Raw genomic sequence first — 57,671 nt, forward strand, 5'->3', positions numbered from 1 at the left:
CTTTACGATAGGATATTCGTAAAACCTTTGGTTTGGTTCTCGGAGATCAACAAGAACGATTTTATCGATAAAATTTATACCGCAATTGCTAAAGCTACCGACTTCCTCAATAGCCTGCTTAGTAGAACACAGCAAGGTCGCCTCAGATGGTATGTAATGGTATTAACGGCTGGTGTTGTAATAATTTTAACATTTATGCTTAACCTATGATACTTCTCTACCTGATTATTATACTTATGGCAGGTGGTGTACTTGCCTGGTTACTTGGAAAACGAAGCGCAATATCATCTCGGATCATTTCTCTTGTCGCCGTATCAATTGATCTAATATTAATTAGCATTGCTATACTCCAAAATGGAATTCATGATGATAAAAAATGGATATTCGAGTACAGCGTAAGTTGGATTCCAAAACTAGGAATTAGCCTACACCTAGCCATGGATGGGTTAAGTTTATTGATGTTGTTTCTTACATTTTTCCTTGGACTAATTGCAATACTAATATCATGGAAAGAGATTCAAAAGAGTGTAGGTTTTTTTCACTTCAACATCCTATGGATACTTTCAGGCATTATCGGGGTATTCCTCTCGATGGATCTATTTTTATTCTATTTTTTCTGGGAGGTGATGCTTATCCCAATGTACTTCCTAATAAGTATATGGGGTCACGAAAATCGAATTTACGCATCCTATAAATTTTTCATCTTCACACAAGCTAGCGGACTGCTTATGTTCCTTGCAATTCTTGGGCTATATCTAGCACATGGGAATGCAACAGGTTATTATACTTTCGATTACCAACAGCTACTCGGCACTACGTATAATCCTACCATCGAGATGTTGCTGATGTGTGGATTTCTAATAGCTTTTATCGTAAAACTTCCTGTTGTACCCTTTCACAACTGGTTGCCAGATGCTCACACCGAAGCACCAACCGCAGGTAGTTTAATCCTTGCCGGATTAATGCTGAAAACTGGGGCATACGGTCTGCTCCGATTTGTAGTACCTCTATTCCCTCATGCATCCCAAACCTTTGCCCCATTCGGGATGCTTCTTGGGGTAATTGGTATTCTTTATGGTGCAAAGCTTGCCTTTTCTCAAACTGATCTAAAACGATTGGTTGCATACACCAGCGTAAGCCACATGGGCTTTGTAATTCTTGGAGTTTATGCTTTTAATGAGTTAGCCTATCAAGGTGTTGTTATGCAGATGATTGCTCACGGGATAAGTACTGGTGCTCTCTTCGTTCTGGTTGGACAACTTTACGAACGTATCCATACACGAGATATCAGTAAAATGGGAGGCTTGTGGGAGCAAGTTCCAATAATGGGAACTATGGGTTTAGTTTTTGCAATGGCATCGCTAGGATTACCGGGGTTAGGCAATTTTATTGCCGAATTTTTGACACTTGTTGGAACATTCAAAGCAAATATTTTGATGGCTAGCCTTGCAAGCGTTGGCCTAATTGCCGCAACCATCTATTCCCTTAGAATTGTGCAGAAAGTTTTCTTAGGCAAAAAGGATAATGAATATAAGATGAAAGATTTATCTATTCGTGAAATAGTTGTAATGGCTTCACTTGTAGTGGCTATCGTCTTTATTGGTCTTTACCCTCAACCTGTTATTAATACTGCAAAACCTGCTTTAATGAAAACCCTAAATGCTAAGCATGAAAACTATCAATCTCAAAAAATCGATGATTCTGTAGTTCCCGATAACAGAACATGCTCACCCGATACAAGAAAATTGAATAAGTAAAAACAACGTTATATGACAGCACTAGATTTTATATGCCTTGCGCCATTTCTTTTACTAGCAAGCGCACCCATAATAATAATGCTCACAATTACCATCACCCGTAATATTAAGGTTGTCTATGGTTTTTCATTGTTGATGTTTTTACTTTCGTTCATATCGCTTTTTATCGTAGCCCCTTATACACCTCACGTTATCACACCACTATTTATTATCGATAGTTACAGCCTACTTTTTTTAGCAATCATAATATTTGCAGGATTTTTGATAACCATACTATCCTACATATACATCAGCCAGCAAGGGGATGATAAGGAGGAGTATTTTATTATCCTTTTTGTTGCAACACTTGGAGCATCAGTTTTGGTGGTAGCAAATCATTTTATTTCATTTTTCCTCGGGCTTGAAACTTTAAGTATCTCACTTTATATTCTTGTTGCGTACATTAAGACCCGTAGTTATTCAATTGAAGCTGGTGTGAAATTTTTGGTTATAGCATCTGTTGCCTCTGCTTTTCTTCTATTTGGTATGGGATTAATCTACACAGCAACAGGTTCAATGAATTTTAAAGCTGTGGCATCAGCATTAGGTTCTTTACATGCTCTTTCCCCAATTTTACTTACTGGTTTTGTAATGCTTCTTGTCGGCATTGGATTTAAACTTGCTCTTGTTCCCTTTCACATGTGGCTACCCGATGTTTATCAGGGGGCTCCCGCTCCTGTAACGGCACTGATTGCAACTATCTCAAAAGGAGCAGTACTAGCCATTGCCCTTAGGTTCTTTATGGATATTCAGGGATTCAATAATCAGGCTATTTTCATTTCATTATCAGCAATCGCCATTATATCAATGTTTACGGGAAATCTACTAGCCTTGAATCAGGGAAATCTTAAAAGGATGCTGGCCTATTCATCCATTGCCCATTTTGGCTACCTACTAATAACCCTTCTGGCTGGCAGTACTGAAGGTATTCATTCAGCAATCTTCTATATAGCCTCCTATACAATTACAACGCTTGGTGCATTTGGGATCATTTCACTCTTGTCCGTTTGTTCTGGTGATGCAGATAGCATTGATGATTACAAAGGGCTTTTTTACAAAAACCCATTTGTTGCAATAGTAATGGCATTGGCAATGCTTTCGCTTGCAGGAATACCGCTAACCGCAGGTTTTATTGCTAAATTCTATCTTGTGCTTGCGGGAGTTAAATCTGGGCTTTGGTTACTAGCATTCAGTTTGGTGATTAATAGTGTAATCAGCTTATACTACTACCTTAGAGTGGTTACCGTAATGTTCACAACCTCTGATCAGGTCAAACCTTCCACTATTCCACTAATGGGCAATCTGGTATTGATTGTTATTGTAATAGGTATTCTATTCCTCGGAATTCTCCCCGCTTGGGTGAGTGATATTATTGCAAATTTATCTTAATGTCCTCTTTTTACAGCCTAAATTTGGTATTAAAGCAATAACTATATTACTGATAATCTGAATTTAAGAAGATCTCCCTAACAATAAATTTGGATTAATAGTATTGGACACTATCCTGCTTTCCAACCCTGTTCAAGTAATTCTCTCAATCAAATAAACCATTTACATTTACTACTATCAAAGTATTATTCTATTTTTGCGATAACCCTAAACACTAGTCTCTATGAAAAAAATAATTATGGTATTAATTGTTCCCATTTTTCTGCTTTCATCATGTAGTAAGGAGAAGAAACAGTCAACAAACCCTTTCTTTAGTGAGTTTAAAACTCCTTTTAATGTTCCTCCATTTGACAAAATTGATACAAGTCATTACATCCCAGCCTTTGAACAAGGGATGATTGACCAACAAGCAGAAATTGATGCTATTATTAATAACTCAGACGCTCCAACTTTCGATAACACCATATTAACCTATGACAGATCTGGGGCACTACTAAGTAACGTTGGAAGGGTTTTTAGCACTGTTAATGGGGCAAATACGAACCCTGCCCTACAAGCCATAAACAGAAAAGTTGCATCTAAGACCACAAAACATCGCGATAATATCTCGTTGAATGAGAAACTCTTTCAAAGAATTAAGGCTGTTTATGAAAATAGAGAGAAAAGTAATCTTGATGCTGAACAAATAAGGGTTGTTGAAAAATATTACGAAGATTTTGTTCGCAATGGGGCAAATCTTAGCGAAACGGATAAAGCAAAACTTCGTGAAATCAATCAGAAACTATCAAAATACTCAATTAAGTTTACCGAAAATGTATTGGCCGAAACCAATACCAACTTTAAGTTAGTCATTGACAATAACGAAGATCTAGCAGGTTTACCTCAAGGCATTATTGATGCAGCCGCAGAGGACGCTAAGAATGATAGCTTGATTGGGAAATGGAAGTTCACGCTTCAAAAACCAAGCATGATTCCATTCCTTCAATATGCTAAAAATCGAAATCTACGTGAAAAACTGTATCGTGGTTATTTTATGCGTTGCAACAATAACGATAAATTTGATAACAAAGAAATACTTGTTAACATAGCTAACTTAAGAGTAGAACGAGCAAATTTGCTCGGGTATAAAACATATGCTGAATACTCTATAAGCAAAAACATGGCTCAAATCCCAGACAAGGTTTACGAATTTTTGAAAGGTATTTTCAATCCTGCTCAAGAGGTTGCCAAGAAGGATCTTGATGCAATGCAGAAAATTGTTGAAAAAGAAGGGGGTAAGTTTAAAATTGAACCTTGGGATTGGTGGTATTATGCCGAAAAACTTAAGAAAGAAAAGTTCAACCTTGATGAATCGGAACTTAAACCATATTTCGCTGCAGGAAATGTCCGTGATGGAATGTTTTATGTAGCCAATAAGCTTTATGGTTTAACATTCATCAAACAACTCAATGTCCCTGTTTATAATTCAGATGTTGAAACATATGAAGTTAAAGAAGCGGACGGTAGCTATGCGGGTATTCTTTATATTGATTTATATATACGTGCGGGCAAACGTCCTGGTGCATGGTGTGGCACAATAAGAGATCAAGTATATGAGAATGGAAAGAGAGTTCCTCCTATTGTTTCGATGGTTTGCAACTTTCCAAGACCAAATGGTGACTCGCCTGCATTACTAACTTGGGATGATGTAAATACATTATTCCATGAATTTGGACATGGTCTTCATAATTTCTGTGTTGATGGGAAATATGATCGAACAGCAGGAAGCCTCCCTCGTGATATGGTAGAACTACCTTCACAGTTTATGGAAAATTATGCAGCCCAACCAGAAATTATAAAATACTACGGGACACATTATAAAACTGGTAAAATTATCCCGGATGAACTTTTGGAGAAGTTAAAGAAAAGTATGGTTTTCAATCAAGGTTTTGAGACTGTTGAACTAGTTGCTGCTTCATTACTTGATCTAGATTGGCACAGTCTTACAGAGCCTAAAAACATAGATGCGCTTGCATTCGAAAAAGCATCAATGGATAATATCAAGTTGATGAAAGAAATCCTACCCAGATATCGCTCAACCTATTTTAGTCATATTATTGGTGGCTACTCTGCTGGTTATTACGTATATCTTTGGGCGGCAGTACTTGATTCAGATGCTTTTCAGGCATTTGTTGATTCAGGAGATATTTTCAACCAAGAGATTGCCGGTAAGTTTAGAAAATATGTACTTAAAGAGGGCGGTAAAGATGAAGGCATGATCCAATATAGAAAATTCAGAGGGCAAGATCCTTCTCTTGATCCCTTGCTTAAAAAAAGAGGCTTAAAATAGCATTAAGTCTATAAATCATTCGATTTACAAAAGGGTGTCTAAAAAAAGACACCCTTTTTTCGACAAATTCTTAAAAATAAAGCAATCGAATGAATAATATCTCGTAACTTTGAGAAAAATAATCTAATATTATGTACAAAGGAACAGTTAAATTCTTTAATGTTTCCAAAGGATTCGGATTTATTAAAGATGCAGAATCAGGCAAAGAGTATTTTGTTCATGCTTCTGGTTTGATTGACAAAGTCAAAGAAAATGATGAAGTAACATTTGAACTTCAAGAAGGTAAAAAAGGGTTGAATGCTATTAACGTAAAGCTAGCATAACCTGGAAGTTTATAAAAACATTAATAGTTTTAGCCTTACTTTTGCAGTAAGGCTTTTTTTATGCATTTATATTATCCCAAAACTTCCAGTGGTACATCAACAACCTTTTCTAAATCCTTTTTATAGAAAAAGGATCCTATAAAAAACATACAGGAAGACAATACAAGAAAAATTGGAAGAATTGATAATGCAGTACTAATATCCGTTCTATCCGAAATATAACCAATTAATATTGGACCAGCCGATGCTCCCAATAGATTTTGAAATATCACCGCAAAAGCATATGAAGTAGCTCTTAATCCTGGGTGAACTAAATCTTGAGTAACTGCGCTTGCAGCAGGGACAAACATTGCAATTGTTACCCCCGTTAATAGAAATGAAATGTACTGCAATATCCCATCAAAAACGACAAAACCAAAAAATGCAAAAAGCGCAGTTATTAATGCAGACAATGCAGGAAAAACCATTCTTGCATTAACTCTCTTTTTTCGCCACCTATCGGCAAGATATCCACCTAATGGTGCGCCTATAATAGAAAGAAGCATTGTAATCGATGCTTTTGTTCCCGCATTTTGAAGCGGAATATTTTCCAAACGACTAAAATAACTGGGCAACCATGATAACAAAGAGGTTGTAACAAAAATACTCCCTGTCATTCCTAAATAATTAAAAATAAGTGTTGGTTTACTAGCAAACTCTTTAACAATATCTGCAAAAGACATTTTATTTTGTTCCCCATTATCCTCGTTATTCTCAACTTTACCAATTGCGTCCTTGTTTAAAGAGTTTCCATTTTTAAGAAGAACAACAGTTTTATAATCCTTTATGAAGAAAAAAAGAATAGCTATAACAATTCCCGGTAAAGCTACAATCCCAAACGCACTCCTCCAGCCCCATTTTGCAGCAATTATGCCACCCAATGCCATACCAATAGCGCTTCCGAGAGTTATAGAACTATTCCAAATCCCCATCATGAACGAGCGTTTTTCTTTTGGATATAAAGCGGAAATCATCGCCGTACCGCCTGGTGCGTAACCTGCCTCCCCAATACCAATAAAGGTTCGAGTAATAAAGAGTTGTGGGAAGGTTTTTGTAAATGACGCTGCAAAGGTTGCAAGACTCCATACTGTCGCCATTGCACCAATTGTTCGTCGTCTGCTCCATCTATCAACTAAAATAGACGCAGGAATTGTAAGAATAACTATAGACCAATAAACTGAAGAAATTAATGCACCAAGCTGTGTATCAGTTAAATTCCAATCGGCTTTAAGAAATGGGAAAAGAGAAGTAATTATCATTCTATCAATATAATCAAACATATATAACAGAAACAAAAGAATAAATACATAGTTAGTATACCCTTTTGAAAAAAGATACCCATCTTGTTTCGCATTAATATTCATGATAATACCAATTAATTAAAAGCAATTCATTTTTAAACAATGTATTGATCAACCCAAGTAAGTTGTTCTTTCATTTAACATCACCTAAAATAGGTTATTCAATATCAATTCTAATAAAAAAATAGTAAATTTAGTCTATTCAAATAATATTATTCACATAAAACACCATCTTTATAGTATAAATCTTTAGTTCTGGTTGATTTCATTTCCGTTAAACTAAATCTCTTGGCAAGATAAAAAAATAAAATCCTAATGCTACCTTCCATCTGGATTTATTATAAAAAGGCCTCCATTAATACAAAAGTATATATTTAGTTAAGTTTTAGAAATCTAAAAATTTAACAAAATACGGTTATTTAGCATCCAATATGTATTTTTATTATTCATTTTCGTAAGTTTACAATATCAAATTTAAAACGTATGACTCCTTCCACACTCTTTAACGAGATTCAGACATATTGTAAGGCCAATGCTAATGAGGCTCTCGTAAAAAAATACTCCCGATATTTTAAAGAAGGTTACAATGCCTATGGATTATCTCAAGAACTTCTAACCAGTAAAATCTCTGATATTATTCAACAAGAAGGTATTGATTTCGATACAATTGAAGAAACCAGCTATCTTTTAGTTTCCTCAGGGATGTATGAAGAGATTAGTTTTTCTATTCTTCTCTTTAAGGAGTATAAAAAGCAACTTTCCATCGAAAAATTTGATGTGATCGAAAAATGGTTTGAAATTGGAATTAGCAATTGGGCGCATACCGATGCCATCTGTAGTGATTTAATCTCTGTTTTTCTAGAAAAAAAGATTATTACTTATGAGAGGATGGCAAACTGGAAAGCATCCCCAAATAAATTTCAACGTAGAGCTGTTCCAGTTGCATTAATAAAAATGTTGAAGTATACAAATGATTATCAACCCTTTTTCAATTTTATTGAGCCCCTAATGATGGATTCCGAACGAGAGGTTCATCAAGGATTAGGATGGTTTCTCCGAGAAGCTTGGAAAAAAAGCCCAGAACAAACTGAAATGTACATGATGCAATGGAAAGATACCGCTCCAAGGCTTATTTTCCAGTATGCCACAGAAAGAATGAAACCGGAACAAAAGCAACACTTCAAACGCTCTAGGGGAAATAGGTAACAAAATTATTTGACTCAAAAAATGAATGTCATTATTAGAGAGGCTAATTCAGATGATTTTGAATCCGTTTATTTACTTATTTGTGATCTTGAGGGTCAACAAATGGATAACGAGTCCTTCAAAACTATTTATTCAAAAAACATAAGCGACCCCAATATTTACTATTTAGTAGCCGATAAGGATAATTCTGTTGTTGGCTTTATTAGCCTTCATGTTCAGCATATTCTTCATCATTCGAAACCAACATGTGAACTGCAAGAATTAACCGTTAATCCCAATCTACGAGGTTCAGGTATTGGCGGTTTATTAATGAAAGAAGTCGAAATAATTGCCCGAAAATTGCACCTTGAAGAGATTGAGTTAACCACTAAAATTCATCGAGAACGAACTCAAGCATTTTATAGAAATTTGGGATATATACATACACATAATAAGTATGTAAAAAAACTTTCTTAATCAAATTAGGCACAATGGTTCATATTGTTTTTTGAACGTCGATCTATTGTGTCCGTTATGTTTCAATTCAAAGTTTATCTAACAAATATCTTTTCATTTTTCAATTTACATTTTTCGTTATTATTTCTTAATCCTATGCTTAATAGCATGATTATCTTATTTATTGCTCGAAATGGAGTTCGCTTTAACATCATTTTATAACTTTGCCATCCGAAAATCCTAAAAGAATAGTTATGGCAGAAAAAAATAAAGGTTCTAAACTTTTCTCTGAGTTCCCGCCAATTTCAACTGAGCAGTGGGAGTCAGTGATTCGTGAAGATCTAAAAGGCGCCGACTACGACAAGAAATTGGTTTGGAAAACCATGGAGGGCATTAATGCTAAACCCTACTATCGCGCCGAAGACCTTAAGAATATTGATACTACAAAAGTGCTACCAGGTGAATTCCCCTACATTCGTGGCAACAAAGAAAAGGGCAATAATTGGTTAGTTCGTCAGGATTTTGACGTTAACGGCGACAACCCCACTGAAACAAATCAAAAAGCACTTGATGTACTTACTAAAGGTGTCGATTCGATCGGTTTCAGACTTTGTAAAGGTTGCGAACCATGCTTTGATGGCGTTAGCAAAATTCTTAACGGAATCGACTTTCAGAAAACTGAAGTTAACCTAATTGGAGGTGGTTCTTCACGTAAAGCTATACCGTTCTTTATCCAAAAGATTAAAGAAACCAAGGCCGACGCTAAAAAAGTAAAAGCATCAATTGATTATAGCCCATTATCATCATTAACACTCAACGGAAAATTCTGCTGTGATGCAGAAACCTCCTTCAATAGAATGAAGGAAGTAGTTGAAAGTGTTCGTGAATTCCCCGAATTCAAAGTGATTGGCGTAAACGCTTATATTTTCCATAATAGCGGCTCAACTTTGATTCAGGAACTAGCATTCGCTCTTGCGATGGCTAACGATTATCTTGTAGCACTCACCGAGCGTGGAATTACAGTAGATGAGGCAGCAAATAGAATCAAGTTTAACTTTGCAGTAAGCGCCAACTATTTTATGGAAATTGCCAAATTCCGTGCAGCTCGTCTGTTATGGGCAAAAATAGTAGAGGCATACAACCCTAAATCTATTGAATCCGCTCAAATGAGCATTCATGCTGAAACAAGCACATGGAACAAAACCGTTTATGATGCTTACGTTAACATGCTTCGCACCACTACCGAAGGGATGTCTGCTGTAATTGCTGGTGTTGATTCATTGAATATTCTTCCCTTTGATACAACTTACCAGAACGCAACTGCTTTTTCAGAGCGTATTGCAAGAAACCAACAACTAGTTATTAAAGAAGAGTCTTACTTTGATAAAATCGCAGACCCAGGGGCAGGCAGCTATTATATCGAGAACTTAACCGACTCGATTGCACAAGAGGCTTGGAAACTTTTCCTTCAAGTTGAAGCAATGGGTGGCTATCAGGCAGCATTTACTGAAGATTTTATTCAAAATCAGATTAAAGAGGTTGCACACAAACGCGATATGAACATCACTTCCCGTCGTGATACGGTTCTTGGAACGAACCAATACCCTAACTTCACTGAGGTTGCAGACACCAAAGCCGTTAAAGAAAGTTCTGTAAAACGCACTGTTGCCAGCAAAACTGCTGAGATGATTGCTGAACCACTTGTTCCATATCGTGGTGCTCAAGCCATTGAGGAACTTCGTTATAAAACTGATGCCAGTGGTAAACGCCCAAAAGTATTTATGTTAACTCTAGGAGGATTGGCAATGCGTCGTGCTCGTGCACAATTCAGCAGCAACTTCTTTGCCGTTGCTGGATTCGAGGTGATAGATAATATTGGCTTTAAAACTGTTGATGAGGGTATTAAAGCTGCTATTGATGCAAAATCAGATGTTGTAGTTATTTGTAGCTCCGATGATGAGTATGTAACCTTTGCTCCTGAAGCATTTGAGAAACTTGGTAATAAAGTTATCTACGTTGTAGCTGGCGAGCCAGTTTGTAAACCAGAACTGGAAGCAAAAGGGATTAAGAACTTTATCAGCACAAAGTCTAACATTCTTGATACTCTGGTATATTATCAAAATCTACTTAAAATCTAAACGCTAAGTCGCAAAGCCGCAAAGATGAAAACTCAAGAAGAATATGAAAAAATTGGTAAACTTATTCTTGATTGCGCATTCGAGGTGCATAAAGAGTTAGGACCAGGCTTACTTGAGTCTGTATATGAGATTTGTTTACTTGAAGAATTAAGAAAAAAAGGATTAACCGTTAAAAATCAACTTAAACTCCCTGTTTACTATAAAGGAAAAGAATTAGACAAAGATTTTTATATAGATATTCTGGTGGAAGATTGCATTGTGATTGAACTTAAGTCTGTTGAAACTCTTTTGCCTGTACATGAAGTACAGTTGGTAACTTATATGAAATTGGCGAATATCAATCTAGGTTTTCTAATCAACTTTAATGTCTCTTTATTAAAATCAGGTATTAGAAGAAAAGTAAACAATTATTTCTTAGCGTCTTAGTGTCTTTGCGTTTAAATCATAAAAATATGAGAAAAGATTTTTCAAAAATAAATATCAAGGAAGCGAAAAGCAGTAATAAAAAACTCAGCACAGAGTCGAACTGGACAACACCTGAGTTGATAAACGTTAAGCCCGCATATTCTGCTGAAGACCTTGAGAACATGGAGCATCTGAACTATGCTGCAGGTATTCCTCCTTTTCTACGTGGCCCTTATAGTACCATGTTCGTAATGAAGCCTTGGACCGTTCGTCAGTATGCTGGGTTCTCCACAGCCGAAGAATCAAACGCATTCTATCGTCGTAACCTTGCTGCTGGGCAAAAAGGGCTTTCTGTAGCATTCGACCTCGCAACCCATCGTGGTTACGATTCAGACCACGAGCGTGTTGTGGGTGATGTTGGTAAGGCAGGTGTAGCAATCGATAGCGTTGAGGATATGAAAATCCTGTTTGCAGGAATTCCTCTCGATAAAATGTCGGTTTCAATGACCATGAATGGTGCCGTTCTTCCAATTCTAGCCTTCTATATCGTTGCTGCGCTTGAGCAGGGCGCAACAATGGAGCAATTAACTGGAACTATTCAAAACGATATCCTAAAAGAATTCATGGTGCGTAATACCTATATATATCCACCCGAATTCTCGATGAAAATTATCGCTGACATATTCCAATTCACAGCTAAGAATATGCCTAAGTTCAACAGCATATCCATTTCTGGCTACCACATACAAGAAGCTGGTGCTACTGCTGATATCGAATTAGCTTATACACTAGCAGACGGTCTAGAGTATTTAAGAACTGGCGTTAAATCAGGTCTTGATATCGATGCATTTGCTCCTAGGCTTTCATTTTTTTGGGGAGTTGGGATGAACCATTTTATGGAGATTGCCAAAATGCGTGCAGCTCGCCTGCTTTGGGCAAAAATGGTGAAAGGGTTTAACCCCAAGAATCCAAAATCGATGGCCCTCCGTACACACTGCCAAACATCAGGTTGGAGTTTAACAGAGCAAGATCCTTTCAATAACGTAGCACGTACCTGTATTGAGGCAATGGCTGCAGCACTAGGTCACACTCAAAGTTTGCACACCAATGCACTTGATGAAGCAATTGCATTACCAACCGATTTCTCAGCTCGTATCGCACGTAACACGCAAATTTACATTCAAGAGGAGACTAACGTTTGCCGTTCGGTTGACCCTTGGGCAGGTTCTTACTATATTGAGTATCTAACCCATGAGATTGCCCACAAAGCTTGGAAACTGATTGAAGAGGTAGAAGAACTCGGTGGAATGGCTAAAGCAATAGAGACAGGTATTCCAAAAATGCGTATTGAAGAGGCTTCCGCTCGTAAGCAAGCTAGGATCGACTCAAATAAGGATATCATCGTAGGATTAAATAGATTCCGTCTTGAAAAGGAAGATCCACTCGAAATTCTTGATGTTGATAATACAGCCGTTCGCCTCTCTCAGATTGAACGTTTGAAGAAAATTCGTGCCGAACGCAATGAGGCAGATGTCCAAGCCGCACTTGCTGCGATAACAAAAGCCGCTCAAACTGGCGAAGGGAACCTTTTAGCTCTTGCAGTTGATGCAGCAAAGAAACGTGCAACCCTTGGAGAAATATCCGATGCTTGCGAAAAGGTTGCAGGTCGTTATAAAGCAACAATTCGTTCCATTTCAGGAATATACTCATCAGAATCTATGGAAGACCAAACATTTAAAAATGCTCGTGCGCTTTGCGAAAAATTTGCGAAGTTAGAGGGTCGTCAGCCACGTATCATGATTGCCAAAATGGGTCAGGATGGGCACGACCGTGGTGCAAAGGTTGTAGCCACCGGCTATGCCGATATCGGCTTTGATGTTGATATGGGTCCACTATTCCAAACCCCTGCCGAGGCAGCAAAGCAAGCCGTTGAGAACGATGTTCATATTCTAGGTGTATCAAGCCTTGCAGCAGGTCATAAAACCCTTGTTCCACAGGTAATGGAGGAACTAAAAAAACTTGGTCGCGATGATATTATGGTTATCGTTGGTGGGGTTATCCCGGCACAGGATTACCAGTATTTATACGATCAGGGCGTTGTAGGTATCTTTGGACCTGGTACACCCGTATCCGATGCAGCAGGTAAGATTTTAGAAATTTTGCTTGATAGACATAATGATTAGATTTTCCCCTTTATATCCCTAACCTAGGGTGTAGAGTCCTGATATTTATCCTATTAACAAGGGTGTCCAAAATCAAGGACACCCTTATAATTTTTAATACAAATTACTTCTTATAAAACTGTTACATTATTCAAATGTTACTGGTATATAAATAGTCATTTCTAACTGTGCATTCCCAGTATTATCATTACCCCTACCATCAACCTTTACCCATAATTCGGGTGCTACAGTAGTTGTTGTAAAGTAAGTCCAACCCCAATATTGATCATATATATTACCATTAAAATATAAACTACTCACGGGGCTAATGGCCAAAACTCTTTGAGTGACAGGTATAATAAAATCGAATTCAGATTTTAAGCATGTATAGTTTGGAACAGGCTCATTAACTCTATAAACAATGTGCAGCATTACGCCAAATCCATCGTTTACGATTCTAATGTTGCTGGCCTCAACATAAAATTTAGTGTACCTACCTGGTCTGGAATATATATCCGCATCTCCTCCGCTAAACCAAGGTACTTGATTGATTTCAAGAAGCCCCATAATAGCACCGCTAGTTTTTAATTGTCCTTTCGGATCTGCGGGAGTAAACTTATAACTAGACGATTCAATTTTTTGTTGATTATTGCTAACCTGATCGTTGTTTTCTTGAATATCTTTTGAGCAACTACCTATCAATAAAAGTACTGACAGTAATGCCATTGCTTTAATAATAATTAATCGTTTCATAAGAATAAAATTTTTAATATAATGCCTACTCATAAGGTTTTTCGGCTTCGACCATAATAATATTATATAAGAAGTAATTTTTAATAAAGGTAAACAGCTTATTATTACATGTCAAGGAAAACACCTTTTTTATTATTAGTAAAAAATATTATCTGCGTATTTGTGGTAAAATCTCTGGTAAGATTGTGAAAATTTTGTTGAATCGGCATAATAATTATTTAGACCTTTTAGAACATAGAATGATTCAAAAACCCTCTTTAAACTAGTTGTTTAGAGAGGGTTTGTTGTTTTATGCAAATTATTTGTAGTAGTGCTTGGCCCAGAGTCCCTTTAGTAGAAATTAAATAACTTTAAGGTTTTATTAGTTTTACCTTTACGAGACAAGAATCAACCCTTTTCAGGAAATATGAGGATTAGAAAAACTATTATCGCATTTACAATACTACTCATAAGCAATCAACAGGGTATTTCACAAAATCTTCTTAGTAAAAAACAACTATACATCGAAGGTTTATACCATTATGGCTTTGTAGCTCCTCATCATGACTATATGGCCTATTTTATAAATGAACATGTACAAGGGTTTCAAATCAATCTGGGAATATCAACAATAGGGAATAAGTATTGGAATAAATACTACAACTACCCAAGGATAGGAATCGGATACTACCACTCGGGGCTTGGGAACAGATATATATATGGTCTTTTAAATGCAGGTTATTTATATGTTGATAGATCATTCTTCAATCTGAGTAACAGATTCAATCTTGGGAATAGAATATCGTTTGGGTTAGGTCATATCTCTAAGAGATTTGATTTGTATTCTAATAATTACAATACAGTAATAGGATCAAAATTAAACGTGTTTATCCAATACAACATAGAAGGGGCTGTGAAGATTACTCCTCTTGTCCAAATGAAAATGGGATTAAGCTTAATCCATTCCTCAAATGGTAGTATACATGAACCGAACATAGGGTTTAACGTGGTTACTTCGTCAATCGGGCTGCAATATTCTTTAACAAATCAGGTATACAACATTAAAAAGGAAAGCCCAATAAGTCTGGACTCTTCTAAAATTCAATTTATTGCCAGTGTTGCGTTCGGCTGGAAAAGTATTTCGCGATTTCATTCGTATGAATATCCTGTATATGCCATATCGTGCGAGTATTCAAAGAAAATTTCAAGCACTGGTTGGCTGGGTTTAGCAATTACAGGTTACCTCGATCGTTCTATAAAAAAAGAGTTTGAAATCCAATTAGTGCCTGATTCAACTTTTAAATCATCTGATTACTATAGCATTGCTCTTAACCCATCGTACGAAATGAAAATGGGTCGATTATCTTTCCTCTTTCAACCAGGAGTATATTTAAAGCATAGTGTGAAAGAGTATGGATTAATTACCAACCGAATAGGTTTACGATATAATTTTCGGAACAACATTGCGGTAGGCATTGCTATTAAAACTCATTGGCTAGCCAAGGCCGATATTGTTGAATGGAGTATTGGATATCGATGGAAGAAGTAATTTTGCAGTATGAAGAGAATCTCTTTATATAAATTGTTCCTTATTGTATGCACTTCGATTGTCTACTCATCGTGTAAGGATGGTTTATTTAACGCTGGAGATGTTGTAACAAGAGAGATACAACTTAGTAGCACAATCTCCTGTATAGAGGTGAATACGATGCTAGAGATTACTTTAGTTCAGGACACCATCAATAAAGCGTTGGTTACCTGTGGTGAGAATCTTCAATCCGATATTGATATTTTTGTAAAAGACAACATCCTATATCTGAACAACTCAATAAAATACAACTGGTCACGCAGCTATGAAAAGGTGAAATTAGAGCTTCATCTTATAAGTATACCTCGTCTAGATGTTAGGAAGCCATCATATATAACCTCAAGAGATACTATCAAAACACATGAATTTTTCCTAGTCGATTGGGGAAAATTTACAGAACTAGATGTAACCCTCGATGTTGATAATTGCGCAATAGATGTTTCTGTAGAAGGTTTTGGTCATTATACAGTTAAGGGTAAATCAACTACGGCAAATTTTCATTGTAAAGGCTCAGCATTTTTTTACGCAGAAAAACTTCAAGTGCAAAACTGTACAGTTCTTCAAAATAGTATTGGTGATACTTATGTTAATGTATTGAATAAACTTACAGTAACCATCCAAAACTCAGGAAAGGTTTACTACTATGGCAACCCATCTTCTATAATATTGAATAATAATTTCCCTAATGATAAACTAATTCATCTGCCAAATGATTAGTTTCTAAAGCAATAGAATCTATTCAAATTCAAAAAGGTTCTACTGAGAAGGGTTGAACACTTGTATTTTTCAAATGAAATTGTGAAATTAGCCAACAAATTGAAAATCTTAAAGCCTCTATGTTTTTAAGACTTTTTAAAGAAATATTAAACATTTTACTGCATCGTTTATTCAAAAAAAGGAGTCTTTAAATAAAAACAGATTATGGAAATACAAAAAACTTCTACAGCAGGACAAGTAATGGGTATCATCGGAATAGTGCTTGGTATTATTTCACTAATCGTAGCATTTATACCCTGCATTGGCGTAGTAGCATTTATACCAGCAACGCTTGCCCTTATATTTAGTATCATTTCTATTATTCAAGCCTCACAAGGTTATGGTTCAAAAGGACTTGGCATTGGTGCTCTAGTAATATCGGTGGTTGCAATTCTTGTTGCTGCTATTTGGTTAATAATTTTAAGTAATGGCGCAGCTATTATTACTGATAAGATCATTAATCACTCCGATAAAATTGAAAAATTTGGAAGAGATTTAGAAAAATCCGTTAACGAAGAAATTGAAAAAAATGTAGATATGAATTCCGTTTCGGATAGCCTTGAGAGGGCACTTAAAAACCTCGAAAGTGAAATGGATAAGGTAGAAGGAACAGTAAACGAAAAAACTATTCATGATGCAGCATCTGCGGCAGCCAAAGCAATAAAAAAGGCAACTGAAGGAATTAAAATAGAGACTGATTCTACTAAAACAAATAATTAATGTATAAACATAATGAAAGGTCAGAACAGATAATAATTTGTTCTGACCTTTCGTTTTTATTCTTTTTGGTTGTAGCTTTTTCTGTTTAAATAAGTATTATAAAGATATCGATTGACTGTAAGTACAATTCCTATATATTGATGAATAATAGATGCTATCATATAATAAATATCTGCTTTGTTAGTATTATACTAGGCATTCTATTCTACTCTCTTATATTTTGTGGCAATAATCATCCAATCCCTGCATTACTCACAAAATTGACAGGCATAATCCCACCAAGTAAGGGATTATCGGCAAGTTTTTCGGAACTTGTTAGGGGTAATTTCGAAAGGGCTTTAGTCCTTAATCCCTATAGTATAAGAATCTTTTCTTTTTTTATAATCCAACTATTTACAAGAGCATTTGTTTCACTTGCAGTTGCCGGTAATTGGATGAAAACATCCAGAATTATTTTAATCGATGCTTTTTACTCTACAACACTTTTTGTTTTCTGCTTTGCCCCACTTATATCTTACACATTAAGCCTATTCGCCAAGCTCCTTTAGAAGAGTATCGAAAGTAAATCCCTCTGTTGCCTTTATTCCACGAGGTGTATTATAAACCCGACTACATTCACTATAATAATCATGTTGGTAATGGAAAATGTAATCGCCATTCAAGGCTTCCTCCAAAAGTGTTTCTTTTTCTTTTAACGTTATAAGTGGTTCAACATCATAACTCATGATATATGGTAATGGCAAGTGGGCTCTAAATGGAAAAAGATCGGCAACAAATACAATTGTTTTCCCTTTATAAGTAATTACTGGTAAAATTTGACCATGTGTATGTCCATTAAATATCCGAAGATAAACATCAGGTATTAACTCACCCTCCTTCTCTATAAGATTAAGAGCCCCCAAATCCCTCATAGGCAAAAGATTTTCAGGGAGGTAAGAATCTACTTCACGTGAATTTGGGTTGATCGCATTCTCCCATTGAGCCCTAGATATATGATACTTAGCATTGGGAAATGTAAGAGCAAAAGAACCATCAGGGTTAAGTTTAACTCCACCGCCACAGTGATCGAAGTGGAGATGAGTTAGTATTACATCGGTTATGTTTTCTGGCTTATAGCCTCTATTAGCCAAACCTTCTATCAATCCTTCTCCACCAAACTTATAAACGTGGCCAAAAAACTTCTCACTTTGTTTATCACCAATACCATTATCAATTAGTACAACTCTATCACCACTATCAATTATCATTGAACGTACTGCAAGAGGGATTAAATTATTTTCATCAGCAGGATACACCTTATTCCATAAAACTTTTGGCACAACACCAAACATAGCCCCGCCATCAACTCTAAAGTTTACAATATTAAAAGAATGTATTTTCATAATAGTTTAAAAATTGAAGTACTTAAAATTGCCTAAAATTATTCTAAAATCCTAAGATACTCAAAACCTCAACTCGATTTAACCACCTTTTATTCTAACAACAAAAAAACCAATTTGTTTCAGTTAAGTAATCCGAGTCAAGAAATTATCCTAAACAAAATAGCACTTCGCTTAAGAATGACTTAACTTTGAAGTGTAAATTTCAACTATGAGAATCCATTTTATTGCTATTGGTGGGAGTGCAATGCACAACCTTGCTATTGCCCTAAAAGAGAAGGGTTATGATGTATCAGGTTCGGATGATGAAATCTTTGAGCCTTCACTTAGTCGGTTAAAAAAGCACGAGATATTACCTCCATCAATTGGTTGGGAAGTTTCTCGAATCACATCTGAACTAGATGCAATTGTTCTTGGAATGCATGCACGTGCAGATAATCCAGAACTTCTAAAAGCAAAAGAATTAGGTCTTAAGATTTATTCTTATCCAGAGTATTTGTATGAACAGACAAAAGATAAAATAAGGATTGTAATTGGCGGTAGTCATGGTAAAACCACAATCACTTCGATGGTTATGCATGTTCTTAAATTTGCAGGTATCGATTTCGATTACATGGTTGGCGCACAACTCGAAGGCTTTGAGAATATGGTAAGTTTAAAACAAAATACTAAAATAGCCGTGTTTGAAGGGGATGAGTATTTAACCTCTCCAATTGACCTACGTCCTAAATTTCACCTTTACATGCCAACCATTGCTCTGATATCGGGCATTGCTTGGGATCATATTAATGCTTTCCCAACCTACGAAGGATATAAGAACCAATTTGCAATTTTTATCGATAAGATTATTGAGAATGGTACTCTAGTTTACTGTGCGGAAGATTCTGAAATAATTGATCTGGTTTCAAAATCAAAAAGGAGCATTAACAAACTACCATACACAACCCATCCATTTGAATCAACAGAAGGAGGCGCATGTTTGGTTATAAAAAACGAAAAAATTCCCTTGTCTATTTTCGGGAAACATAATATGCAGAATATAAGTGGAGCTAAGGCCGTGTGTAATCAGGTTGGTATTACCGATGAGGTATTTTATAAAGCAATATCTTCCTTTAAGGGAGCCTCAAAAAGGCTACAACAATTAGCAGAAAATCAGCACACAAAAGTTTTTCTAGATTTTGCTCATTCCCCTTCAAAAGTAGCAGCTACAGTTCAGGCAGTAAGCGAAACCTACCGCAATAAAGATTTGGTAGCATGTTTAGAACTACATACTTTCAGTAGCCTTAATGCAGAGTTCCTAAGTCAGTATAAGGGTACGATGGGAAAATCAAATATTAGCCTAGTCTACTTTAACCCTGAAACTATTGCTCACAAAAAACTTTCGCCCATCAAACCTAATGATGTAAAAAATAACTTTTTGCCCTCTGATGTTGAGGTCTATACCGACTCTCAGATGCTAATTACTAAACTGAAATCCATTGAATGGAAGGATAAAAACTTACTTATTATGACATCAGGAAATTTCTCAGGCATAAACCTTCAAGAACTTGCAACGGAGATAGTCAAGTAGGTTCAAACATAAAATTAATAGCCATGAAACTCGAATCGAAACGAATAGAGATTATCCCTCTAACCCTGCATGAGATGCAGATATTCATTAAATCACGCAGTGATTACGAAAAACATGCAAATCTTACAGTAACGGGAATTGAGACCCCAGAATTTTACAGGGATGAAATTAAAGAAACAATCCAACTTGAGCCTAAATCATGGACTAGCAAAAACAAAGAATACCTATTCCATACTATATGGTTAATGATCCAAAGGGAATCAAAAACAATAGTTGGGCAATTTGTTTTCAACGGAAGACCAAATGAACTGGGTGAAGTTGAAATATTCTTCATGGTAGAACTACCCTATCGTAAGCAAGGGATTGCGACTGAGGCTATGCTTGAAATTATGAGATGGGGTTGTAAGACTAAACTCTTCCGAGTAGTTTATATTGATGCTGATTTACAAAACAAAGCGGCTAAAGCTTCATTAAATAAACTTGGCTTTAAAAAGCAGCCCGACGATGAGGATGGTAATCCATCTAACAGATACTATAAAGCAATTTATCCCACAGAACCTTGTATTGATGACCTTGAAGTTGATCCAATAAAAGAGTGAAAGACATTATCTACATGATTCTTTAAAACTAAATCTGTTCCTTCAAAATATTATCTCATAAATCATTAAAAAATATTTCACGCTGATATCCGCAAAAATGCTATCCTACCTCAATAAAAAAATATTTTTGAAATTTTTTGGCAGGTATAAAAATTAAGTTACCTTTGCAGCCGCTTAACCGATAAAGGAGCGGCACCAAATCATGGCCCGTTCGTCTAGGGGTTAGGACGTCAGGTTTTCATCCTGGTAACAGGGGTTCGATTCCCCTACGGGCTACAAACTTTATTGTTAAGAAGATGGCAAATCACAAATCAGCAGAAAAGAGAAACAGGCAGACTGAAGAAAGAAGAACACATAACAGGTATTTCGCAAGAACTACCCGTAATGCTCTTAAAGAATTAAGATCAACTACCGATAAAGCAGTAGCTACAGAATTACTTCCTAAAGTTTCTTCAATGCTTGACAAGCTTGCTCAGAAAAACATTATTCACAAGAATAAGGCTGCCAACTTGAAAAGTTCTCTAACAAAGCACGTGAGCGAATTATAGAACTCATAATGCCAAAAACATTGAAGCTCCGAATATTCGGAGCTTTTTTTATTTAAACAATTATTAAACTCACCAAATACAACCTTGGAATCATATTTTTTGTATCTTGTTGAATAACAATTTAAATATTTCATGTCAACAGAGAATAAAAACCTAACGATAAAAGATTGGGCGCTTGAGGATCGTCCTAGGGAAAAAATGATTAAAAAAGGCGTTGGAAGCCTTACCGATACTGAACTACTAGCCATCCTTATAAAATCCGGCACAAAGAATGAAAATGCGGTAACAATCGCAAAAAGAATTCTTCATTCTGCAAACGACAACTTAAATGAATTGGGGAAGTTTACCCTTACAGATTTCACCTCAACCAAAGGAATTGGTGAAGCCAAGGGAATAACAATAATGGCAGCATTAGAAATTGGACGTAGACGTAAGTTGGCAGAAGTCCTCAATCGGCCTAAGATTCATTCGAGTAATGATGTGAAGGAGATTTTTCAAGCTCAACTAGCCGATTTGCCACACGAGGAATTTTGGGTTCTATACATGAACCGAGCCAACAAAGTATTAGATCAAACAAGAATAACTCAAGGTGGAGTGACGGGAACAGTTTTCGATATCAAATTAATTATGAAGTCAGCAATTGAGAAACTGGCCTCGTCAATTATAGTATGCCACAACCATCCATCTGGAAACCCAAAACCTAGCGAACAGGATATTCAAATCACCCAAAAGTTAAAAGAAGCTGCACAAATTTTTGAAATATCACTATTGGATCATATCATAGTAACCGATTCCGAGTGTTATTCGTTTGCTGACAATGGAAGTTTGTAACATTAAGGAAATCGACATGTGTCTTTTAATGCTACTTTTACATTTGTTATCCTTAAATCATTTCTTTTATGAAGATTATTCTTTCCTTACTTATGGCACTCTCATTGATTTCTAAAGTATATGCTCAGGATTTATTCCTTTATGAGAGAAAAGAGTTTATAGTTGGAAATGATACTCTTCGATACAGGATCATGTACCCCCTGAACTTTGATGCTAATAAAAAATACCCATTGGTATTATTCCTTCATGGATCCGGCGAAAGGGGAAAGGATAATGAAGCTCAATTAATTCATGGTGGTAAACTTTTTGCTCAAGATGAAATTCGTTCGAATTTTCAGGCAATTGTGATATTCCCTCAGTGCCCGGAGAATGGCTTCTGGGCTAGCACTAAAAGAGAAAAGAACACCGATGGGTCTAACCTATTTGTTTTTAATCCAAATAGCAAACCCACTAAACCAATGGAACTAACAATCAAATTGGTAAAGCAAACACTTAAAGAAAACTACGTAGACAAAAAAAGAATTTACGTTGGTGGTCTTTCGATGGGTGGTATGGGCACTTTTGAAATCCTTTATCGATGCCCAAAGATTTTTGCTGCTGCATTTCCAATATGCGGAGGTGGTAATCCCGAATATGTAGGTAAATATGCTAAAAGAGTAAAAATTTGGGTTTTTCATGGGGCAAAGGACGATGTTGTTCTTCCTGAATATTCTAAAAAAATGGTTGATGCAATTAAAGAGAAAGGCGGGGATGTAAATTTTACGATTTATCCGAATGCCAACCATAATAGTTGGGCCTCTGCTTTTGCCGAACCAAACCTTTTTCCGTGGTTGTTTTCAATCTATAAGAAATAGATTATTTTTCGATTAAATTACTTAGTAATTGAGCAAAATATAGTTTTCTTTTTACTATTTTGCAGTCATCAAACCTTGCATTCAAAGTGTTAACATAAATAGGAGCAATTCCATGATTAAAGTTATTGGCGAAAACAACTCCATACTCAACCAATTTATCGCTGAACTGCGCGATGTAAATGTTCAAAACGACTTTATGAGGTTTCGAAAGAATCTCGAACGAATTGGAGAAATTTTCGCTTATGAACTAAGTAAAGAATTACACTACGAAAGTCATCTAGTACAAACGCCACTAGGCACGGCAGATGTAAATCTTTCTACTGATCAAATCGTCTTGGCTGTAATCCTTAGAGCAGGACTTCCGTTGCATCAAGGGATGTTGAATTATTTTGACAAAGCAGAAAATGCCTTTATTTCAGCTTACAGAAAGTATAGCAAGGATGGAACATTCACAATTCAATTTGAACACCTCTCCTGTCCAAGTGTTGCGGGGAAACTTCTTGTAATTATTGACCCGATGCTGGCAACAGGAGCTTCGATGTTACTTGCTTACAAAGCCATTCTTGAAAGAGGCACACCAAAACACACCCATATTGTTTCTGTAATTGCCTCAAAAGAAGGTGTTGACTACTTGCGAAAAAATCTACCACAAAAAAATGCTACTATCTGGTTGGGCGCAGTTGACGATGAGTTAACTGTTAAGTCCTACATTGTACCAGGTCTTGGAGATGCTGGCGATTTAGCATTTGGTAGTAAAGAGTAATTACTAACTGGCTACTGTAACTGGTTGGTACTTCCAAACCTTTGTTAAATCGTCACAATTTGCCAAAAGCTCCCGAATTGATACCGAAAAGAGAGGGTGCATAAAATCTGGGGCAATCTCAGCAAGAGGAGTTAATACAAATAACCTTTTGTGCAAATAGCGATGCGGAATGACCAAACTTGGTGAAAGCATTACTTGTCGATCGTAAAAAAGAATATCTATATCAATAGTTCGGGCACTATAACCACTTCCATTTCTTTCTCTACCGAGTGTCCCTTCAATAAATGAAATTTCGAGCAGTAATGCAGCAGGACTAAGGTTGGTATCAACCAACAAAACCTTATTTAAGAAATTATTCTCATGCTCAAACCCCCAAGGTTCAGATTCATATAAAGCAGAATACCTAAGAATATAACCAACCCGCTCTGTTATTAAACTTATAGCCCTTTCGATGTAATTCTCTCTATCTCCAAGATTTCCACCCACCACAAAGTAAACTTTTGCCATCTGAAATCGTTATTCGTAAAATCGCTCAAATTTGCTAAAAAAACTTTATTCGTAGCCAATAATAAAATTTTTTATACATTTAGTTCATCAAAAACTAACTGAACACAAATCCGAATTAACCATGAAAAGTTTCTTCAAATATCTATTAGCCACTATTTTAGGCCTATTTATTGGGTCGTTCCTGCTTCTTATCATTTTTATGGGAATAATAGGAGGCATCGTTTCATCATCAGATAAGGCAGTTGAGGTTAAGGAAAACTCCTTACTCTATATCAACTTGAACAAGGAGATTGTTGATAGAGCATCTAACAATCCATTAGAAGGTTTCAATTTTACAAGTTTTAAGCCGAATTCCAATCTTGGGTTAAACGAAATCCTAAAAGCAATTGAAAACGCTAAGGATGATCCAATGATTAAAGGGATTTACATGGAGGTTGATGCTGTTACAGCTGGTGCTGCAACCGTTGATGAGATTAGAAATGCTCTCCTTGAATTTAAAGAATCGGGGAAATTCATTATCAGTTACAGCGATGTTTACAGCCAGAAAGCCTATTTCTTATCAACTGTAGCTAATAAAATTTATTTGAATCCTGAGGGAATTGTTAGCTGGACTGGACTTCGTGCCGAAATTATGTACTACAAGAACATTCTTCAAAAACTTGGGGTAGAACCTCAAATTATTAGACATGGCAAGTTCAAGAGTGCTGTTGAACCTTTTATGTTAGAAAAAATGAGCCCTGAAAATAGAGAGCAAACCAGAACTTATATGGGATCAATCTGGAATCATTGGGTTGATGGAATATCAAAAGCAAGAAACATTACAACTGGAGAACTTAACCGTTTTGCAGACAACATGCTAATACGCAACGGAAAAACATCTTATGAATACAAACTTGTTGATAGTTTAATTTACAAAGATCAGGTTCTTGACATTATGAAAAAGCGACTTGGTATTTCCGATAAAAAAGATATCACATCAGTTGATATTGATGATTATGCAAAAATACCAACACCGTTAAAAGGAAAAGGTCTTTCAAAGGACAAAATTGCTGTTATCTATGCAAGTGGAGATATTGTAATGGGAAATTCCACCGATGGCGAGATTGGCTCTGAGGGTATTGCCAAACTGATTCGTGAGACTAGGCGCGATAGCACCATTAAAGCAATTGTACTTAGGGTAAATTCTCCTGGCGGCGACGCTTTAGCATCGGAGGTTATTTGGCGTGAAATGGTTTTAGCTAAAAAGGTTAAACCCCTTATAGTTTCTATGGGAGATGTTGCTGCATCGGGTGGTTATTATATCTCAGCACCAGCTGATACAATTCTTGCCAACCCAACAACAATTACTGGTTCAATTGGTGTATTCGGAATATACTTCAACGTTCAAGAAGGGCTGAATAAGAAACTTGGCATTAATGTAGAGACTGTAACAACGAATAAACATTCCGATTTTGGCTCAATGTATCGCTCTCTTACTGCAGAAGAACGTGAAGTTGCTCAACTTGGAGTTGAGGATGTGTACCAAGCATTCATTGGACATGTTGCCGAAGGTCGTAAAATTTCAGTAACAAGGGTTGATGAGATTGGACAAGGGCGAGTTTGGAGCGGATCAAATGCTATTGACATTAAATTAATTGATAAATTCGGTGGTCTGAAAGATGCCATTAAAATAGCTGCAGGGAAAGCAAAACTCGTAAATTACAGAGTTACAGAACTTCCAAAGCAAAAAGAACCATTCCAACAACTAATTGAAGATTTTACGGACAAAACAAAAATTTCTTTCATGAAAGATGAATTAGGTATTGCTTATAGCCATTATCACAACCTTATGAATCTATTGTCAAATCAGGGAGTACAAGCACGAATTCCTTATAATATTGAGGTTTATTAGTAAACGTAATATGAATACTGAAAGGGTGCTCCAGTTATGGAACACCCTTTTTTATCAAATCACAAACGTTAAAACTACTATAAGTGATAAATTAAATACCTTTGAAAAGGTTTTGGATAAATAAACATTAAACAATGCTTAACAAGTTAAACATACTCCTTGCGCCCATTGCCTTAATATATGGGCTGATTATAAAAGTCCGAAATTTGTTATTTGACTTTAATATTCTGGAATCTGTTTCTTTCGAAAAGTCTATAATATGCGTTGGAAATCTCACTGTTGGAGGTACAGGAAAGACGCCTCACGTAGAATATCTTATAAAATTATTATCCACCAATCTTAATATTGCAACCCTTAGCCGAGGATATGGGCGAAAAGCCAAAGGTTTTGGTTATGTCTCAACCACATCAACAGCCACGGAGGTTGGGGATGAGTCATTGCAAATTAAGTTAAAATACCCATCGATTCAGGTATCCGTTGATGCGGATAGAGTTAGTGGTATTACTCGGTTAATTAAAGAAAATTCAAATCTCGATTTAATTCTTTTAGACGATGCATTTCAACATCGATATGTAAAACCCGGTTTATCCATTCTATTGATAGATTTTAACCGCCCAATTACCAGCGACTATTTTCTACCCATGGGTCGATTACGCGATAGCGTTAAGGAAAAGAGGCGTGCTGATATTGTTATTATTTCAAAATGCCCCTTAGATTTAAGTCATGAGGCGAAATTATTATTATCGAAGAGGTTGAAATTGAGTTCAAAGCAGAGTATTTACTTTACAACAATGATATACGGCGAACCAATTCCTGTATTCAAAGAATATAGAATTAATCTTGAATTAAAAAAGGAGCAAGAAATTTTTGCTTTTGCAGGAATCGCAAACCCGACTTTTTTCTTCTCTCACCTCGAAAATAAGGCTAATTTAATAGAAAAACACACATTTCCAGATCATTTTGCCTTTACTAAAAATAAAATTTACCCTATCTTTGACTCCTATTTAAGAAGTAAGGCAAATAGTAAAGCAATAATTACAACGGAGAAAGATGCAACTCGTTTACGAGGAATTCCTTCTCTGGATGAAGAATTCAAGAAATCAATATTCTACATCCCTATTGAGGTTAAATTTGTTGATGATCAAGAAATTATTTTTAATAATCAAATATTGACTTATGCTAGAAAAGATTAAAGAAACCACAGCATATATCCAGAGTAAGATTAAAACTACTCCGGAAGTAGGAATTATCCTTGGAACAGGGTTGGGTGGCTTAGTTCGTGATATAAAAAATCAGGAAGTTCTTGAATATAAATCAATTCCTAACTTTCCTTTATCAACGGTAGATGGACATTCTGGAAAATTAATTTTCGGGGAACTTGGCGGTAAAAGGGTTGTTGCTATGCAAGGTCGTTTCCACTACTACGAAGGTTATGATATGAAACAGGTTACTTTTCCTGTTAGAGTACTTAAGTTTCTTGGTATAAAATATTTATTTGTTTCCAATGCAAGTGGAGGTGTTAATCCCAACTTTGAAATTGGAGATCTGATGATAATCAATGATCATATCAATCTTCTTCCAAACCCATTGATTGGTCTAAATATTCCTGAACTCGGACCTCGCTTCCCCGATATGAGCGATGCTTATAGCAAAGAATTAATCGATTTAGCAAAAGATGTTGCCAAAAAGAACAACATCAATGTACAAGAAGGGTGCTATGTAGCTACAACTGGACCAACCTTTGAAACACCCAAAGAGTATCAATATTTCAGAATAATCGGTGGAGATACCGTGGGAATGTCAACGACTCCAGAGGTAATCATTGCTCGTCACATGAAACTCCCAGTATTTGCTATTTCAATTATCACCGATCTTGGTGTTCCAGGAAAAATTGTAGCTGTAACTCACGAGGAAGTTCAAGAGATTGGGAAACTGGCAGAAAAGAAGATGACTCTGATTATGGGAGAGATGATGAAAGGGTTATAGCATTTGACCAAAAATCTTATATACATTCTAGCCTCTTTGGAGTTTCTAAAGAGGTTTTTTATTTTTAGCCCGTTATAGTTTTTCGGCTACAACGCATGTTTTTTTATACTTTTCACACCTCCTTTAGGGTTAAAGCATTCATTATTAAATAATCCCAGCAGCATAGTGAATATTTATATATCATTGCGCATGTATGTATTAACATACTTTCTTGCATCGAATTCACCTTAGTTTAATAGGGTTGTAAAAAGATGCTAGAGCGTTTTAAAAAACATAAGGACATTTTTAAAAAAGATGCTAGAGGTTTTTTAAAAAGATAAGGACATTTTCACAAAGAGATAAGGACATTTTCCTAAAAAGATGCTGAGAGGTTTTAGAAAAGGTAAATACATCTTCCAAAAAAGATGCGGAGAGGTTTTAAGAAAGAAGCGGATAATTTCTATAAAATATCCGCTTCTTTGCTTTGTACCATGCTAAGGGTTATCCCTTCTCGAACTTAAATGTATTGACAGCATCCTTCAGATCCTTCCCGGGGGTAAAGGTAACACTTGCAGATTTGATGTTGTTGGCGGTTACCTTCTTCTCGTCATCGGAACCCTCGCTGCTTATAGAAACCCGGAGGCTTCCAAGGTCGCCTAGCCGAACAATCTTGCCATCGGCAAGGGCATCAGGGATAATTTTTAGTACGGTTACCAGTATGCCCATTAAATCCCCCTCGGAGAAGCTGGAGGTTTCTGATACCCTTTTCGCCAGCTGCTTTAGGGTTAGCTCCCCATCGCTTACCGCCGAAGCGTAATATTTGGGAGCAGCATCCTGTTTCAGAGGGTTTTTTCGAGGAATAACATTAAATTTTAGTGTCATAATCTTTGATGATTTATTTTCTGAAAAGATATATAGTTTTTACAAAAAAATCAATAGGTAGTACGCTTTTATGCAAATATTTGATGTGAGAATATGAAGGAGTATTTATAGATATATCACACCAAGAATGAATAGCTTTCAATTTCTGCTAGAAGAAATATTGCCATACCTCATGCAATAATCTTATTAGGGCTTTTGCTATAAAAGGTAGATTCAAACCAGTATTGTTTCCATTGTGCTATTACTTTATGGGCGGTAAAACTATTTACTCTATACATATAATAGTGTGTTTTGTAATTATAACTTACAAAACCATTAATGCGTATTTAATGTTACTTATATTAACAATTTATTTTTGTTTGCTTGTTGTTTTAAAGTTTTTTATTAATATTGTAATCATTAATATACACGCATATAAAAAATATTACCTATGGGTATACAGATTGACAGGAATACGATTAAAGCATTTATACTAAATGAACTTCCTCCAAAAACAATGTCTTTGGTTGCGGATGCAATAGACGAGGATATGCGCTTGAAAAGAATGTACGAAGATGAAAAATTTGAACTTGATGCCAAACTATACTATGCTAACAAGATGACCCGAACCGATAGGGACAAGTTTCAGCAAAGGCTATTGAAGAAAATGGAACTTTGTAGAGAGGTTAACCAGTACGAGGAGAAAAATACTTCCCCAGAGGAGATCCGCCGAAGAAGAAGTGTCTGCGAGACCGCTCAAAGCCAAGAAATGAATATACCTAAAGCACACGCTATAGGTATGAGCATTAAACGCTGGCTGGTTGCCGCTTCGTTTACGGTGGTGCTTATTGTTGGTGGAGGGTTAGTTTATCATTCTCAAACCGATGATTCACTGGAGAACAGGTTATACACACAGTACTATACCCCGCTTAGCTATAAAAATAACTACGTAATAAATATCAGCTCTTTAAGTCTTGCCAAGCAGAAGTATATGGACGGGGAGTACGCCAATGCCCTACTGCTCCTAAAGGGCTTGCCTTCAACGATAACCATTGAGGCTGAAAGAAACCTGTACATCGGACTATCCTTAATGGAAGTTGACAGCTATAAAGAGGCAGCAGACTACTTCGAAGGGATTCTTGCTAACCAATGTAAACTTGATAATATCCCACAGGCTAAGTGGTATTTGGGACTTTGCTACTTAAAAACAAGGGATAAGGCAAAAGCGATTGATGCCTTTCGAACTATTGTAGATGATAATGGTTATAACCATAATAAGGCTAAACGAATTCTAAAAGAGCTTGGCTATTGATTTTCGTTCCCTGAACGTAAAGAGCAGTGCCAGAATTATTCTGTAAAGCGTTCCGAACTTTTTAAAAGTTCGGAACGCTTGCATTTAATCGGCTTGATGGATGTGAAATTCTACAAGCAAAACGCCGATAGGTTTTTCAGACCCTATCGGGTTTTCCTGTTAGGCATGACCTTCCAGCGTCGCCAGATCTGGAAGAGTCGGGGAGCGTTAACCCGTCATCGCGAGCCTCGTTCTTTGAGGCGAAGCGATCTGTCAACACACATGGGGTTAGCTTTGTAGGTCTCACATGTTCGGATTGCTTCGCAAAGAACGCTCGCAATAACGACAGGTTACAGCTGGCTTACAATTCTACCCACCAGCCTCCTTATCACCCTCCGTTTCCAGATAAGGAGGGTTAATGCTACAATTATGGTAACGATGAGGATTATTCTTTTTAGATACCAGTAATGGTAAAGCGCATGCTGATTTCCGTTTACCACTATACCCGTCCAAAAACGGGGGGATATAAAAACCTGATTCTCCTTTTCGAGGTACTCCAGCTTGGCAAGCCTCAGTGCCTCATCCTTCCGCATCCCCTTTAGCAGGTTCAGGTAGTAATCGTTTAGTATATCGTTTATTGATCCGCCGTAGGCTACCCACAGCGACATTACCACCGATTGGCTGCCAGCAAACATAAAGCTCCTGCTTATGCTCATTACCCCTTCCCCTTTGGATAGCTTCCCCGATCCTGAGTTACATACACCCAGCACAACCATCCGTGCTTTCAGCTGCATGTTGTACACCTCCCATGCGTACAGGTAGTCATCGTCAGTGGAATCGGTTGGAGCGGACAGGGCTAGCTTCGAGTTGGCGGGGTTAAGGGTATCCTCCAACCCATGTGCGTAGAAATGGATAATCCCGTACCTACCACAGAACTTTCTAAAATTCTCTTCTGTAGCTTTACTACCTGTTAGCGATTTCCCGAAAGTTAGCAGGGCAATTCTTCTTACATCGCTTAGTCCCTCGGGAATACTTCTCAGCGAATCCTTTGAACCTTTGTAATCGGGCGCAATTCCCAGATAATCGGGTGAACCTCTGTGAATGCTACTCAGGGAATTGCTGTAAAGCGTGGCGGAGTAAGCGTAGCCTATGGGGTATTTTCGTAGCAGGTACGATTCCTTTGCATAGTTGGGTTTATCGCTCACCCGATACGGCTTATCAATAAGCGCATCGAAGGAGATAAGATTCAACCTCCCATCTGGAATTATTAGCAGATTTCTATTCTCAAGCAGGGATTCAACTGGGTAGATTAACTTTTTGTAAAGTGTATATGCCGCATCCCTATACATGTAGTAATCCGAGGGGTAGGGGCTGCGTAGATCTGATATTAAAAAGTCAAGCCCTGAACGAAAGGTACTATCGGTTTCCTGCTTTACAAGTAAAAAAGTGTCCTTGGTAATGGCAAAGGTATACAGTGTGCTATCGCCCAGAACGTACTCAAGAATAGCCTCCTTTTTGTCCATAACTCTTTGCAACTGCGGTATGCTAACCACTTGGTTGCTATACTTTTGCCTATAGTATGCAGGGTAATTACTCTCAAGTCGTTGCATTAGCCCCTCAAGTTTTTGCGTTAGAAAAAACTGCTGTTTATTCCACCCTTCTATTTTTGCTCTGTTGGGGCGTTCCATCTTGCTTTCATCCCCCACCTGCATTCTAAGGCTGGCTATCTGCTGCTTTACCTTTCGTTCATTATCACTTATGCTATCGGGTATTCCTGCAACCCCCTTTGCCATCTCATCGTTCTTCAGCTCCCTTAGAACGGCGTACTTGCTGTACTCGGCATATCGAAAGGCTATGTCCATGTACTTAGAATCACCTGTAATTTCGTGCAGCAAATTTGCAATCCACACCATCAGTAGGTGTGTTTCGTGTTCCTTTGCAGCAAGCTGTAACTTTGACCCCTCGTACAAGTAGCCAGTACGTAGCCGCTCGGTAAGGGTAGCAGCCAGTTCAAGCGTGGCAAGGGCTGCTTTAAGGTTTTCATTCCTGTTTTTAGATTCTGATAATTTTTTTAATGCTTGTGCTTTTAGTTTTAAAACATCCAACAAATCCATATCGGGGAGCACATCTGTATTTGGATTAGAATACACTGAACTATCATTAAAATTATTAATCTTGGATATTAAAGATTTTTGGTAGTACTCTAGTGCTTGCTTGTATTTACCATTACGGTAAAATAGCAGTCCGTTATTTTTCAAACAAAAAGAGGTGTAGAGGTGTTTGTTTCCTAGCGTATTAATTATAATTCTATATGCCCTTTGGTAAAGTTGTTCACTCTTTGAAAATTCGCCTATTTCAGAATAAAAAAGGGCAAAGTTCATGTATGACATTGCGGTCATGTAGTGGCTTTCGCCAAATTCCCTAGTATTACATTCAATTGCTTTTTTAAAACAGTAATTGGCTCTATTCAAACTATCCAACTTTTGGTAGGTCAGCCCGCAATTATAATAGGTTTCACCTACACCTCCTAGTTGATTTTTTTCTGCAAGCTGGATGCTTTTTAGATAGCTCACCCTAGCAAGGTTGTAATCTCCTAATTTACGATACGCATACCCAAGATTATGATAATTATCAGCCATGTAGCGGTATTTCTTCACATCATCACTTTTTTCAAGTATTGATAATGTATTCTCGAAATAGTAGATAGCCTTTGCGTAATCGCCCCTTAAAGAGTAAATATTGGCAAGGTTATCGTTGATTAGTGATATGTAATAGCTTTCAGAGGTTTTTTCTATTGCTTTTTTGTAGAAATCAATAGCCTCGCTTAAATTTCCCTGCTTTTTATATACTAACCCAAATAGATTATACACTCTGAAATATTCAGGTTTAGTGTCACTGGTCATTTTGTCCTTTAACAAAAGAATTTTATTCAAATCCTTTATAGCATTGATATAATCCCCAGCTGTATAGTAAACCTTACTGCTATCGTAAAGTATATTTATATAACTGGCATCAGTAAACTGCTGCGCTTTTATCTCCTGTAGGTTAAGGACAATACATGCTAATAGTAAAACAATAAAACTGAGTGCCAAAGAATTACATTGTAATTTAAAAGAATTCATTATTATTGTCCAAATGTTCCTTAGTTGGAACAAAAATAGACTAATTGTTTAATTTAAAATGCAAAATCATGAAAACACTAAAAAAAATGAAAGAAAAGAAGGCAATAAAAGGATTCAGAATTCTCAAAGCAAAGGAGCTAATGCAAATCAGGGGGGGGGATGAAACTCAAAAAGATCATCTTCTTTAACAGGTACAAAAGCAAACGAAATGTTTAACTAAAAACACATGATTATGAAAACTCTAAGAAGAAACAAAGAAAAAAAAATGGTAAAAGGGTTTAGAACACTTAACGCGAAGGAATTGCTGCAAATCAGGGGTGGTGACGTTGACGGAGCTCCAACCCAAAAAGATATTGAAATTCATTAGCAGTAAAAAATAAAAATAAACTAAATGTTTAACTAAAAACTTATGATTATGAAAACGATTAAAAAAAGAAATGAAAAGAAAATGGTTAAAGAGTTTAAAACTCTTAAGGTAAAGGAACTATCAGCAATTAAGGGTGGTGAAGGAGCTCCAATTCAAAAAGATGGTGAAATTCATTAGCAGTAAAAAATAAAAATAAACTAAATGTTTAACTAAAAACTTATGATTATGAAAACTCTAAGAAAAGGAAAAGAAAAAAAAGCATTAAAAGGGTTTAGAATCCTTAAAATAAAAGAATTGTTGCAAATCAGGGGGGGGATACTGCTCCTATAACCCAAAAAGATATTGAAATTCATTAGCAGTAAAGAACAAAAACAAACTAAATGTTTAACTAAAAACTTATGATTAGGGTAAGGCGGAGCTGAAATTGGGCTATTATACCAATTGGAAATACTCTTTTGAGCAAAATAAAAGGCTGCCTAATTTACTTTTTAGGCAGCCTCTTATTTATATTACCATTATATTACCCTTGGGGTGGGGTTCTGGGTAGGGCTTTTTTAGTTTTTAGCTAGTGCTTTACAACCAGCTGTTGCCTATATACATTCTTCCCATCGGTTATTTCAACCACGTAAACCCCATTGTTTAGATTACCAACTGGTAGAGTAACCGTCTCACCCGATTTGTTTAGCGTAGCTTTTAACGCTCCAAAGCTATCTAAAACACGGATTGTATAGGCTTTCGTTGAGATGTACTTTGAGGCTAGAGCCGTTGTACCTGTTGAACCATTACCCATTGAAGAGGCATTATCTGCGCTACCAATTGTTAACGTAATATTATCCGATGCTGGATTTGGGGAAATGGTAAAACCGTAGTAGCAGGGATCTTCCGCAACCTCCCCATGGCTAATCCCAGAAACCCCGCAGGCGTTCACCTCTGCAACATCCACGTAGTACACATGTCCGCAGTTGTTCAGCTGCCTCTGGAAAATAACGCTGGTGCTGGAGGTAGTATATTTCAGTTGTCCATCCAGATACCATTTGTAGGTGTTAGCGGTAACCACACCATCAATGGTGGCTGTAAATCTTCTTGGTGGCGCATCAAATTCTATGGCAATAGATCCCGGTACTGGCGAGCCAACAGTAACATAGAATGGGGAAAGGGTAGTACTAGCACAGGTAGAAGAAAGGGTTGCTTGAACTTGACCCAGCCCACTTCCAACGGCTTTATAAGTAGTTGGACTTCCCGTTGGGGACTGGGAATACAAATTGGAGCTAGCATTCCATAATACCGAGCAGCCTGAAGGCAGGTTATTTACCGTAAAAGCGCTACCCGATGAGCATACAAGGGTAGGACCAGTGATAGCTGCAATTGTTGGTTGAGCTCCCACCCCAACCGCATACCAAGCATTCTCTACCAAATTCACAAGAAGCCCATTTTGACCAGAGCATAGCGTACGGGCTGCATTGGTCATTGCAGTACGGAGTTCTGGAAAGGTTGAAATATTATCGAGGTAGTTATTGTAAACCGCCTCTATAATCAAGTCTTCCGCCCTATCCATACCCATTCCGCTTACATTATAGCTATTCCCAATACCATTTACTCCAATACCCCCGTTAACCAGCAGGTAGAACCAGTGGGAGAAAACTCCCCCCTTAACGTACATATTACCCCCATTGTACTGTGAGGTTAGGTAGGTGTTTGCCGTCTGGTAGTAAGCACCCGGATCGTTTGTATCCTGAAGATTTCGTACACAGGTGTTGCTCCTCATTACCTGCTCGCCTATCCGCCAAACATCATTGGGGCGAATACGGTACTCAAATATTGCCCCCCATATATCGCTTAGCCCCTCGTTCATGGCTCTTTGCTCCCCTATACTACTCCACTCCGTTTGGAAATAGGTGATTCCATGCCCGAATTCATGCCCTATCAGATCAATACTACCAATGGGTTTAAAAACAGAAGCACCCTCTCCATACTCCAAAACTTTCTTAACCCGATCCCAGTACGCGTTATCCCTATCTCCAGCACCGTCTTGATATTTTATGCAGGCATTAATAGGAAATCCTGCATTATCGAAACTGTTTTTCTGGTATGTGGTATTTAAATGGTCATAAATTTTCTGCAACGCCCAGTGCACATCCAGCCCCATATCCCTATTGTCGGGCGACAATTCCGCTTTGCTCCAGTAGTTATTGGCATCGGTAATTTCAATTGCATTATCAACATTTGAAGTGTTATTGCAATTTTTGGTGTGGATGGTAGCCCCACGGGAAAAATCCGCAAGGTTGTAGGCGTTATTGTAGAATTCCGTTGCTGCCTGCTGCGTGCTGTAGTAGCGGGTCTCGAATGTTCCTGTAAAGGCGCTATCGAACCGCTGCTCCGTGGTCACCACCCTGCCCGTGTGGGCATCCACGTAGCCCATCTCATCATTATTTTTATGATCTGATATAAGGGTAACCTTGTAGGTAAGCATTGGGGTAGTAATGGTATCGTTACCCTTTAGGGTTACCACCTCCTTTATGATTAGAGCAGATGTAAAATCATCCACGGAGGATGCAGGGATCTCCTTGTAGCTGGCAAAAGCTAGCATAGCCTCCTTGGGCGTAATGGATGGGGTTGTACTCATACCTCTGATTGGCACGTAATGGCCGTGGGCAAAGTACATCCTGCCGTTCTGGTAGTGGAAGTTATAGCCCGCACCATCCACCTTTACGCCCCTGTAGTACTGGTCGAAGTGCTGGTGGGTGAACCCCTCACGATCCTGCTTATGCGGCACCTCGGTAAAGCCATTGTCTGGCTTTACCTTTAGAAAGTTTTGGAAGAATTCTTTGGAGTCCGTTGGAATGCCCAATTTTAGATCGGTGTTGAACTCGGCACTTTTTACAACACCCCCTTTGCTGTAGGTAACGGTTGGCCTATCAACGCTCTGAGCGTAGCAGTGCATTATAATTGGTAAACCTGCAATTAGTGTTAGTAGTAGTTTTTTCATCAGGTAATTATTTGGTGTAACTTATTGTATACGTTTTAAAATATATACATCAAACATTGCATCAAACCAAGGACTTATATCCTTGGCAAGGATGTTATTCCTGTCGGAGAACTTAAACAGGGATTTTTCCCATATTTCCATTCCATCTGATTCATCGTAAACAGTGCGTATATTAAGAGTAGAATCAGCTATATAGTAAATGGTATATTTCATCTTTTTATCCAATGCATCGTATAATCGATAAACACCATTGGGCAAAAACTCCCCGTAGCTCCCGCTAGGTTTAACTTTTATTGTACCCATACCTCGCTTTTCTATAAGTATCCATTTACCAAGGATGGCTTTCGCAGGGTCGGTTTCGAGGGACTCTTGTTTGCAGCTAAGGAGTGTAAACAATACAATTCCACACAGAAGTAAAAAAAGTTTTAAGGGTTTCATTTGTTTAAAGTTTATAAATAAATTATTTCAATGCTTCTTACGTTTATCTTTATTAGAGGTTATTGCATACGTCTTAAAACAAATACGTCAAACCAAGCATCAACCCAAGGGCTCATGTCTTCAGTAAGAGTATTATTTCTATCAGAAAACTTATATAAATATTTTCTCCAAATTTCCGTTCCATCACTTTCATCGTATATGATACGCACATTTAATGTAGAATCAGAAAAAAAATACGGGAAACTATTTACTTTACCATCTATGGCATCATAATGCTTAACAATACCGTTGTTAAAAAACTCTGTATAGCTTCCGTTAGGTTTAATTTTTATTGTACCCATACCTCGCGTTTCTATAAGTACCCATTTCCCGAGTATGGCTTTCGCTGGGTCGGTTTCTAGATGTTCTTTTTTGCAGCCAAGGAGTGTAAACAATGCAATTACGCACAGTGTTAGAGAAAATTTAGAGGGTTTCATCCGTTTAAAGTTTATAAATAAATTATTGCAATACTTCTTACGTTTAGTTTTATTAGAGGTTATTCAATGCGTTTTTCAACGAATACATCAAACATGGCATCAGCCCAGGGGCTCATATCTGTGGTAAGAATGCTATTCTTATCGGAAAATTTAAACAAATACTTTTGCCATAGTTCCGTTCCATCCTCTTCAAAGTATGCAATACGTACATTGAGAGTTGAATCGGCGAAATAATAAATCGTATATTTCATTTCTTTGTCTAGGGCATCATAACGTCTCATAATACCATCTTTCAGGTATTCTATATAGCTCCCGTTAGGTTTAATTTTTATTGTACCCATTCCTCGCATTTCTATAAGTATCCATTTCCCAAGGATGGCTTTCGCAGGGTCGGTTTCAATCGGCTCATCATCACAGCTACTAGCCATAATGGCAAGTATGCTGCATAGAAAAATTAGCTTTGTAAAGGGATTCACTATCACAGAATTTATTTTATTTCAATTTATATTTTAATCCTATTACCAAAGAAAATCCATAGTGCCTCATGTTGCTACCTTCAAAGTAGTCAGGGTTCGAAAATTTAGTAAAACTATGCCTATAGATTATAGAAGAAAATAACGCCAAATTATCATATAATCCATAACCTGCTCCCAGCTCAACCAATCCACCTAAATCAAATTTTGAAACACTCTCTTTAACATCAAATGTTTTGCTCCCAATAATATTGCCATCAATATCAAAAACTGGTAATGTTGTTCCTGCTTTTAATAAAAGGGAAGGGGAAATGCCTATTTTAACAAACCCATTATACTTCTCAGATATTTTGTATCCAAACTTTAGCGGTACGCTCACATAATCGTAGTAGAATTTAAATGCGTAGCTTTCCTCAATAGTATTACCCATTATTACCTCCGTGGAAATCATTTTGTCTCTAAATCCTTGTTGGCTGTAAAGTACATCAGCCCCTACAGAATATTTAGCTGAAAATTTATATTCATAATTTAACCCGATCATAATTCCAGGTCTAAATTTCCTGTTGTTGAAAGTAGCATCAGAAGTAATATTTGTCAAATTTAATCCACCATGGATACCTATAAATTGTAATTGTCCAGATACATTAATTGAAATTAGAGACAGAATAATTAAAGCGAATTTTTTCATAGTTAAAGATAGTTATATGTGTTTTAATACAAATTCATAAAACATAGCATCATCTCAATGCTTCATCTTCGGTAAGAATCTTGCTCCACTAATTGCTGCTAAGATCATAAGGATTAATTTAAAGTTCTTTAGTCTGTTATAGTTTTTCGGCTACAACACAAGTTTTCTTAAATTTCTTCACCTCACCATTTGGATTGAAATATTCGATATAAACGACATAAATCCCTATGGGTAATCTTTGATTCTTGTTATCTAGCCCATCCCATGTAATTGTCCCTTCTGTACTAATTAAAAGATTAGAAACCAACCGTTTAATTTCTCTTCCCTCAGAATCAAAAATCCTGATATTAGCAACAGAACCCTCGTTAGGAAGTTTAAATGAAATTAGTAGATAATCGTCTTTTCCATCACCATCGGGAGAGAAGATCTCAGGGGTAAGCACAAATTCATCATCTTTTTTAGAGGGTTCAACCCATTGAGAATTTTTATAAGTGGGCGTTGCAAAACCAACCGTTTGTGCCGCTGAATGCCATGTTGATGAACTAGATGATTCTAATTCGGGGTTAATTCTTTCGAGAGATACCCCTTTAAAATCGTTTAACAACTTGGAGTGTAAGTTCTCAAAATAATGAAACTCGTCAATTACCTCCAACTCCTTATTCAGGAGAACCACATGATCTTCATCGTTATTAAAAGCAGCCATACTTGATGCAGTAACAAATGCTTTATTATTTTCAGTATGATAAAACATCTTTACTAAACTAGGGTTGGTTGTTATTACTGCATAACTTTGAGGGAAGAACAACTTTGAGGTGTCGGTAACACTATAAACCTGTTCTAACTTATTTGTAGTGCTATTTCTATTGGATTGCAAAATCTTACTTAAATCAAAAGTTCTATTTGATCGATTATAAATCTCAACAAAATCAACACCCCCTGTATTAGGATTAAATAGGACTTCATTTATTACAATATCATTCCACACAGGAGTTTGAGGTAAGGTAAAGGGTACACAATCACCAATAAAATGATTACCCGAAAAATCGGTTAAGTTTTCGCTAAAGCAGAGATTGTAAAGATTATCTGCCGAAATTGGTTTTTGTAATTCTAATAACACTTTCGAGTAGCCATCTCCCACAAGAGTAGCATTTGAAGGGTTTCCCATTTCGTTATCGATATTATAAGAATTAGTATAGGTGAGCATCAAACTATCCATTGGTTCTGAGAATTGAAGTATTATTTTGCTATCGTCAACAACCTCAAGTGATAGTAATTGTGGAGAGGTAATATCAGGATTCGTAGCCGCTACTGAGTTAATCGAACAAGGTGTTCCACCTTGTGGAGAAATTGATGCCCTCCAATTATTTTCCCCCTCCATAAGGTTGTGAAAATCGATTTTTTCTAATGACCAACCCCCTTCTTTTTTTTGCTCATCATCATACCAGCTATCGCTATAGCTAACAAGCGAGATAAGTGAACCTCCTGAATCGATAAGTTTTAGGGTCATACCACTATTTAGCAGCGCAGGAAAACTTGTCACTCCAATGGCATTGCCATACATACTCATAGTATTAACAGCACTTGTTGAACAGAGTATAGCATATTGGTTGGGAAGAATAGAATCTGCGGGTAAATTCAATGAGTAACTATTAAGGCATAGTTTCCATCCTTTAAGTGAAATTGTATCGGTTGAAGGGTTATAAAGTTCAATGTATTCGTATTGTGGCAACCCCCTTGAAGGGATAGGGTTAGTCATAACTTCATTGATTACAAGGCGACCAAAAGTTCCCTGCTGACCTAACCCAAAATAGATACTATCCCTAATAGATAATCCATTTAGATCTTTCACCCCATTAACTCTGAGTTTCAGTTTTCCGAAAGGTAATTTATCAGTTTTAAGAATTACCTCTTTGGATTTGTCAATTGATTTTGTTGCGCTTATAATATTTATTTCGTTCCTATTCTCATCCTCAATAGTATAATTTGCTTTTTTTGATGCATTATCAGAATTAATTTCTTTGGAGAACTGAACGCTAACAGTATTCAAATTAAAGGCTTTAACAGAAACGATAACTGGTGGGTAATCGGCGTTACATATACTTAAATCATCAAACCAAAGTTGCCCTGCTCGTGAAGTAGTATAATTGAAAACTAGACCGCTCCAACCCATTGTTGAATGGATAAAACTCTTACATATCCCTCCCAAAACAGGATAAGGATTATCCTTGGTAGAGTACCATAATTTCCATTCACCCTTTGGGGTTAATTCTACCCTCACAATCACCTCATTGTCTGCCCCCCAACAAAAAGAAGTATTTAACAACAATGTTCTAACACCTTTATCGGATCTCCATAACATCAAAGAATTAGAGCCTAATGATGGGTTGACTCCAACAAAAAAACCTGATATTGAATCTGATACAAGAGCCAAAGTGTCTGCCATCAAGGCAAAGCAAAAATAATTATCAGAGGAAGAATTCCAATTTCCATTTCGTAATGTAAAATTCCATTCAATCGGTTTTTCACCAATTAAAGGGAAGTTAACGGGAATTGATAGTATGCTTGCCCCAGAATTCAAACTTTGCTTGTGCTGTAGTGATTTTAAGTCGTTTATTGGTGAAATTGTTGATACCGTCCATTGGTCGCCTCCTTGCCAACTTTGATTTAATATGTTTTCAAAATTCTCATTCACCAGACAGTTATAATCCAATCCACAGTAAATTTCATCGGAAAAAGAATCACCCAACTGTTTTCCACTCACTTTAAAACGGTAAGTTCCTATTTTATCTAACTTTATATCACTCCATTCACTGGAACCAGAAATTAAATCCTGACTAATACTCGGACAAGAAAATTCCCCAGACCCATAATCTAAAAATAGAGTTAATTGATCATTGTAATCATTATCAACACTTCCAAATGCATCGGTTGCAATGACTTTTAGCGAAAAAAGTTGCAAGGGCTCAACAATGAAAGGCGTTTTTGCAACCTTCAATGAGGTGGCTTCAATATCAATTTTACACGGTGAACCATAAATTGTAGAGTTAAAATTACCGACAAAATCAGTTCCAGAGGTTGATGCCTCCCATCCATGGTTTGCTGCTGGAATATAGAACTGGAAAGGGAAATTATCATCCACTCTACCTTTTGTTAAAAATATCGAAATAGATAAAGAAATGGTATCACCATTAGAAATAACTAAATTTTCAGGTTTAGGTAAGATCTCAAAAACACCATCACTCAGAGAATACGACTCAATATCTATTTGTTCACCATTTGCCTTAATAACAAATCCGGCAATCTGTTCATTTAAACGCTTTGCATTCAATGGGTCAAAACAAAATAAGGTAATTTTTGAAGGTATTAAAGGCAATCCATCCGTACTTCCTCCATCAAAAATATTGAATCCAATAACCTCAACAGAATTCTCAGCATTAGTAATAGTACTTTTTATTGATACGGGATTTTGTGGTGTTGATAATGGAATAATCCCACCATCTGAATCCCCGCAAGTTATTAAAGATGATGAGTTACTTTTAAGTGATATTGAAGACGCTAGCATAGAGAAACGTTCGGGGACACTATATGTCAACGCGTTATATGTACAAACGCCAGAAACAATTGGGGGTGTTGAACCTGATGGAATTGATAATAGTCCGGTTCCTGTAAAAAGCGATAAATTTGCTATTCCTGAAAAATCCTTATCCAAATTTCCATTGCTATCCGTGGCGTTAAGCGTAATGCTAAAGGGTTGCTGAACGCCAACCCTTGTTGGTGTTGAGGAAAACTTTAACTGGGTTGCAATTACATCTACCCAAAAAATATTGGAAAATATCTGTTGTGGAAATATCGATTTAAATGTTGAACCCAGAGGATCGGCTGTAAAACCATGATTAATTGCATCAACCTTAAATTGTATTTTTTGATTATCGGTTAACCCCTGATCTTTTAAATAAACGTAAATACTAATATCTTTATACTCTCCATCAGAAATAATAAGGTCTCCAACTGAAAATGTAAAGTAACTTGTTTTGATATCAGGTTGAGAAATATTTATAGGCTTGCCGTCAACCACAACCAGAATTCCCTCAATCGATTTTAAGAGCGAAGCGGCATCAGCCATCTCCACCCTACTTATTTTAATATTCTTAACAATAGTTGGAACTCCATCGGTATTCCCTTGATCATAAATTGAAAATCTTATTACTTCTACTGCCCTAGCAGGAAAACTTGAAAGTGAGGATATTGCTATTCCAGCAGGTTGACTCACTGACTGGTTTACTGTAGATGTAGAATCGTTTAAAACGTTGATTTCATTCGAAATAATTTGCTTAAAATCTGATGAATTTGCGCTAATCTTAAACGTCCCTCTACTACTATAATTCAAGTCACTCCAGGTCGCTATACCTTCAAGCGGTGTTTTGGTTAAACCCGATGGTGCTGAAAGAGTGCCTGTTCCTTGTGAAAGTACTACATTAATTGGATTTGTAAAATCCTTATCTAAATTTCCAGAATCATCTGTTCCAGCAATTGAGATAGTAAATGGAGCATTTTTACTGACATTGGATGGGGTTTGCTGAAATTTAATATTAGTTGCTTCAACGCTTACCTTAAATTTATTGGATATAATTTTATGCGAAAAGATATTTGCAAAATCAGATCCTGAAACACCTCCCTCAAAACCATGATGAATAGAATCTACCATAACCCTCAAAGTCGATCCGTCAACTAAATTATTTTGTTTCAAAAAAAGGCTAAGCATATACTCCTTTGCTTGTCCATTCGGAATTAGAATGGCTGTTGAATCTACCTCAAGGCTAATTTTTTCCTCTGTTATTACTTGGTTAAGTATTGATACTTCACCATTTAAATCCCTAAGTCTAACACCACCTATCGTATTTACCCAACTAGCAGGAGTGGAAGTAGCAGCTTTTTTGAATTCCATTTTTTTCACCCTTGTGGGCTCATTGTCTAGAATAGAATTGTCTTTTATCTGAAATCTCAACACATCTACTGCAATAGTCGAATTATTTGTTGATGATGAAATAGATCCTGCATTAATTTGCGTAACTGGATTAAGAACCTCTGATGTAAGGTCATTATTATTCAATGAACTATAATTCAAGAGGATATCGTCAACCCAAAGAAGTTGATCGCCAGAGGAGCTATAATTATAGCATATCCCGAAACAGTTAAAATCCGAATGATTATTGTCTATTACACTCCCATAACTAATTAGGCTTGAAAACGTACCCGTAATAGATGCTTTAAGCGTAAAAGTGCCATTAGCCTTCCGCTCTACTTCAATTGCTCCGGCATTTGTTTTGCCTATCTGAGTTTGCCAATTTAGAGTAGATGTTATTATTTCTTGAGGAATGCCATTATCAACACGCCAAAGTTTGAGCAAATCGTCACTACCCGTTAGGTTTACACCTACGGCATATCCAGAGTATGCTCCACCTGACTGCATCTGGCTAGCATCATGATCGGACATTAACATTATCCACCATCGATTCGATGATGAAGGATCATACCCATGACGTACTCTAATCTGCCAAGTAACAGAACCTCTTAGGGGATTCCATGAAGGTAAAGGTGCGGATATCCTATCCATAGCATCGGTGGAATTGTTGAATGTATGTTTTAATGAGTAACTCCCACCCAAAGGAGAAGAAGTAGATGCAGTCCAACGCAAGTCAGGTGATTGCGTCCATTCGGTTAGATTACCAGATTCAAAATTGTATGATACCTGCGAAGAGCAGATCATCGGTAAAAAGGACAATAGCAAAAAGGAAAACTTTTTCATCATAAAAGAAAATAACATTACTTTTACCAAGATAATAAAAAATTTATTCATAATGAAAGTTGCTGTTGTTGGTGCCACAGGATTAGTAGGCACGGTAATGTTAAAAGTTCTTGAAGAACGCAATTTTCCTGTTACAACCTTAATCCCTGTTGCTTCAGAAAAATCTGTGGGCAAGAAAATTTTATTTAAAGGAAAAGAATACTCTGTTGTTTCAGTGGCTGATGCTGTAAAGATGAAACCTGCTGTGGCAATCTTTTCAGCAGGGGCTTCAACTTCCCGTGATTGGGCTCCAAAGTTTGCTGAAAACGGAACAGTTGTTATCGACAACTCATCGTACTGGCGAATGCTTCCTGAAATACCATTGGTAGTACCTGAGGTTAATGCAGATATTTTAACTTCAAATCATAAAATCATTGCTAATCCAAACTGTTCAACAATACAACTTGTAGTAGCAATCAACCCATTACATAAACAATATAAAATAAAAAGATTAGTAGTTTCAACCTATCAATCTGTTACAGGTACTGGTGTAAAAGCGGTAAAGCAAATGTACGATGAGCGAAATGGTAAGAAAGCAGATATGGCCTACCCTCATCCTATAGATATGAATTGTTTTCCTCATGGCGGAAGTTTTCTTGAGAATGGATATACTACCGAGGAACAGAAATTAATTGATGAAACTCGAAAAATAATTGGCGATAATTCGATTATGGTTTCCCCTACAGTTGTTAGAATTCCTGTAGTTGGTGGTCACTCGGAATCGGTTAATCTAGAGTTTCAAAAAGATTACCAAATTCAGGATATCTTTAATATTCTGAAAAACTCTGCTGGTATTACTATTCAAGATACCCCTACTCAGAATATCTATCCAATGCCTAAATATGCGGAAGGGAAAGATGATGTTTTTGTTGGTCGAATTCGCAGGGATGACTCCCAGCCCAATAGTCTTAATCTTTGGGTTGTCTCCGATAATTTAAGGAAAGGTGCTGCTACCAATGCAATTCAGATTGCAGAATATTTACTTCAAAAGGGATGGATAAATTAAGTTCAAGATTCTTCCAAAAAAGAAAGGTGTTCGTTAAACACCTTTCTTTTATTTATAACCCAAAGTTATTGGGTATATGATAAATAATATCCGTAATTGGTAACGGACTAACCGTTATACTTACCGAACGAGGCAAACTAGTACCACAACCATTGGTTGCTGTAACACTTAAAGTACCGTTAGTTGCATTATTGTCATAATTAAGAGTTACTGAGTTACCAGTTCCAACAATAGTAGCACCGGTTCCACTATATGTCCAATTATAAGTAACACCAGGTTGTAAGCCCACCGTATAAATATTTCCACTAGACCCTTGACAAATTGGAGTTGGCGCAGAAATAAAACTTGATGGTCTTTGAGGTGCTACAGGAAAAGCTATAATAACATCATCAGCAGAGGTACAAGTTCCACTACTTATAGTCCATCTCAGGGTATAAGTATTACCAGAGATTCCATTAAAAACACTATTAAAGGCAGTTGGCGTAAGAATAACACCACCACTTCCACTTACTGTAGACCAAAGACCTGAATAAGGGTTTGGATTATTTCCTGCAAGAGTATATCCTGAGAAGCCGCATAGTGATTGATCTAAACCTGCATTAGATGTTGTTGGAACTGCATAGTCGGTTACTATGGTAGGATCAACTACGCCAGTATTTGCTCCGCTATTATAGGTAAACCCTGTTAATTTGTAAGTTCCGGGAGATGGTGTAGGTAATGTGTAAGGTAGTGATGTAATATTAACCGTAGGTTGCGCTGCGCCATTAAAAGTATAATCAAGTGTATAATCTAAATTAATTGGTGAGAATGAAGTAAATTTAACAGGGATACCTGCATTTCCGCAAACTGGACCAGAAGGATTTAGCGATGCTCTTGGTTTTGTGGATGAAATGCTTGCTGTAGTATAGTTGATGGGTGTTGTTGAAATATTTACATTATTAGTCGTTGCTACATCGCCATTATTATTATCCCCTGTTGCCGTAGAAACCTGTTCCACCCAATTACCTGCGTTATACTCAGCAACACGCATATCGGAAATACCACTTACCGTCATTAACGGGGTCAAATCGCTGAAAGGATCCCATCCAATTTTCACTTTTGCAGTATAAGCACCCGATGTGTTATTAACACTCCAATACTCCATCGTATTAGCTGCTTGAAGAGCACCACTCAATGAAGTCGCTGTTGGATTTGGGGTGAAGTACTCGGCTAACCAAAATAGACTAACAGCAGCTGTTGAGGTTAGGGTAAATGCATGTCCTTTCTGAGTTCCTTTACCAACAGGATAAAGAAAACTTGAGCCTGAAAATATGTATTTATACAAAGATCCATTCACAAATGAGGTTGAACTTCCACCAGATGGCGTAACAGTGGATGGGCCATTAAGATAAAGTCTATTTGTTGATGAAGTGTTAATAATTCCATTCGTTAATAATAAATTTCCACTTAATTGAATTACTCCATTATTTCCAATATTTAAACCAGAACTATTATTAATCTCTAAATTATTAAAACCATTTGCTCCATTAAAATCACCTAAAGCTGATCCCCCAAGAGTTTGCAAAGCTGAACCAGCAAAAGTAACAGTTGCATTTGCTCCAGAACCACAAAGGAAAGCACCCGTATTTAAACGTTCCATTGTTCCTAATATGGTTAACTTGCGTTTATTGGTATTATTGTCAAGAATTGGCCCGTCAATAACAAGCCTATTGCAAATTGTTAAATCCTTATTTGGTAATGTTCTTGTTCCAGAACCAGTAAAGAAAAGATATGGTACAGTATTGTATTGTGATGCTATAATCGTATAACTTCCAGAGCCTGCATATTCCAAAGTCCCCCCAATAGCACAATCAAGGAATGAAGTAAAATCACCTGCTGGTAAATTACCTCCCTCTAAATAAAGTTTACCATTCCCATCGATTGTTCCTAAATTATGTCCAAAAGTTGGATAAACCATCTTTAAAGTTCCATTTATTGTTGTGTGATAAGCAAAACAATAACTAGCATTTGCTGTTACAATATTTGCAACTACAACATTAAAACCATTTGGTCCACCTACTGGACATGGTGGTGATGCTCCAATTGGATCCCAAATTGTATTATCAGTCCAATCTCCATTTGCGTTTGAAATATATGAAGGAACATCATCAGGTAATGCGGCATTAATCCCAGCAGTATAGTCTCCAGTTATATCATTTGTTCCAGCCGGTATTGTATAATCTATATGATGATTTATTTCATCAACATTATCAGTTAAGGGGCCTGGCGTGGCTTTGCTCCAGTAAGTTCCCGGGGTCAACAATTTTGCAGCAACATAGTTGCTCTCCACTCCCTGTACATCTGAAGCAAGGTACTGTAATTGCAAACTACTAGCAAATCCAGATATTCCAGAACTTGCAATACCCCAGTAATACTTTAATACCTGAGTAGGGTCAACAACGGCTGGGTGGTTGCTATTAATCGGTTTAATATTAATATAGCCCACAGAACCATTGGCTGTTATGTTCAATAAAGCAGGAGTATATTTTCCTGTTACACCAATAGGATAAGTAAATGAAACGGGAATTGCAGTTGTGTTGAAAAATTTTCGAATCCCACTACTACTAGCAACTCCATCTGTTATTATCATTTTCGACTGACCGAATGGAGCACCACCAATATTCGTATTAAGTCCAAGAGTGAGTAAGTATTGATTTAAATCAAAAACACCTTGAGTTAAAACAAGATCATTTTGCAAAGAAATATCATTATTAATCCTAGCACCAAATCCATTATTTAGTTCTAATCGCCCAAATGCTCCTGTTCCTGTAATTTGCTGTAAAGATGTTCCTGCAAGGCTAACCCCTCCAATTGTATTATCATCAGTATAAGAACTGTTATTTACTATATTACCTTTTAGGGTTAATTTTTTATTACTGAGAGTTAGCGTACCACTATTTATTGATAAATTATTATTTACTGTAAAACTATTATTTATTGTTAAGGATGATACCGAAGAGACTGTCAAATCATAAAAATTAGTAACGGAACTTCCAATTATGGATTGAGCACCTCCATTAAAAGTTGTATTATTTGTTCCAAAGTTATAAGTACCATTATTGTTAAAGTCACCTTTAATAGTAACATTTCTACTATTCGAAGTGAAAATACTATTTGCATTTGTTAGTTTCAGTATACCATCAAGAACCAGAGGGCTAACCATTAATGATACCGTAGCATTACGTGCTGTAGCTGCAGTTTTCCCTGTAACCGTTAAATTGTTAAGAGTAAAGTTTGCATCAATGGAGTAATTTTGAACAACATCCACTACAGGGCCAACAGAAGGTAGCTGTGAGAATATTATTTCTCCACCAGTTACTGATGATGAACCAGGACGTAAGTATAGATCTCCATATGAAGCACCACCTCCTCCTCTTACAATTGTTAGTGTACTTGTTGCACCAGACATATTAAATACGCTTCCCGGGTTCAAAACCTCTAACTTTGCATTACTTGCTATTGCATTATTACCATTTATTACGACAATTCCTCCACTCTGTATATAACTTAAAATCCCTGCCGATGTTGAAGGACTCCTCCTAATTTGACCATTAACAACCAATGTACCTCCCTGTATCTCAATAGAAGATGCACCCCCTCCAGAATACTCAATATCGTTGTTATTATTTGTGGTGCCATTTGTTGGGCCAACATATACATTTCCTTGAATCAGCGTTAGTTTACCATTTAGAAATAGATCGTTCGTATTTGATGCAGCATTTCCAATAAGTATGTTTCTATTTCCTGTATTTGAATAATCAAGATATAATCCTGCAGTAGAGGGTATCGTAAATGCAGTACCCTGACTTATAGTGAAGTCGGCATTGGGATTGGTTCTCATGTATTGGAAAGTTCCGTTTTGTAAAAAGAGCCAGTTATCGGTTGGAGTTGTCAATGTTCCACCGATGTCTAAGGTAAGAGTAGTTACTTGGGACGTTCCTTTGTTTACAGTTAAACTTTGAAAAACAGTGACTGGATTATTAAGAGTGTTTGAAATTGATGTGGAATTGTTTCCGAAGAATGTAACGGGTAATAGAGTGAAGTTGCATTGACGTGAAGTTGTAGTTCCCCCAGCAATTGTACCAACGGTATTGTTAATCAAGTTTCCACCTATAGATAAATTTTGACTAGTTGCACCTGCCCAAACTTGGATTGCCGAGTTCGGTGCTACCTTAACATCACCATAAACAACAAAATTTTGGGTAATTGCAGCATTGCCATACCAAATGAGCGCTCCTCCTTGAATATCAAGATCTCCATTAACTGTAATCGTCTTAGCAATACGAACAGCAGGTGCTGTTGGATAGTTTACATTCCAAGTAGGACAAAACCAAGAGTCAGCATTTTGACCTCTTGTAATTAAATTTCCATAAATTGTTAGGTTATTATTCGGGAAAATAATATTAGAACCACCAAGTGGCGAAAGAATTAGATTTCCATAAGTTAGTATTCCGTTTGGCAACCAATAAGTGGTACCAGCTGCTGGATTTGTAGAGTAAAGTTCGGTTGTTCCTAGATTTATGTTAAAGTCCGTAAAATCTCCGAGAGGAAATGCAAACGTTGAGCCAGTAGTCTGAGATGCAGCCACCCTAAAAGTACCATTTCCAGAAGAACTTGAAAGAACCATTCCAAAATTACTGCTCGGGTTATATCTTGTGTCTAAAGTAGCACCAACTTCAATCTGAAGACTCGCACAGCTATGTGGGTCGGTATCCGGATTAACTAGATAATTAGCAGGTGTGTCAAAGCTAACTGTATGATTATTACCAATTATTACAATATCATTTGCACCTGGTACGCTACCAGCCTGAGCTCCTGTATGACTACTATTAAAAGTCCAAGTAGCTAAAGCACTCCAAAATCCACTTGCAAGGCTATAATAAATTTGGGGAGTACCAAAACAGGCATCTCCAGCAGTATAATCACCATCAAGAAATGCCATGCTATTGGTGGGCGCAGTCCAATCTGAAATTGTATTTGTACCCGTATTAATGTTTGCAACTACCCCGCTATTCCATGTGTATGTTGACCTGTTATAAACTGATGGTATATAATTACCCTCTGTACCCACCACATCAGACTGGTCATAAACAAAAGTGTGTATTACTGAATTAGCAGGGATTCCAGCAAAACCAGAGGATTTAATACGCCAAAAATAGGTTAAACTTTGACCATTAACTGTTGTAGATGGATGCTCATAACCAACAGGTATTATTGTTATTGAACCATATGTTGTTGGGGCACTGCTAAAGCCAATTGTTGCAGGAGTATACTTAACAGCTCTAACAGGTATTAAGGTTGGAGCACCTATCGGAAAAACAAAAGCGGTTGTTGATGAGTATACCTTAGTAACACCGCCATCACCCGAGTTTCCTGAAGTTTGAATGTATCTATTCAAAAAAGATCCGCTTCCACTAACTATAGAAGCAGAAGCATTTAATTTTAAATTATAAGTACATATGTTGAAAAGTTTGTCTCTTGAAAATGTTAATACCCCATTAATAGTTATATTATCAATCAAGGATATCGGTGAGGCAACAGCAGTATTATTATTTAACTCAATATTACTAAAAACACCATTACCATCAATAACCTGTGTAACAGTTCCAATCAAAGCGATTTTCCCTGTGCCATTCTGAACTCCTGAATTATAAACATCTTTCAAAACATTAATTGTATTGCCATTGTCATTTAACGTACCTAAAACTAATCTAAAATTATCATTAACATTTACAGTCGTTTGAGAACCCGCAAAGTTTAAAACTTCACCAGCAACCTTATTAATTGTAAGCTTATTTAAAGTAAGAGGAATTCCAGTATTTATGGTAAAAGTCTGAGTTCCCGAACCATTAAACATTGTTGTATTAGCACCTGTAGAATAAGTTGTACCACTCTGAAGAGTAAAATCACCGCCTATGTTTACATCCTGCCCATTTGCCTCCAGATCACCAACTTGAACTGTTAAGTTTTTTAATACTGTTAATGGGTAACCTGCATTTAATCGAGAAGTAGAAGAACCACTAGACCTATCAAGTAACAGATTACCAACAGGAGCATTAGATGAAATAAACCAAGCAGGAGCATCAGCCGTTACAGTTCCTGTTACAGATGCCAACTCCAATGTTCCACCAGTAACATTATAATTTGAAGCAGATGATAATACATCAAATACTCTACCAGCAACTGCAGTGGCATCATAAATCCTTATTGTTCCCGCTGACATTGCAAACACATTTGAAGCACTATTTACACTGAATGATCCTGCTGCAGCATCAATAGATCCTTCATTTGCTCTTGCAGTATTAAGTGGAGCATTCACTAAATCACTAACAGCAATATAAGAACTTGGAGTTCTTTGGAGTCTACCCCGCAGAGTAAACAAACCACCTGCTTGTGTGTATGAAATTAAACCACCAGCAGCTCCATCAAACTGCTTTGCATCCAGAGTACCGCCATTAACAAAAATTTGCCCCGAAGTTAAATTTGAGTATATCAAACCAGATGATTCACGAGTAGACAAATACCCATCGTTAACAATTAGTTTTCCTAAAACCTTCAACCCACTATATCCTCCTTGACCAACACCATTAACCAAACCACTACCACCTGCAACCCCGTATGAGACATTTATATCTCGATAATCATCAGCAGTAACTAAAACAACTACATTTTGTCCATCAATAGTTAAACAAGCATTTGCAGGAATTGTAAAATCACTAGTTGGCACACCAAGTCCCCCTGTAGTTCCCTCTGTTAGTGAAGGAATTACTACAAAACCTGTTAATATTAATGTACCTGTTCTAATCCATAAAGCTTTCCTTGAATCAGGGTTTATAACATAATTTTCATCAACACATACATTGGCACCAAATAATCTAAAATTGGTATATGCTGATGAATTAATTGTTAGTTCATAGGTTTGGTCTGTTCCTTTATCTATAACTAAATTATAAAAATCTGTTTGTCCGTTACAGGTTAAAGCGTTATCAGTAGCTCCAAAAAAATAGACAGTGGCAAAACCAGAGGTAGCACCAAGTACTGTAGGTGGAAATGCATTGAATAATGGGTAAGTTAAATTGGTAAACCTTACCGTTCCATTATTAGTAAAATCACCGTTAACTACAACTCTATGCGATTGTTGATCGTAATAATTCATAAATGGCGATGTCCCTCCTGCTATCCCAATAGGATTCGTAGTTGTATTTGTTACACCTGTTCCAACGCTAATAGCTGCTCCATTATCAACGGTAACATTTCCACTAATAATCAACCTGCGCCTTGTATTTGAATTATCATTTATTTGATAAGTACCATTCTGAATATAAAGATTACCATTTAAGGTTATATTATTAACTTGAATTACAGTTCCTACCGTGTTTATTGTTAGGTTATTATAAACAATTTGAGCAACAGGAAGGTTGATGGCTACATTGTACTCAACTGTTCCACCACCAGCATTAATAAACGTATTGGTTGTTACTGTTGGAAAATTAGCCGATGCAAGTTTTAAAGTACCCTGCCCCCTTAAAGCAGATAGAGGGTTAGAGAAACTTCGAGTATCAAGATTTAAATATCCGCCATCATTTATTGTTACATCTAAATTTGAGGTTGAAACATCCCCTGTCAATGTTACAGTTCTTCCTGAAAGAATTACAACTTTATCATTATTGCTTGGAAGGGTGCTCCCTATCTGCAATGTACCACTAGGGTCTGATGTCCAAGTAGAAGAAATATTCCAGTTGCCTGTTTGGTAAGAATAGTATGTTTTGTAGCCCATTGTCCACCAACCAGCAATGGTACTTGTACCAGTAATAGTAAATGAATTAGCACCAAAAGTTGGAGCTCCCGTTAATGGGGGATTTTGCCAAGATACACCTCCATCTGGAGAAAAAGAAATACTTGGCAATGCACCATTTAATTCTGCTGGATCATACTGGAACGTTGCTGTAGCATTTGTAATTGCTCCGCTTGGAATTGTTACAGCCCAGTATTTATTTATATAACTGGGATTAAGTGCCGTAGGAATTGCTCTAACTCTTATTGTTGGAGATGTAGTTGTTAACGCTGATATTGTAGCAGGCGAATAGTAACCACCAGCACCAATTGGGTATGATTGTGGTAATGTAGCACCCGCATTCCTTTCCAAATAGCCAGTACCACTGGTTGCTATCATATTGGTTGAACTAAAAGCACCCTGAATTGCATTAACAGCATTGTTATTTACAGTCAAGTTAAAATTAGAAAGATCAAGTACACCTGCAGTTAAATTAATTATACCAGTAGCACCTACAATTACATTTCCAATAAGTGTCTTTGTGCTACTCCCAGAAATAGTGATGTTATTATAGGTAAATGCGGGTATATTTTGCGTACCCGTTCCATTAAAATTAATAGTATTACCAGTGGTAACATAAGTTCCCATGGGTGTAAATAATCCTGAGATACCAATTGTTCCTCCATTTACTAGAGTTCTAGTACCTCCGCCACCGGCAGTTAAGTTGTAAAAATTGTAGGCTCCAATTGTTTGTGCTCCAGCCCCGCTATAACTTACAGTATTGTTATTGCTAGTAAAATCCTCTGTTCCAACTAATGTTGATATTGGATCGGCATTGGCTGTAAGATAAAGAACTGCCTGAAAAACTGGTGTTCCATTTGTGAAATTGCCGGCTCCTGATAAAGTACCTGCAATTGTAAGTCCATTTATATTGGCATTCGTGAGAGTTCTACCTGCCGTACCGCAAACTACATTGGTAATAGAAAATGACTGAGCACCAGATATGGTTTGATCATTTGTATCAAATGTATATGTAGATGTTGCAATAAAAGTGGTGGAGTTCACCGTAAGGCCTCCTCTAAATGTACAAGGTCGAGGAATATTCCACTGACCATTAAGGTTGACAGTTACAAGGCCGACGAATAAATTTGCACCGCCATTATTACCGTCAGTAAGTCTTCCGTTAGCATTAATCGTTGTAGTTCCATTTACGGTAAAATTATTTCCCCCAAAATCAACTGACATAGTATTCACTGCTGATGTTCCCATAATTGAAAAATTTCCCTGTACCAATAATGCACCAGCAGGAGTTGCTATTTCTGGGGAAGTAAGAGCACTACAGTTAAAATTAAGATCTCCAAATGTTTGATTCAAACCACCTGGAGGGTTAGCTGTTGTGCCAGTTATATTACATGTAGAGGCGGCATTCCATGTTGCAGTAACAATATTACCTGCATCACGATTATGATTATAAATAGCCCCCGAATTAAAGGTAAATGAGGGGTTTGCTGCTTTTGTTAAAACTCCATTTGCACCAACCTGAACGGTTCCAATAATAATAGCCTGACTATTAGCATTGTTATTTTGCGTAATTGTCATCGTTCTTGGCCCCGACTCACCTATGATAGTTAATGTTGATCCGCTTTCAACAACAAAATCTGCATTTGTAACAGATGCCCCTGTAATTGAATTATTTGCGTTATCACCAATTGTAATTGTTCTTGCAGCACCACTAGAAGTAAGAGTAACAGATTGACTATCTGTTATCCAGAATTTTTGAAGGTTGAAACTTGCCAAATTTATTAAAACACTAGGATCTCCCGAATTTGCATCAAATATTGCTAAAAAAGTGTTATTATTAGGAATACTTGCCCCAGATGCTCCGCCAGAACTAGCAGACCAGTTATTGGTACTATTCCAATTACCATCACCACCAGTTACCCAGTAACGATTCGTTTGTGAGTATGCAAGTTGGGTACATAAAAGTAAAACCCCTAAAACTATCCTCAATTTCATACGCTATCAAATAATCTACAGTACTAAACAATTATAGTCAAAGATATTCTAAAAAAAGATTAGTAACATCAATCGATTAGTAACGGATAAAGGAATTTTATTAATTAAAATAGTGCCATCATCCTACTAATCAAAATAAAACAAATTAAAAACCAATTTTGTTATTATACTGTATTTGTTACATATAGGTTTCCAATAATCCTTATCTTATACGTAAATAAACCGATTTCGGGCAATTAAAATAAAAAAATGTTTTTGATGAGTGATTTTTATTGTACTGATTTATAGCAACTTAAATAATTGGGCCTTATAAGTTAAATTTACATTTCTTTAATGAACAAATTTGATTAGATGCTGAAATTGTATGATGAATTAACCCTTGGTCGTTACTTATTCAATACCTCATTTCAGTTTAAACCTTATTCTTAGGTTCAAAAAAAGCCCTGAAAATCAGGGCTTTTTTTAGCTGAGAATTAGTAATTGGATTAATTTAATTCGCTAATCACAAAAGCAATGGGGAATGTATATCTAACTCTAACTGCTATTCCTTGCTGCTTCCCAGGGCTCCATTTTGGGGATGATTCTAATACCCGAATAGCCTCCTTGTCAATTAAAGGATCTACAGAACGAAGAACTTGAACATTTGAAACACCTCCATCTTTCTCAATAACGAATTGTAAATACACCTTTCCTTGTATTCCTGCTTCCTGAGGAGCCTGTGGATAACGAATATTTTGTGCTATCCATCTCCTAAACTCATTATCACCATCTGTACCAAAAAAAGGTTTTTCTGAAATAACCCCAATGTCAATGATAGAATTATTTTCAACTTCTGGTATTTCATTATTTATATCTCGTAAAGGAATTATATCGTTCACGTTTTCATTCTTTACATTAGCATTTACCTCATCACTTGTTAAAAATTTATCGCCTTCATCTGGAGATAATGTGTCAACAACTTCGGGCGCAGTATAAATCAACGGTTTAATACTAACCATAACGGGTTTTGGTTTTTCAATTTCCTGAACTGGTAGTTTAATATCAGGATCAAAGGCTATAGTTGTTGGGCCAATAAGAGTATCTTTAATAATTGGGGGTTCAGAATAAATCACATAAGGTGTAACAACTGTGGCACTAATAAAGACAGCACTCACAAGGATAGACCAAATTAGAGCGACATTGTATCTTTTACGGATTTGATAAGCTCCGTACTCCTTGTTCCGGTTTTCAAAAACCAATTCATCGAACGAAGGAACGTTTTCCATTTCATCTTTTGGTTTCATGGTGTTTGGTTTTAGACCTTCTGTTTATATATTATACGAAAAAAAGTGTTTTTTGGTATAAAATAGAACCAATATTTTAATCGCCAGCACCTTTTTTTTTCTATATTTGAACCCTCAAATTAACAATGTACTTTGTTGGTTTTATATTTGGGGGTATAGCTCAGTTGGCTAGAGCGCTTGCATGGCATGCAAGAGGTCAGGGGTTCGACTCCCCTTACCTCCACAAATAAGCGGGAGTAGCTCAGTTGGTAGAGCATCAGCTTCCCAAGCTGAGGGTCGCGGGTTCGAGTCCCGTTTCCCGCTCGCTGAAAATGAAAGCCTTACAGAAATGTGAGGCTTTCTATTTTTAGACTTACTAAAACTATACTAAAACAAACTACTCATCTTAGATACTAAAAGAGATTGTTACAAAAGATCATAAACTCAGCATTTCAAAGAACTTTGTCTCACTTAAATTAATCCCTTTTACTAATGGATACAATAAGTAGCCATATTCCATAAATGTTATTGATTTTTCTTCCACCGCCAGCTAAAGTTTCAAATACAAGATAAGTTAGGTAAGGTTTATGGGCTTATAGCTACCAAATAAACGCAAAAAACCTGTCCCAAAATAAAGTGGGTTTCAGTTTTATCTCTAACGCAGGTGCAATTTGTTATGAGGAGTCGGACGGCAACATTGTCGAATTCCGCCTCAAGCCCGTTGCTGATATCCGCTAGGCGTTCGATGAATTCACGCTACTTGTTGATATATGCAGGGTTTACGTTAGGGCGGTTCAGGTA

40 protein-coding genes and 3 tRNA genes (1 of these 43 cut by a window edge) are annotated in these 57,671 nt (G+C 36.8%); 29 read left to right on the forward strand and 14 right to left on the reverse strand.

Annotation, left to right across the window (positions count from 1 at the left end; genetic code table 11):
• From nuoL to HOO91_09035, 5 genes are all read left to right on the forward strand, one after another.
• Window positions 1–210, forward strand: the 3' portion of a protein-coding gene (nuoL, locus tag HOO91_09015; protein NOU17686.1) for an NADH-quinone oxidoreductase subunit L. The gene continues 1,668 nt to the left of window position 1, outside the view; 210 of the gene's 1,878 nt are visible here — the last part of the coding sequence; its start codon lies off the left edge, out of view; it ends in the stop codon at window positions 208–210.
• Window positions 207–1,757, forward strand: coding sequence for an NADH-quinone oxidoreductase subunit M (gene nuoM / locus HOO91_09020; GenBank protein NOU17687.1), 1,551 nt, complete (start codon window positions 207–209; stop codon window positions 1,755–1,757). Before nuoL ends, nuoM begins: the two co-directional genes overlap by 4 nt.
• A gap of 12 nt (window positions 1,758–1,769) precedes the next feature.
• Window positions 1,770–3,185 carry an NADH-quinone oxidoreductase subunit N gene (locus HOO91_09025; protein ID NOU17688.1) on the forward strand — a complete coding sequence of 472 codons (1,416 nt, stop codon included), beginning with the start codon at window positions 1,770–1,772 and terminating at the stop codon, window positions 3,183–3,185.
• Window positions 3,186–3,408: 223 nt separating this feature from the next.
• Complete coding sequence (locus tag HOO91_09030; protein ID NOU17689.1) at window positions 3,409–5,514, forward strand: M3 family metallopeptidase; 2,106 nt, start codon at window positions 3,409–3,411, stop codon at window positions 5,512–5,514.
• Window positions 5,515–5,645: 131 nt separating this feature from the next.
• Window positions 5,646–5,837 carry a cold shock domain-containing protein gene (locus HOO91_09035; GenBank protein NOU17690.1) on the forward strand — a complete coding sequence of 64 codons (192 nt, stop codon included), beginning with the start codon at window positions 5,646–5,648 and terminating at the stop codon, window positions 5,835–5,837.
• A 71-nt stretch (window positions 5,838–5,908) separates the two neighbouring features.
• Here HOO91_09035 and HOO91_09040 read toward each other — a convergent pair whose 3' ends face one another.
• Window positions 5,909–7,240 (reverse strand): MFS transporter, encoded by a 1,332-nt coding sequence (locus HOO91_09040; GenBank protein ID NOU17691.1) that lies wholly within the window; start codon window positions 7,238–7,240, stop codon window positions 5,909–5,911.
• A gap of 420 nt (window positions 7,241–7,660) precedes the next feature.
• Here HOO91_09040 and HOO91_09045 point away from each other — a divergent pair, with 420 nt between their 5' ends.
• The 5 genes from HOO91_09045 to scpA all read left to right on the forward strand — a co-directional run bounded on the left by HOO91_09045 (window position 7,661) and on the right by scpA (window position 13,544).
• Complete coding sequence (locus tag HOO91_09045) at window positions 7,661–8,383, forward strand: DNA alkylation repair protein (protein ID NOU17692.1); 723 nt, start codon at window positions 7,661–7,663, stop codon at window positions 8,381–8,383.
• A gap of 21 nt (window positions 8,384–8,404) precedes the next feature.
• A complete protein-coding gene (locus HOO91_09050; GenBank protein NOU17693.1) occupies window positions 8,405–8,839 on the forward strand; it encodes a GNAT family N-acetyltransferase in 435 nt (144 codons plus the stop codon).
• A gap of 233 nt (window positions 8,840–9,072) precedes the next feature.
• Window positions 9,073–10,956, forward strand: a complete 1,884-nt coding sequence (locus tag HOO91_09055; protein ID NOU17694.1) for a methylmalonyl-CoA mutase small subunit — start codon at window positions 9,073–9,075, stop codon at window positions 10,954–10,956.
• Between the two features lie 24 nt (window positions 10,957–10,980).
• On the forward strand, window positions 10,981–11,382 hold the full coding sequence (locus tag HOO91_09060; protein ID NOU17695.1) for a GxxExxY protein: 402 nt from the start codon (window positions 10,981–10,983) through the stop codon (window positions 11,380–11,382).
• A 26-nt stretch (window positions 11,383–11,408) separates the two neighbouring features.
• Complete coding sequence (gene scpA, locus HOO91_09065) at window positions 11,409–13,544, forward strand: methylmalonyl-CoA mutase (GenBank protein NOU17696.1); 2,136 nt, start codon at window positions 11,409–11,411, stop codon at window positions 13,542–13,544.
• A 126-nt stretch (window positions 13,545–13,670) separates the two neighbouring features.
• On the opposite strand, the gene HOO91_09070 is transcribed toward scpA, so the two are convergent.
• Window positions 13,671–14,276, reverse strand: a complete 606-nt coding sequence (locus HOO91_09070) for a hypothetical protein (protein NOU17697.1) — start codon at window positions 14,274–14,276, stop codon at window positions 13,671–13,673.
• Window positions 14,277–14,682: 406 nt separating this feature from the next.
• Between HOO91_09070 and HOO91_09075 the strand changes: the two genes are divergently transcribed.
• The 4 genes from HOO91_09075 to HOO91_09090 all read left to right on the forward strand — a co-directional run bounded on the left by HOO91_09075 (window position 14,683) and on the right by HOO91_09090 (window position 17,867).
• The gene (locus HOO91_09075; protein ID NOU17698.1) at window positions 14,683–15,804 is read left to right on the forward strand and encodes a hypothetical protein; all 1,122 of its coding nucleotides are present in this window, start codon (window positions 14,683–14,685) and stop codon (window positions 15,802–15,804) included.
• Window positions 15,805–15,813: 9 nt separating this feature from the next.
• The gene (locus HOO91_09080) at window positions 15,814–16,560 is read left to right on the forward strand and encodes a DUF2807 domain-containing protein (GenBank protein NOU17699.1); all 747 of its coding nucleotides are present in this window, start codon (window positions 15,814–15,816) and stop codon (window positions 16,558–16,560) included.
• Between the two features lie 204 nt (window positions 16,561–16,764).
• Complete coding sequence (locus HOO91_09085; GenBank protein NOU17700.1) at window positions 16,765–17,319, forward strand: hypothetical protein; 555 nt, start codon at window positions 16,765–16,767, stop codon at window positions 17,317–17,319.
• Between the two features lie 140 nt (window positions 17,320–17,459).
• On the forward strand, window positions 17,460–17,867 hold the full coding sequence (locus HOO91_09090; GenBank protein ID NOU17701.1) for a hypothetical protein: 408 nt from the start codon (window positions 17,460–17,462) through the stop codon (window positions 17,865–17,867).
• On the opposite strand, the gene HOO91_09095 is transcribed toward HOO91_09090, so the two are convergent.
• Window positions 17,847–18,701 (reverse strand): MBL fold metallo-hydrolase, encoded by an 855-nt coding sequence (locus HOO91_09095; GenBank protein ID NOU17702.1) that lies wholly within the window; start codon window positions 18,699–18,701, stop codon window positions 17,847–17,849. The genes HOO91_09090 and HOO91_09095 overlap by 21 nt on opposite strands.
• Before the next feature lie 208 nt (window positions 18,702–18,909).
• Here HOO91_09095 and HOO91_09100 point away from each other — a divergent pair, with 208 nt between their 5' ends.
• The 7 genes from HOO91_09100 (at window position 18,910) to upp (ending at window position 23,863) form a co-directional block, all read left to right on the forward strand.
• Window positions 18,910–20,268 (forward strand): peptidoglycan synthetase, encoded by a 1,359-nt coding sequence (locus HOO91_09100; GenBank protein NOU17703.1) that lies wholly within the window; start codon window positions 18,910–18,912, stop codon window positions 20,266–20,268.
• A 23-nt stretch (window positions 20,269–20,291) separates the two neighbouring features.
• Window positions 20,292–20,867, forward strand: coding sequence for a GNAT family N-acetyltransferase (locus tag HOO91_09105; GenBank protein NOU17704.1), 576 nt, complete (start codon window positions 20,292–20,294; stop codon window positions 20,865–20,867).
• A gap of 204 nt (window positions 20,868–21,071) precedes the next feature.
• Window positions 21,072–21,143: transfer RNA gene (locus HOO91_09110), tRNA-Glu, on the forward strand.
• Between the two features lie 20 nt (window positions 21,144–21,163).
• Complete coding sequence (locus tag HOO91_09115) at window positions 21,164–21,415, forward strand: 30S ribosomal protein S20 (protein NOU17705.1); 252 nt, start codon at window positions 21,164–21,166, stop codon at window positions 21,413–21,415.
• Window positions 21,416–21,547: 132 nt separating this feature from the next.
• Window positions 21,548–22,246, forward strand: coding sequence for a DNA repair protein RadC (radC, locus tag HOO91_09120; GenBank protein ID NOU17706.1), 699 nt, complete (start codon window positions 21,548–21,550; stop codon window positions 22,244–22,246).
• 68 nt (window positions 22,247–22,314) lie between these two features.
• The gene (locus tag HOO91_09125) at window positions 22,315–23,100 is read left to right on the forward strand and encodes a prolyl oligopeptidase family serine peptidase (protein NOU17707.1); all 786 of its coding nucleotides are present in this window, start codon (window positions 22,315–22,317) and stop codon (window positions 23,098–23,100) included.
• 112 nt (window positions 23,101–23,212) lie between these two features.
• Window positions 23,213–23,863, forward strand: coding sequence for a uracil phosphoribosyltransferase (gene upp, locus HOO91_09130; protein NOU17708.1), 651 nt, complete (start codon window positions 23,213–23,215; stop codon window positions 23,861–23,863).
• Window positions 23,864–23,866: 3 nt separating this feature from the next.
• On the opposite strand, the gene folK is transcribed toward upp, so the two are convergent.
• Window positions 23,867–24,370, reverse strand: coding sequence for a 2-amino-4-hydroxy-6-hydroxymethyldihydropteridine diphosphokinase (folK, locus tag HOO91_09135; protein NOU17709.1), 504 nt, complete (start codon window positions 24,368–24,370; stop codon window positions 23,867–23,869).
• Between the two features lie 121 nt (window positions 24,371–24,491).
• Here folK and sppA point away from each other — a divergent pair, with 121 nt between their 5' ends.
• The 3 genes from sppA (at window position 24,492) to HOO91_09150 (ending at window position 28,247) form a co-directional block, all read left to right on the forward strand.
• A complete protein-coding gene (sppA, locus tag HOO91_09140) occupies window positions 24,492–26,261 on the forward strand; it encodes a signal peptide peptidase SppA (GenBank protein ID NOU17710.1) in 1,770 nt (589 codons plus the stop codon).
• 134 nt (window positions 26,262–26,395) lie between these two features.
• Window positions 26,396–27,454: a tetraacyldisaccharide 4'-kinase gene (gene lpxK / locus HOO91_09145; protein ID NOU17711.1), complete on the forward strand. Its 1,059-nt coding sequence runs from the start codon at window positions 26,396–26,398 to the stop codon at window positions 27,452–27,454.
• Window positions 27,438–28,247 (forward strand): purine-nucleoside phosphorylase, encoded by an 810-nt coding sequence (locus HOO91_09150; protein ID NOU17712.1) that lies wholly within the window; start codon window positions 27,438–27,440, stop codon window positions 28,245–28,247. Before lpxK ends, HOO91_09150 begins: the two co-directional genes overlap by 17 nt.
• A 480-nt stretch (window positions 28,248–28,727) precedes the next feature.
• Here HOO91_09150 and HOO91_09155 read toward each other — a convergent pair whose 3' ends face one another.
• The gene (locus tag HOO91_09155; protein ID NOU17713.1) at window positions 28,728–29,108 is read right to left on the reverse strand and encodes a DNA-binding protein; all 381 of its coding nucleotides are present in this window, start codon (window positions 29,106–29,108) and stop codon (window positions 28,728–28,730) included.
• Between the two features lie 430 nt (window positions 29,109–29,538).
• Between HOO91_09155 and HOO91_09160 the strand changes: the two genes are divergently transcribed.
• A complete protein-coding gene (locus tag HOO91_09160; GenBank protein ID NOU17714.1) occupies window positions 29,539–30,399 on the forward strand; it encodes a hypothetical protein in 861 nt (286 codons plus the stop codon).
• Between the two features lie 329 nt (window positions 30,400–30,728).
• Here the strand turns inward: HOO91_09160 and HOO91_09165 are convergent, their stop codons facing one another.
• Window positions 30,729–33,470 carry a CHAT domain-containing protein gene (locus tag HOO91_09165; GenBank protein NOU17715.1) on the reverse strand — a complete coding sequence of 914 codons (2,742 nt, stop codon included), beginning with the start codon at window positions 33,468–33,470 and terminating at the stop codon, window positions 30,729–30,731.
• Between the two features lie 445 nt (window positions 33,471–33,915).
• Here HOO91_09165 and HOO91_09170 point away from each other — a divergent pair, with 445 nt between their 5' ends.
• Complete coding sequence (locus tag HOO91_09170) at window positions 33,916–34,044, forward strand: ComC/BlpC family leader-containing pheromone/bacteriocin (protein NOU17716.1); 129 nt, start codon at window positions 33,916–33,918, stop codon at window positions 34,042–34,044.
• Window positions 34,045–34,432: 388 nt separating this feature from the next.
• Here the strand turns inward: HOO91_09170 and HOO91_09175 are convergent, their stop codons facing one another.
• The 6 genes from HOO91_09175 to HOO91_09200 form a co-directional block, all read right to left on the reverse strand.
• On the reverse strand, window positions 34,433–36,853 hold the full coding sequence (locus HOO91_09175) for a T9SS type A sorting domain-containing protein (GenBank protein NOU17717.1): 2,421 nt from the start codon (window positions 36,851–36,853) through the stop codon (window positions 34,433–34,435).
• Between the two features lie 21 nt (window positions 36,854–36,874).
• A complete protein-coding gene (locus tag HOO91_09180) occupies window positions 36,875–37,291 on the reverse strand; it encodes a hypothetical protein (GenBank protein ID NOU17718.1) in 417 nt (138 codons plus the stop codon).
• A gap of 59 nt (window positions 37,292–37,350) precedes the next feature.
• Window positions 37,351–37,767, reverse strand: a complete 417-nt coding sequence (locus tag HOO91_09185; protein NOU17719.1) for a hypothetical protein — start codon at window positions 37,765–37,767, stop codon at window positions 37,351–37,353.
• Between the two features lie 59 nt (window positions 37,768–37,826).
• A complete protein-coding gene (locus HOO91_09190) occupies window positions 37,827–38,243 on the reverse strand; it encodes a hypothetical protein (protein ID NOU17720.1) in 417 nt (138 codons plus the stop codon).
• A 16-nt stretch (window positions 38,244–38,259) separates the two neighbouring features.
• A complete protein-coding gene (locus HOO91_09195) occupies window positions 38,260–38,928 on the reverse strand; it encodes a PorT family protein (protein ID NOU17721.1) in 669 nt (222 codons plus the stop codon).
• Between the two features lie 136 nt (window positions 38,929–39,064).
• Window positions 39,065–44,737, reverse strand: a complete 5,673-nt coding sequence (locus HOO91_09200) for a hypothetical protein (protein ID NOU17722.1) — start codon at window positions 44,735–44,737, stop codon at window positions 39,065–39,067.
• 49 nt (window positions 44,738–44,786) lie between these two features.
• Between HOO91_09200 and HOO91_09205 the strand changes: the two genes are divergently transcribed.
• On the forward strand, window positions 44,787–45,779 hold the full coding sequence (locus tag HOO91_09205) for an aspartate-semialdehyde dehydrogenase (protein ID NOU17723.1): 993 nt from the start codon (window positions 44,787–44,789) through the stop codon (window positions 45,777–45,779).
• A gap of 52 nt (window positions 45,780–45,831) precedes the next feature.
• On the opposite strand, the gene HOO91_09210 is transcribed toward HOO91_09205, so the two are convergent.
• Together HOO91_09210 and HOO91_09215 are read right to left on the reverse strand one after the other, a co-directional pair.
• Window positions 45,832–55,608 (reverse strand): hypothetical protein, encoded by a 9,777-nt coding sequence (locus HOO91_09210; protein ID NOU17724.1) that lies wholly within the window; start codon window positions 55,606–55,608, stop codon window positions 45,832–45,834.
• A 485-nt stretch (window positions 55,609–56,093) separates the two neighbouring features.
• Window positions 56,094–56,891, reverse strand: a complete 798-nt coding sequence (locus HOO91_09215; GenBank protein NOU17725.1) for an energy transducer TonB — start codon at window positions 56,889–56,891, stop codon at window positions 56,094–56,096.
• Between the two features lie 149 nt (window positions 56,892–57,040).
• On the opposite strand from HOO91_09215, the gene HOO91_09220 reads away from it, so the two are divergent.
• Together HOO91_09220 and HOO91_09225 are read left to right on the forward strand one after the other, a co-directional pair.
• Window positions 57,041–57,114, forward strand: a tRNA-Ala gene (locus tag HOO91_09220).
• Between the two features lie 7 nt (window positions 57,115–57,121).
• Window positions 57,122–57,194: transfer RNA gene (locus tag HOO91_09225), tRNA-Gly, on the forward strand.
• Window positions 57,195–57,671: the final 477 nt, after the last annotated feature.

The organism is Bacteroidales bacterium (assembly GCA_013141385.1).
Lineage (GTDB): Bacteria > Bacteroidota > Bacteroidia > Bacteroidales > Tenuifilaceae > UBA8529.

Coding starts and splice junctions, on each gene's coding strand:
- HOO91_09070 (NOU17697.1), bottom strand. CDS start 14,276: ATGAAACGATTAATTATTATTAAAGCAATGGCATTACTGTCAGTACTT.
- sppA (NOU17710.1), top strand. CDS start 24,492: ATGAAAAGTTTCTTCAAATATCTATTAGCCACTATTTTAGGCCTATTT.
- upp (NOU17708.1), top strand. CDS start 23,213: ATGATTAAAGTTATTGGCGAAAACAACTCCATACTCAACCAATTTATC.
- HOO91_09195 (NOU17721.1), bottom strand. CDS start 38,928: ATGAAAAAATTCGCTTTAATTATTCTGTCTCTAATTTCAATTAATGTA.
- HOO91_09090 (NOU17701.1), top strand. CDS start 17,460: ATGAATAATAGATGCTATCATATAATAAATATCTGCTTTGTTAGTATT.
- HOO91_09040 (NOU17691.1), bottom strand. CDS start 7,240: ATGAATATTAATGCGAAACAAGATGGGTATCTTTTTTCAAAAGGGTAT.
- HOO91_09095 (NOU17702.1), bottom strand. CDS start 18,701: ATGAAAATACATTCTTTTAATATTGTAAACTTTAGAGTTGATGGCGGG.
- HOO91_09030 (NOU17689.1), top strand. CDS start 3,409: ATGAAAAAAATAATTATGGTATTAATTGTTCCCATTTTTCTGCTTTCA.
- HOO91_09125 (NOU17707.1), top strand. CDS start 22,315: ATGAAGATTATTCTTTCCTTACTTATGGCACTCTCATTGATTTCTAAA.
- HOO91_09155 (NOU17713.1), bottom strand. CDS start 29,108: ATGACACTAAAATTTAATGTTATTCCTCGAAAAAACCCTCTGAAACAG.
- HOO91_09115 (NOU17705.1), top strand. CDS start 21,164: ATGGCAAATCACAAATCAGCAGAAAAGAGAAACAGGCAGACTGAAGAA.
- HOO91_09025 (NOU17688.1), top strand. CDS start 1,770: ATGACAGCACTAGATTTTATATGCCTTGCGCCATTTCTTTTACTAGCA.
- folK (NOU17709.1), bottom strand. CDS start 24,370: ATGGCAAAAGTTTACTTTGTGGTGGGTGGAAATCTTGGAGATAGAGAG.
- HOO91_09185 (NOU17719.1), bottom strand. CDS start 37,767: ATGAAACCCTCTAAATTTTCTCTAACACTGTGCGTAATTGCATTGTTT.
- HOO91_09160 (NOU17714.1), top strand. CDS start 29,539: ATGGGTATACAGATTGACAGGAATACGATTAAAGCATTTATACTAAAT.
- HOO91_09035 (NOU17690.1), top strand. CDS start 5,646: ATGTACAAAGGAACAGTTAAATTCTTTAATGTTTCCAAAGGATTCGGA.
- HOO91_09180 (NOU17718.1), bottom strand. CDS start 37,291: ATGAAACCCTTAAAACTTTTTTTACTTCTGTGTGGAATTGTATTGTTT.
- HOO91_09170 (NOU17716.1), top strand. CDS start 33,916: ATGAAAACGATTAAAAAAAGAAATGAAAAGAAAATGGTTAAAGAGTTT.
- HOO91_09215 (NOU17725.1), bottom strand. CDS start 56,891: ATGAAACCAAAAGATGAAATGGAAAACGTTCCTTCGTTCGATGAATTG.
- HOO91_09080 (NOU17699.1), top strand. CDS start 15,814: ATGAAGAGAATCTCTTTATATAAATTGTTCCTTATTGTATGCACTTCG.
- HOO91_09055 (NOU17694.1), top strand. CDS start 9,073: ATGGCAGAAAAAAATAAAGGTTCTAAACTTTTCTCTGAGTTCCCGCCA.
- HOO91_09075 (NOU17698.1), top strand. CDS start 14,683: ATGAGGATTAGAAAAACTATTATCGCATTTACAATACTACTCATAAGC.
- scpA (NOU17696.1), top strand. CDS start 11,409: ATGAGAAAAGATTTTTCAAAAATAAATATCAAGGAAGCGAAAAGCAGT.
- HOO91_09050 (NOU17693.1), top strand. CDS start 8,405: ATGAATGTCATTATTAGAGAGGCTAATTCAGATGATTTTGAATCCGTT.
- HOO91_09150 (NOU17712.1), top strand. CDS start 27,438: ATGCTAGAAAAGATTAAAGAAACCACAGCATATATCCAGAGTAAGATT.
- HOO91_09200 (NOU17722.1), bottom strand. CDS start 44,737: ATGATGAAAAAGTTTTCCTTTTTGCTATTGTCCTTTTTACCGATGATC.
- lpxK (NOU17711.1), top strand. CDS start 26,396: ATGCTTAACAAGTTAAACATACTCCTTGCGCCCATTGCCTTAATATAT.
- nuoM (NOU17687.1), top strand. CDS start 207: ATGATACTTCTCTACCTGATTATTATACTTATGGCAGGTGGTGTACTT.
- HOO91_09210 (NOU17724.1), bottom strand. CDS start 55,608: ATGAAATTGAGGATAGTTTTAGGGGTTTTACTTTTATGTACCCAACTT.
- HOO91_09100 (NOU17703.1), top strand. CDS start 18,910: ATGAGAATCCATTTTATTGCTATTGGTGGGAGTGCAATGCACAACCTT.
- HOO91_09045 (NOU17692.1), top strand. CDS start 7,661: ATGACTCCTTCCACACTCTTTAACGAGATTCAGACATATTGTAAGGCC.
- HOO91_09205 (NOU17723.1), top strand. CDS start 44,787: ATGAAAGTTGCTGTTGTTGGTGCCACAGGATTAGTAGGCACGGTAATG.
- radC (NOU17706.1), top strand. CDS start 21,548: ATGTCAACAGAGAATAAAAACCTAACGATAAAAGATTGGGCGCTTGAG.
- HOO91_09175 (NOU17717.1), bottom strand. CDS start 36,853: ATGAAAAAACTACTACTAACACTAATTGCAGGTTTACCAATTATAATG.
- HOO91_09060 (NOU17695.1), top strand. CDS start 10,981: ATGAAAACTCAAGAAGAATATGAAAAAATTGGTAAACTTATTCTTGAT.
- HOO91_09085 (NOU17700.1), top strand. CDS start 16,765: ATGGAAATACAAAAAACTTCTACAGCAGGACAAGTAATGGGTATCATC.
- HOO91_09105 (NOU17704.1), top strand. CDS start 20,292: ATGAAACTCGAATCGAAACGAATAGAGATTATCCCTCTAACCCTGCAT.